Source organism: Pedobacter sp. BAL39, assembly GCF_000170795.1.
Lineage (GTDB): Bacteria > Bacteroidota > Bacteroidia > Sphingobacteriales > Sphingobacteriaceae > Pedobacter.
In genome coordinates this window covers 1-57,671 of the sequence record NZ_ABCM01000001.1, presented here as the reverse complement: position 1 = coordinate 57,671, position 57,671 = coordinate 1, and the positions used below count along the sequence as shown (strand labels likewise).

Annotated in this window: 50 protein-coding genes and 1 tRNA gene (1 of these 51 running past the window's edge); 35 read left to right on the top strand and 16 right to left on the bottom strand. The window is 44.3% G+C overall.

Annotated features, from left to right (window positions below; genetic code table 11):
* Positions 1–8: the 5' end (the start) of a DNA polymerase/3'-5' exonuclease PolX gene (locus PBAL39_RS00260; RefSeq protein ID WP_039865867.1), read on the bottom strand. It extends 1,669 nt beyond the left edge of the window; 8 of the gene's 1,677 nt are visible here — the first part of the coding sequence; it begins with the start codon at positions 6–8; its stop codon lies beyond the left edge, outside the window.
* A gap of 77 nt (positions 9–85) precedes the next feature.
* On the opposite strand from PBAL39_RS00260, the gene PBAL39_RS00255 reads away from it, so the two are divergent.
* The gene (locus tag PBAL39_RS00255) at positions 86–733 is read left to right on the top strand and encodes a hypothetical protein (RefSeq protein WP_157273834.1); all 648 of its coding nucleotides are present in this window, start codon (positions 86–88) and stop codon (positions 731–733) included.
* A 68-nt stretch (positions 734–801) separates the two neighbouring features.
* On the opposite strand, the gene sppA is transcribed toward PBAL39_RS00255, so the two are convergent.
* Entirely contained in the window at positions 802–2,577 is a 1,776-nt protein-coding gene (gene sppA / locus PBAL39_RS00250; RefSeq protein ID WP_008237022.1) for a signal peptide peptidase SppA, read from the bottom strand.
* A gap of 57 nt (positions 2,578–2,634) precedes the next feature.
* On the opposite strand from sppA, the gene folK reads away from it, so the two are divergent.
* Positions 2,635–3,129: a 2-amino-4-hydroxy-6-hydroxymethyldihydropteridine diphosphokinase gene (gene folK / locus PBAL39_RS00245; protein WP_008237021.1), complete on the top strand. Its 495-nt coding sequence runs from the start codon at positions 2,635–2,637 to the stop codon at positions 3,127–3,129.
* A 17-nt stretch (positions 3,130–3,146) separates the two neighbouring features.
* Positions 3,147–3,518: an Hpt domain-containing protein gene (locus tag PBAL39_RS00240; protein ID WP_008237020.1), complete on the top strand. Its 372-nt coding sequence runs from the start codon at positions 3,147–3,149 to the stop codon at positions 3,516–3,518.
* A 3-nt stretch (positions 3,519–3,521) separates the two neighbouring features.
* On the opposite strand, the gene pssA is transcribed toward PBAL39_RS00240, so the two are convergent.
* Together pssA and rho are read right to left on the bottom strand one after the other, a co-directional pair.
* Positions 3,522–4,280 (bottom strand): CDP-diacylglycerol--serine O-phosphatidyltransferase, encoded by a 759-nt coding sequence (pssA, locus tag PBAL39_RS00235; protein ID WP_008237019.1) that lies wholly within the window; start codon positions 4,278–4,280, stop codon positions 3,522–3,524.
* 22 nt (positions 4,281–4,302) lie between these two features.
* Complete coding sequence (gene rho, locus PBAL39_RS00230) at positions 4,303–5,997, bottom strand: transcription termination factor Rho (RefSeq protein WP_008237018.1); 1,695 nt, start codon at positions 5,995–5,997, stop codon at positions 4,303–4,305.
* Positions 5,998–6,267: 270 nt separating this feature from the next.
* Between rho and pyrF the strand changes: the two genes are divergently transcribed.
* From pyrF to PBAL39_RS25650, 4 genes are read left to right on the top strand one after another with little or no spacing between them, the layout of a single operon-like run.
* The gene (gene pyrF, locus PBAL39_RS00225) at positions 6,268–7,098 is read left to right on the top strand and encodes an orotidine-5'-phosphate decarboxylase (RefSeq protein WP_008237017.1); all 831 of its coding nucleotides are present in this window, start codon (positions 6,268–6,270) and stop codon (positions 7,096–7,098) included.
* Complete coding sequence (locus PBAL39_RS00220) at positions 7,095–7,997, top strand: DMT family transporter (protein ID WP_008237013.1); 903 nt, start codon at positions 7,095–7,097, stop codon at positions 7,995–7,997. The genes pyrF and PBAL39_RS00220 overlap by 4 nt, the downstream gene beginning before the upstream one ends.
* Before the next feature lie 35 nt (positions 7,998–8,032).
* Positions 8,033–9,313, top strand: coding sequence for a DUF2851 family protein (locus tag PBAL39_RS00215; RefSeq protein ID WP_008237011.1), 1,281 nt, complete (start codon positions 8,033–8,035; stop codon positions 9,311–9,313).
* Between the two features lies 1 nt (position 9,314).
* Positions 9,315–9,536, top strand: coding sequence for a PspC family transcriptional regulator (locus PBAL39_RS25650; RefSeq protein WP_008237009.1), 222 nt, complete (start codon positions 9,315–9,317; stop codon positions 9,534–9,536).
* Between the two features lie 16 nt (positions 9,537–9,552).
* Here PBAL39_RS25650 and PBAL39_RS00205 read toward each other — a convergent pair whose 3' ends face one another.
* Positions 9,553–10,203 (bottom strand): ankyrin repeat domain-containing protein, encoded by a 651-nt coding sequence (locus PBAL39_RS00205; RefSeq protein WP_008237007.1) that lies wholly within the window; start codon positions 10,201–10,203, stop codon positions 9,553–9,555.
* Between the two features lie 215 nt (positions 10,204–10,418).
* On the opposite strand from PBAL39_RS00205, the gene PBAL39_RS00200 reads away from it, so the two are divergent.
* The 4 genes from PBAL39_RS00200 to PBAL39_RS00185 all read left to right on the top strand — a co-directional run bounded on the left by PBAL39_RS00200 (position 10,419) and on the right by PBAL39_RS00185 (position 14,645).
* A complete protein-coding gene (locus PBAL39_RS00200; protein WP_008237004.1) occupies positions 10,419–13,070 on the top strand; it encodes a DNA translocase FtsK in 2,652 nt (883 codons plus the stop codon).
* Positions 13,071–13,088: 18 nt separating this feature from the next.
* Positions 13,089–13,739, top strand: a complete 651-nt coding sequence (locus tag PBAL39_RS00195; protein WP_008237002.1) for an outer membrane lipoprotein carrier protein LolA — start codon at positions 13,089–13,091, stop codon at positions 13,737–13,739.
* A gap of 36 nt (positions 13,740–13,775) precedes the next feature.
* Positions 13,776–14,540 carry an MBL fold metallo-hydrolase gene (locus tag PBAL39_RS00190; RefSeq protein WP_008237001.1) on the top strand — a complete coding sequence of 255 codons (765 nt, stop codon included), beginning with the start codon at positions 13,776–13,778 and terminating at the stop codon, positions 14,538–14,540.
* A 21-nt stretch (positions 14,541–14,561) separates the two neighbouring features.
* Positions 14,562–14,645: transfer RNA gene (locus PBAL39_RS00185), tRNA-Leu, on the top strand.
* 292 nt (positions 14,646–14,937) lie between these two features.
* On the opposite strand, the gene PBAL39_RS00180 is transcribed toward PBAL39_RS00185, so the two are convergent.
* Both PBAL39_RS00180 and PBAL39_RS00175 read right to left on the bottom strand, forming a co-directional pair.
* Positions 14,938–15,462 carry a hypothetical protein gene (locus PBAL39_RS00180; protein WP_008237000.1) on the bottom strand — a complete coding sequence of 175 codons (525 nt, stop codon included), beginning with the start codon at positions 15,460–15,462 and terminating at the stop codon, positions 14,938–14,940.
* Positions 15,463–15,555: 93 nt separating this feature from the next.
* On the bottom strand, positions 15,556–16,317 hold the full coding sequence (locus PBAL39_RS00175; RefSeq protein WP_083801677.1) for an immunity 22 family protein: 762 nt from the start codon (positions 16,315–16,317) through the stop codon (positions 15,556–15,558).
* Between the two features lie 64 nt (positions 16,318–16,381).
* Between PBAL39_RS00175 and PBAL39_RS24445 the strand changes: the two genes are divergently transcribed.
* From PBAL39_RS24445 to PBAL39_RS00115, 11 genes are all read left to right on the top strand, one after another.
* Complete coding sequence (locus tag PBAL39_RS24445) at positions 16,382–16,930, top strand: hypothetical protein (RefSeq protein WP_008236998.1); 549 nt, start codon at positions 16,382–16,384, stop codon at positions 16,928–16,930.
* A gap of 744 nt (positions 16,931–17,674) precedes the next feature.
* Positions 17,675–18,307, top strand: coding sequence for a TetR/AcrR family transcriptional regulator (locus tag PBAL39_RS00160; RefSeq protein WP_008236996.1), 633 nt, complete (start codon positions 17,675–17,677; stop codon positions 18,305–18,307).
* 301 nt (positions 18,308–18,608) lie between these two features.
* On the top strand, positions 18,609–19,106 hold the full coding sequence (locus tag PBAL39_RS00155; RefSeq protein WP_039865866.1) for a gliding motility-associated C-terminal domain-containing protein: 498 nt from the start codon (positions 18,609–18,611) through the stop codon (positions 19,104–19,106).
* A 5-nt stretch (positions 19,107–19,111) separates the two neighbouring features.
* On the top strand, positions 19,112–19,999 hold the full coding sequence (locus PBAL39_RS00150; RefSeq protein WP_008236992.1) for a PorP/SprF family type IX secretion system membrane protein: 888 nt from the start codon (positions 19,112–19,114) through the stop codon (positions 19,997–19,999).
* 33 nt (positions 20,000–20,032) lie between these two features.
* Positions 20,033–21,907 (top strand): collagen-like protein, encoded by a 1,875-nt coding sequence (locus tag PBAL39_RS24440; protein WP_008236990.1) that lies wholly within the window; start codon positions 20,033–20,035, stop codon positions 21,905–21,907.
* A 25-nt stretch (positions 21,908–21,932) separates the two neighbouring features.
* On the top strand, positions 21,933–22,658 hold the full coding sequence (locus PBAL39_RS00140) for a hypothetical protein (protein WP_008236989.1): 726 nt from the start codon (positions 21,933–21,935) through the stop codon (positions 22,656–22,658).
* Between the two features lie 35 nt (positions 22,659–22,693).
* A complete protein-coding gene (locus tag PBAL39_RS00135) occupies positions 22,694–23,197 on the top strand; it encodes a hypothetical protein (protein WP_008236986.1) in 504 nt (167 codons plus the stop codon).
* Between the two features lie 87 nt (positions 23,198–23,284).
* Entirely contained in the window at positions 23,285–27,901 is a 4,617-nt protein-coding gene (locus PBAL39_RS00130) for a hypothetical protein (protein ID WP_008236984.1), read from the top strand.
* A 1-nt stretch (position 27,902) separates the two neighbouring features.
* On the top strand, positions 27,903–30,098 hold the full coding sequence (locus tag PBAL39_RS00125) for a phage tail protein (RefSeq protein WP_008236982.1): 2,196 nt from the start codon (positions 27,903–27,905) through the stop codon (positions 30,096–30,098).
* A gap of 2 nt (positions 30,099–30,100) precedes the next feature.
* Complete coding sequence (locus PBAL39_RS00120; RefSeq protein WP_008236980.1) at positions 30,101–32,869, top strand: DUF6603 domain-containing protein; 2,769 nt, start codon at positions 30,101–30,103, stop codon at positions 32,867–32,869.
* Between the two features lie 10 nt (positions 32,870–32,879).
* The gene (locus PBAL39_RS00115; RefSeq protein WP_008236979.1) at positions 32,880–34,910 is read left to right on the top strand and encodes a hypothetical protein; all 2,031 of its coding nucleotides are present in this window, start codon (positions 32,880–32,882) and stop codon (positions 34,908–34,910) included.
* Here the strand turns inward: PBAL39_RS00115 and PBAL39_RS00110 are convergent.
* Positions 34,907–35,524: a response regulator transcription factor gene (locus PBAL39_RS00110; protein ID WP_008236977.1), complete on the bottom strand. Its 618-nt coding sequence runs from the start codon at positions 35,522–35,524 to the stop codon at positions 34,907–34,909. The genes PBAL39_RS00115 and PBAL39_RS00110 overlap by 4 nt on opposite strands.
* On the bottom strand, positions 35,517–36,326 hold the full coding sequence (locus PBAL39_RS00105) for a sensor histidine kinase (protein WP_083801676.1): 810 nt from the start codon (positions 36,324–36,326) through the stop codon (positions 35,517–35,519). Before PBAL39_RS00105 ends, PBAL39_RS00110 begins: the two co-directional genes overlap by 8 nt.
* A gap of 212 nt (positions 36,327–36,538) precedes the next feature.
* Here PBAL39_RS00105 and PBAL39_RS00100 point away from each other — a divergent pair, with 212 nt between their 5' ends.
* Positions 36,539–38,125: a GxGYxYP domain-containing protein gene (locus PBAL39_RS00100; RefSeq protein ID WP_008236973.1), complete on the top strand. Its 1,587-nt coding sequence runs from the start codon at positions 36,539–36,541 to the stop codon at positions 38,123–38,125.
* A 51-nt stretch (positions 38,126–38,176) separates the two neighbouring features.
* Here the strand turns inward: PBAL39_RS00100 and PBAL39_RS00095 are convergent, their stop codons facing one another.
* The gene (locus PBAL39_RS00095; RefSeq protein ID WP_008236971.1) at positions 38,177–38,611 is read right to left on the bottom strand and encodes a VOC family protein; all 435 of its coding nucleotides are present in this window, start codon (positions 38,609–38,611) and stop codon (positions 38,177–38,179) included.
* 397 nt (positions 38,612–39,008) lie between these two features.
* Here PBAL39_RS00095 and PBAL39_RS00090 point away from each other — a divergent pair, with 397 nt between their 5' ends.
* Entirely contained in the window at positions 39,009–41,117 is a 2,109-nt protein-coding gene (locus PBAL39_RS00090; RefSeq protein ID WP_008236967.1) for an alpha-L-rhamnosidase C-terminal domain-containing protein, read from the top strand.
* A gap of 319 nt (positions 41,118–41,436) precedes the next feature.
* Complete coding sequence (locus tag PBAL39_RS00085) at positions 41,437–43,461, top strand: six-hairpin glycosidase-like protein (protein ID WP_157273833.1); 2,025 nt, start codon at positions 41,437–41,439, stop codon at positions 43,459–43,461.
* Positions 43,462–43,503: 42 nt separating this feature from the next.
* On the opposite strand, the gene PBAL39_RS00080 is transcribed toward PBAL39_RS00085, so the two are convergent.
* Positions 43,504–43,719 (bottom strand): helix-turn-helix domain-containing protein, encoded by a 216-nt coding sequence (locus PBAL39_RS00080; protein ID WP_008236963.1) that lies wholly within the window; start codon positions 43,717–43,719, stop codon positions 43,504–43,506.
* Between the two features lie 150 nt (positions 43,720–43,869).
* Between PBAL39_RS00080 and PBAL39_RS00075 the strand changes: the two genes are divergently transcribed.
* Positions 43,870–44,385: a hypothetical protein gene (locus tag PBAL39_RS00075; RefSeq protein ID WP_008236961.1), complete on the top strand. Its 516-nt coding sequence runs from the start codon at positions 43,870–43,872 to the stop codon at positions 44,383–44,385.
* Positions 44,386–44,521: 136 nt separating this feature from the next.
* On the opposite strand, the gene PBAL39_RS00070 is transcribed toward PBAL39_RS00075, so the two are convergent.
* Both PBAL39_RS00070 and PBAL39_RS00065 read right to left on the bottom strand, forming a co-directional pair.
* Positions 44,522–44,950 carry a lipocalin family protein gene (locus PBAL39_RS00070; RefSeq protein ID WP_008236958.1) on the bottom strand — a complete coding sequence of 143 codons (429 nt, stop codon included), beginning with the start codon at positions 44,948–44,950 and terminating at the stop codon, positions 44,522–44,524.
* A gap of 174 nt (positions 44,951–45,124) precedes the next feature.
* Complete coding sequence (locus PBAL39_RS00065) at positions 45,125–45,328, bottom strand: hypothetical protein (RefSeq protein WP_039865936.1); 204 nt, start codon at positions 45,326–45,328, stop codon at positions 45,125–45,127.
* Between the two features lie 261 nt (positions 45,329–45,589).
* Between PBAL39_RS00065 and PBAL39_RS00060 the strand changes: the two genes are divergently transcribed.
* The 7 genes from PBAL39_RS00060 to PBAL39_RS00030 all read left to right on the top strand — a co-directional run bounded on the left by PBAL39_RS00060 (position 45,590) and on the right by PBAL39_RS00030 (position 54,166).
* Entirely contained in the window at positions 45,590–46,030 is a 441-nt protein-coding gene (locus PBAL39_RS00060) for an Hsp20/alpha crystallin family protein (RefSeq protein ID WP_008236955.1), read from the top strand.
* Positions 46,031–46,178: 148 nt separating this feature from the next.
* Positions 46,179–46,364 carry a hypothetical protein gene (locus PBAL39_RS00055; RefSeq protein ID WP_008236954.1) on the top strand — a complete coding sequence of 62 codons (186 nt, stop codon included), beginning with the start codon at positions 46,179–46,181 and terminating at the stop codon, positions 46,362–46,364.
* 76 nt (positions 46,365–46,440) lie between these two features.
* Positions 46,441–47,055, top strand: a complete 615-nt coding sequence (locus PBAL39_RS00050) for an RNA polymerase sigma factor (protein ID WP_008236953.1) — start codon at positions 46,441–46,443, stop codon at positions 47,053–47,055.
* Positions 47,056–47,106: 51 nt separating this feature from the next.
* Positions 47,107–48,216: a FecR family protein gene (locus PBAL39_RS00045; RefSeq protein ID WP_008236952.1), complete on the top strand. Its 1,110-nt coding sequence runs from the start codon at positions 47,107–47,109 to the stop codon at positions 48,214–48,216.
* Between the two features lie 389 nt (positions 48,217–48,605).
* On the top strand, positions 48,606–51,893 hold the full coding sequence (locus tag PBAL39_RS00040) for a SusC/RagA family TonB-linked outer membrane protein (protein WP_008236951.1): 3,288 nt from the start codon (positions 48,606–48,608) through the stop codon (positions 51,891–51,893).
* Between the two features lie 30 nt (positions 51,894–51,923).
* Entirely contained in the window at positions 51,924–53,420 is a 1,497-nt protein-coding gene (locus PBAL39_RS00035; RefSeq protein WP_008236950.1) for a RagB/SusD family nutrient uptake outer membrane protein, read from the top strand.
* A gap of 32 nt (positions 53,421–53,452) precedes the next feature.
* Positions 53,453–54,166 (top strand): DUF4397 domain-containing protein, encoded by a 714-nt coding sequence (locus PBAL39_RS00030; RefSeq protein ID WP_008236949.1) that lies wholly within the window; start codon positions 53,453–53,455, stop codon positions 54,164–54,166.
* 85 nt (positions 54,167–54,251) lie between these two features.
* On the opposite strand, the gene PBAL39_RS00025 is transcribed toward PBAL39_RS00030, so the two are convergent.
* Together PBAL39_RS00025 and PBAL39_RS00020 are read right to left on the bottom strand one after the other, a co-directional pair.
* Entirely contained in the window at positions 54,252–54,509 is a 258-nt protein-coding gene (locus tag PBAL39_RS00025) for a hypothetical protein (RefSeq protein ID WP_008236948.1), read from the bottom strand.
* 60 nt (positions 54,510–54,569) lie between these two features.
* A complete protein-coding gene (locus PBAL39_RS00020; protein WP_008236946.1) occupies positions 54,570–54,896 on the bottom strand; it encodes a hypothetical protein in 327 nt (108 codons plus the stop codon).
* Positions 54,897–55,170: 274 nt separating this feature from the next.
* Here PBAL39_RS00020 and PBAL39_RS24970 point away from each other — a divergent pair, with 274 nt between their 5' ends.
* Entirely contained in the window at positions 55,171–55,821 is a 651-nt protein-coding gene (locus PBAL39_RS24970; RefSeq protein ID WP_083801673.1) for a DUF4433 domain-containing protein, read from the top strand.
* A complete protein-coding gene (locus PBAL39_RS00010) occupies positions 55,818–56,867 on the top strand; it encodes a macro domain-containing protein (protein ID WP_008236941.1) in 1,050 nt (349 codons plus the stop codon). Before PBAL39_RS24970 ends, PBAL39_RS00010 begins: the two co-directional genes overlap by 4 nt.
* A gap of 182 nt (positions 56,868–57,049) precedes the next feature.
* On the opposite strand, the gene PBAL39_RS00005 is transcribed toward PBAL39_RS00010, so the two are convergent.
* A partial coding sequence (locus tag PBAL39_RS00005; RefSeq protein WP_008236935.1) for a hypothetical protein occupies positions 57,050–57,671 on the bottom strand: 622 nt, incomplete at its 5' end.

The window sequence follows — 57,671 nt, the reverse complement described above, 5'->3', positions numbered from 1 at the left end:
TTTTCCATGGACTGCTAAATTAAATAAAAAGGGCCTATTTTCCGATTAAACTATCCATGGCATGATTTTTTTGAGGTATCGAAGTATGAGACAATTGAATAAGATGATGATGGCATCCTTGCTGCTGGTCGCTGGGTGTGCCGGAGGTGGCGGATCGCGGGATGCATCTGCGCCAACAGCGGTGGAGACACAGGATTCCACGAAAATCATGGATACCCTCGCCGGAAAAGCAACAATGCGACAGGGCGAAAAAAACATTGTTCCAGGAGAATCAATTGGCAGCATCCATCTCGGACAGGATGCCGCACAGCTATCCGATATCCTTGGCAAAGCCGATGATGGTGATGCCGCAATGGGCAAGGCCTGGGGCATCTGGAATCAGGATGGCGGGGGGCAGCTTTCTGTGTACACCAGCTATAAAGACAGTACAGCAGTCGCAAAAGATGTAAAGCAGATTGTCGTTTCCTCTGAGCATTTTGTGACAGAACAAGGCATCCGAAGCGGCAGTAGTTTTGCAACTGTTAAAAAAACATTCCCCCAACTGCAGCTGGCGGAGACCTATATCAATGGAAAAGAAACATTGAAAGTATACGATGACATTGAGCGGGGCATTGCTTTTGATGTTATGAACAAAAATGGAGAAGAGGTTTGTGTAGCGATTACTGTACATCCTGTAAAAACCGCCGTAAACAATACTTACCTGACCATCCACCCTGGGTGGCAGCCGAAATAATATATTCCCCTGGAAAAGAAAATACCCGTCATATGGAACATCAGTTCTGTATGACGGGTATTTTCTTTTTAGTTGATCACTACTTCGTAAGGCATCCTTGCCTGAATACCAGACCTGGTAACCGCAGACTTGATCTGTTGATAGATCAGGTAATTTGCGCCCAGTTCCTGTTTGGCAAAATGTGTTTTTATACGGTCTGTACCATTGTCCATCAGTGACTTCAGCGGGTTGATCACTTCCGGATACTCCACCACCTTATACTCTTTCAGCTTTGCTTTTTTTACAGCCGCAGTGATCGCATCATTGAAACTTCCTGTCCGGTCGGCAAGACCTAAACGCACCGCGTCAGTTCCTACCCATACACGTCCACCGCCAATACTGTCGATATAGGATTTACTTCTCTTACGGCCATCAGCCACACGAGTGATGAAACCATCATAAGTACGGTTGACCTCATTCTGGATGATAAATCTCTCTCCCGCCGTCAATGGTCTGTTTACGCTCATGATGTCGGCATAGGTTCCTGTCTTGACGCCGTCGAAGGTGATGCCCAGCTCTTTGTTGAGCAGCTTCTGGAAGTTCGGGATCACCCCAAATACACCAATAGAACCTGTGATGGTATTGGGTTGCACAAAAATAGAATCTGCGGCACAGCCGATGTAGTAACCACCAGAGGCGGCCACGTTACCAAAAGAAGCGATGACTGGTTTTACCTTTTTAGCGAGGACAATTTCCCTCCAGATCACGTCTGAGGCCAGCGCACTGCCACCCGGGGAGTTTACCCGCAGGACGATTGCTTTCACACTGGAATCCGACCTTGCTTTCCTGATGGTACGGGAGATGCGCTCAGAGCCAATCTGCTCATCAGAGCCCTCGCCGCCAGTAATTTCGCCATTGGCATAGATGACCGCAATTTTATTCTTTCCACTTTTGCTCTTATTGGTGGTGGCAATGTTTTTCGCATAATCATTGATGGAAATGGACGTGATGTTGTCCGATGGATCGGTATCGCTCAGCTTTTTCAGTTCCTCCAGCACCTTATCCTTGTAGGCCAGCTGATCCACCAGCTTATATTTCAGGGCATCATTTGGCTGTTGAATTTTATACTGATCCGCAATGGCATAAAGGCTGTCTGCGTCGATTTCCCTGCTTGCTGAAATGCCGCCAAGGAAGGTTCGGTACAGGCCGTTCAAATAAACCGTGACCTGCTCCCGGTTTTTGTCGCTCATCTTATCATTGATGAAAGGTTCAACGGCACTCTTGTAGGTACCCACGCGAATGATCTGGGCTTCGATTCCAAGTTTCTCCAGCGCACCTTTAAAAAACATGATCTCCGAGCTGAGTCCTTTAAATTCCAAGGCGCCCTCAGGGTTGAGGTAGATTTTGTCCGCCGCGGAAGCCAGGTAGTAGGCACCTTGCGAATAGACTTCGCTATAAGCGATAATTTTCTTTCTACTTTTCCTGAAATCAATCATGGCATCCCTGATTTCCTTCATGTTCGCAAAACCGGCATTTGGGGAGCTGACGTTCAGGTATACACAACGGATGTTGTTGTCTGTTTTTGCGGCGTCCAGTGCCTTGATGATGTCCGTAAAGCCAATGCTTTTTGCATCGTCCCCGCCGATGTAGGGCAGGTCGGCAAGAGGGTCACTGATGGTCCGTTCGGTAATGTTCTGGTCGAGGTTTAGAAAAAGCACGGAGTTACTTTTTACTTCCACCGTTTTATCATCACTGATCGAAGAAACCATGCCGACGACAATAAGAATGGCAAGAATGGTGATCAGGACAAAGGAGACGACGATGCCCACTACGGTTGCAAAAACATATTTAAAAAAATCTTTCATTTGCGTATTAAATATTTTAATTTGTAAATATATGTAAAAAATAGCCCCTGGCTTTGTATGGATTTGGATAGTAAAAAAGTTTATTTGTTACTAGGAAGTAATTTGGGAGACCGTAAAAGTATTGTGGAGCAGGCTATTGAGCAGATTTATTTTAGGATAGGAGACATTTTTGCAATCAGTTCTTTCTATGAGACCGCGGCATGGGGGAAAACAGACCAGCCTGACTTTCTGAATGTAGCGGTGGGAGTGAACACCAATCTGGGACCTATGGACGTGCTGGAACATGCGCTCACCATTGAGCGTGAGCTGGGCCGGGTGCGTCATGATAAGTGGGGCTCACGGTTGATAGATATCGACGTCGTCTTATACGACCAGCTTATAGTAGATGAAGGTATGAAGCTGCAAATTCCTCATCCTCAGATGCAATACCGAAAATTTGTGTTGGCACCTTTAGCAGAAATTGCAGGAGCTGAAATTCACCCGCTGCTGCATAAAAGTATCTCAGAAATATTAGATATATTAGAGGATAATTTGTCTGTAGCAAAAATTTAATTTCATAAGTTTGTTTAATGATCAACCCGAATAAAAATAACGAACCTTTAGATTTAACTTATCTTAGGGACATGTCAGGCGACAGCGCTGAATTTATCATCGAAATGCTCGATTTGTTTAAGGCTCAGACCCCACTTTATATCGCTGATCTTGGAGATGCCATTGCTGCCAAAGACTGGCCCCGTGCTTCAGGATGTGCACACAAGATCAAACCCACATTCGCCTATGTGGGCAGGGAAGATGCGAAGGAACACATGCAGATGATGGAACGCAATGCGCGTGAACTGACCGATGTTGATCAGTTGCCGGCAGCTTATGAGGAGATCTGTAAATTTGCAGACGTACTTTACCAGCAGCTGGATCAGGCAAAAGCCAATTTACAAAAGTAAGTTTTAGCGATTTCTTTTCTTCTTTCCGGAAGTTACTTCAGGTTTCTGTTGTACGGCATTGGTCTGATCAAGCTTATGCTGTACCATAGAAAGAATGATGTAGGCCACAAGGATCAATGGGATCCCCCCATACCGGAACAGTACCAGCAGGAGTACCGAGAGTACGATCAGCATGTATCGGAAACGATTGTCCGCAAATGAGAAATTCTTGAATTTCAGGGCAATCAAAGGTAGCTCACAAATCAGCAGGTAACACATGATGACCACAAAACAGATGAACAGCCAGATGTTCAACGGCAATACCTCAAAATAGAAAGCCTTATTGTCGTAGATAAATGGCACTGAAGCAATCAGTGCTGCATTTGCAGGTGTGGGCAGTCCAATAAACTGGTCCGATTGCCGGGTGTCAAGGTTGAACTTTGCCAGTCTGTAGGCCGAGAATACAGCAATCAGGAACGCGAAGTAAGGCAATAATGGAGTCGTTGTGAGCCCAAAAGAAGTTTTAGGCGCCACCTGAAAAAGGATAATCGAAGGCAGTACGCCGAAGCTCACTACATCCGCCAGTGAGTCCAGTTCTTTTCCCATCGGACCACTTACGTTCAGCAGCCGTGCAGCAAAGCCATCAAAAAAATCGAATATGAGCGCGATGAAGATACATAGACCCGCTGCAATCAGGTTTTGATTGAAGGCGAAGACAATGCCAATACATCCGGCAAAGAGATTTGCAGATGTAATGGCATTGGGAATTTGTTTTTTTATCATTGAAGAGAAACTTCAGGTGTAATTAGCTGTTCATGGAAATCAGGAACTCCTCGTTAGACTTGGTGCCTTTGATCTGTGCCTGAACAAACTCCATTGCTTCCTGAGCGTTCATGTCTGCAAGGTGGTTACGGAGGATCCAAACCCTTTGCAGCGTATCTCTGTCATGCAGCAAATCATCTCTACGTGTACTTGAAGCGGTGATGTCAATTGCAGGGAAGATACGTTTGTTGGACAGTTTACGATCCAGTTGAAGCTCCATGTTACCAGTACCTTTGAATTCTTCAAAGATCACCTCATCCATTTTAGAACCTGTATCTGTCAGGGCTGTCGCAAGGATGGTCAGTGAACCACCACGTTCGATGTTACGTGCCGCACCAAAGAAACGTTTAGGTTTGTGTAATGCATTCGCATCCACACCACCAGAAAGTATTTTACCAGAAGCAGGAGCGGTAGTGTTGTATGCTCTTGCCAGCCTGGTGATCGAATCCAACAGGATGACCACATCATGGCCACATTCCACCAGTCTTTTTGCTTTTTCCAGTACGATGTTCGCAATCTTTACGTGTCTGTCTGCAGGCTCATCAAAAGTAGAAGCAATAACTTCTGCCCTTACACTTCTGGCCATATCTGTAACCTCTTCAGGACGCTCGTCAATGAGCAGGATGATGAGGTATACTTCAGGGTGATTTTTAGCGATCGCATTAGCAACTTCTTTCAGCAGGTTTGTTTTACCTGTTTTCGGTTGCGCCACGATCAGACCACGCTGGCCTTTACCGATAGGAGTAAACAGGTCGATGATCCTTGTAGAGTAGTTATTGGTTTCCGTGAAGAGGTTTAATCTTTCCGTAGGGAACAAAGGCGTCAGATAGTCGAACGGTACGCGGTCCCTCACATCAGCAGGTAAACGTCCGTTGATGGTTTCCACCCTTACCAATGGGAAATATTTCTCTCCTTCTTTAGGGGGACGGATGCTGCCTTTTACCGTATCACCCGTTTTTAGTCCGAATAACTTAATCTGCGACTGGGATACATAGATATCATCCGGGGAAGACAGGTAGTTATAATCTGCAGACCTTAAGAAGCCATAACCATCCGGCATGATTTCCAATACCCCTTCATTGGTGATGGTATTGTCGAAATCAAGGTTGGAGTAGCTGTTCTCGTTTTGTTGCTTCTGGTTGCTGTTATTGCCATTGTTACCGTTGTTGTTGCCCGGATTTTTAGGTCTGTCTTCTCTTTGCTGTTTTTGTTTTTTCAGTTCAGGAGCAGCAGCAGTTTCTGTCTTTTCCTCAGCAGGGGCGGTAGTGGCAGGTTCCGGCGCTTCGACAACAGCAGCTTCAGCTGGAGCTGCTTTAGCCGTCTTTTTTTGCTCTTCTTTTATCGACGAAATCGGTGCATGTTCGGCATCAAACAATGAAGCCCTGTTAAAGGGCATATGCGTAGGTTCATCACCTTCCTCTTTCGGGGCAGTGATTCTGGTCCTTTTACGTGCAGGTTTTTCTGAGGCGTTGGTATCTTTTACTGCTTTCACTTTTGAGGCTTTTGCAGGTGCAGCATCCGCTACAGGAGCGGTGTCGGCTTGTTGTTCTGTGATTTGAGCGATAATTTCAACAAGCTCTGCTTTTCGCAGCTCATCAGCATTTAGGATGCCTTGAGCTTTAGCAATCTCACGCAATTCGGCTGTGAGCTTTTCATTTAATTCTGTTTTATTAAACATTATATGGGTGTAGAGAAATTTTTAAAAAAATATCTATCCGACGAACAAGTCAAAAAATGCAATTATAAAAGTTGATATGGAACAAAATTTTATTGAGATTTTCTGGAATGGTCAGATAAACTTTAGGGAATTATGTTGCAATTGTATGTATTTGTAAATTAATCTCCAAGTAAAACAGTAAAAAAAATAAAAATATTTGTTTTAAAATTTTTATATCCGGTCGGATTTCAAGCGTAAAATTGGCATCTTTGTGCTCAAAATTAAGCGTAGATGAATAAAGAACAGCTATTTGAGCAGATCAAGCACAAGAAATCTTTTTTGTGTGTGGGCTTGGACCCGGTACTGGAGAATCTCCCGAAACATTTGTTAAAATATGAAAATCCAGTCCTGGAGTTTAACAAACAGATTATTGATGCCACCGAAGATTTGTGTGTCGCTTATAAGCCGAATACTGCTTTTTTTGAATCTATGGGCCTGAAGGGATGGGAAACGCTTATTAAGACCTGGCAATACATTCCCAAAACGCTCTTCAGCATTGCTGATGCCAAAAGAGGTGATATCGGAAATACCTCTGCTATGTATGCGGAGGCTTTTTTCAATGAATCAAAGTCGGACATGAGCTTTGACGCGATTACAGTTGCGCCATATATGGGTAAAGATTCTGTAGGCCCTTTTTTGAATTATAAAGATAAATGGGTAATCCTACTGGCGCTGACCTCAAATGAGGGGCACAGTGATTTTCAGCTGCACGATACTCCTGAAGGCAAACTGTACGAGTCTGTCATCAAAACATCATCCACCTGGGCAAGTAGCGATCAGCTGATGTACGTTGTAGGTGCCACCCGCGGTGCCGCTTTTGAGCACATCAGGCAGCTGGCACCGGACAATTTCCTGCTGGTTCCCGGAGTAGGTGCACAAGGCGGAAGTCTGGCTGATGTCTGTCAGTACGGACTGAATGACCATTGCGGACTGCTGGTGAATGCCGGGCGGTCCATCATCTATGCGGGTAAAGGCGAAGATTTTGCGGAGCGTGCACGTGAGGAAGCCTTAAAGTTACAACAGGAGATGGAGCAGATCCTACTGGCTGCCCAATTGATATGACCAGAAAGATAGATGTAAAGCTCCTCGGTGCTTTACTTGGAGTGGCCCTCATCTGGGGGACCACCTATTTGGGTATACGCGTTGCTGTGGAAACCATACCTCCCTGGTTTGTGGCGGCAATCAGGCAATCTATAGCCTCTCTTATCCTGTTTGCGATCCTCCTGCAGCGCAAGGAGCTGGCCTGGAAGGGATGGCCGCACCTGAAACGTCAGATCATACTTTCCACACTGATGGTTGTTGTGGCCAATGGGATGACCACGGTTGCCGAACAGACGGTGCCCAGTGGGCTGACTTCCCTGCTCAACGCCATGAACCCATTATTTATTTTTGTCGCTTCTGTGGTGATCGGTATGGAGCGGGCCTCCGTTAAAGGGATCGTAGGACTGTTGTTTGGCTTCGCCGGAGTGGCCTTCATCTTTCGCGATGGTGTCGCGGGACTGTTTGATCCCAATTACCAGGTGGGCATCCTGTTTATCGGTATCGCCCTGATGGGATGGACTGCAGGGACGATCTATGTCAAAAAGAACCACCATAAGTCGGAAAATATCTTCCTGGACCTCTTTTATCAGTTTGCTTTTTCGGCGGTAGTGCAATTTATCCTTGCCTTCATTTTTTCCAGTTCTACAGATACTTCGGGATGGTCGATGCGCAGTTTTTCCGCTGTTGCCTACCTGGCCATCTTTGGTTCCGTCATCGCCTTTTTCTGTTACCACTATGCGCTGAAGAAAGTCGCACCTACGGAAGTTTCCATTTTGTCCTATTTTAATACTGTAATTGCCTTGTTTCTAGGCTGGCTTATCCTGGATGAGCGCATTACCATCGATATCGTTATCGCCACTGCCCTGATTATACTGGGTGTAGTCATCTTAAATTATAAAAAAGGAAAGCCCGCTTCATAGTGATCATTTAATTCTTTTGAGTTAAGTTCGGTGGGATGGTTTTTTCAGAATATTTATTGCATTTCGCCTGGCAGTTCAGGTTGTATGAAGGACTCGTTCAGCGTTGTGCTGGTGGCGAGGAGCTGCGGATACTGAGTCCTGGCCTTCCAAATCAGCATGCTGGCCCTGATTTCAGCGCAGCAAAGATTGGTGTATCCGGTCTCGTCTGGGTTGGGGATGTGGAGATTCATATCCGCTCTTCAGACTGGCTGCTTCATGGGCACCAGCATGATCCTGCCTATGATACCGTGATCCTGCATGTAGTTTACGAACATGACCTGGATATTTACCGCAACGATGGTACACTATTGCCTGTGCTGGTATTAAAGGACCTGCTGTCCGCTGAGTTTTTATCGCGTTACGAGCAGATGATCCTCTCTATCGACGCCTTTCCCTGCGCGGCACATTTTGGCAATGTTCCTTCTTTTATTGTGAGTCATTTTTTATCAGGGCTGATGGTGGAGCGACTGGAGATGAAGGCCGACCAGTTGCTGGAGAAGGTCGCCTTGATGAAGGGCGACTGGGACGAGGCCTTTTACCAGTTGCTGGCGAAGAGTTTTGGCTTTAAAGTGAATGAGGTGCCATTCGAGCTGTTGGCGGGCGTGCTGCCCCAGAAGATGCTATTGAAACACCTTGGTTTCCCCCTTCAGATCGAGGCCCTGGTATTTGGTCAGGCTGGTTTTCTTTCAGGAACTTTTAAAGATCCCTATCCTTTATCCTTACAGAAGGAGTATCGCTATCTAAAGAAAAAATATGCTTTAGGGCCAATTGACGTTTCCACCTGGAAGTTCCTTCGGATGCGTCCACAGAATTTCCCAACACGGAGGCTGGCACAGTTCTGTGGTTTTATCATGCAGAGCAGGGCACTTTTCTCACGCTTTCTGGAGATCGATAACGTGCAGGAGTGTGTGCAGCTGCTCAGTGGAATTCCAGTTCAGCCTTACTGGGTGCATCACTATCACTTTCAGAAGGAAACTAAAAAGAGTAGTGTGAAGTTCGGGCTGCCGGCAGTGTACCATCTGCTGATCAACGTGGTCTGTGTGCAGCTCTATGCCTACGGTAAACATATGGGGCAACCTTTTCTGATGGAGCGGGCCCTGTCGTTCCTGGAGCAGATGCCTCCGGAAAAAAATGCAGTAACGCGTTTATATGAAGAATGTGGAATGGTTGTTGCACGTGCCAGCGATAGTCAGGGATTGCTACAATTAAATAAATTCTATTGTCGTCAGAAAAAATGCTTAAATTGTGGTATCGGAGTCAAAATCTTAAATAAATAAAATGTCCCAGCGAATCATAACTTTTTTTGAAAAGCGCAGCTTTGGGGTCTGTACCTACCTAGCCGAGCGGTTAGATATCTCCATTAGTAAGATCAGGTTGTTTTTTATCTATTCTTCCTTTTTGGCTGTTGGTTTTCCAATCATCTTTTACATGCTTGCGGGCTTGGTACTGGACGTTCGTCACTATGTGAAGAAAATCCGTCTCCGCATTTGGGATGTATAAAGCTCAGGGGAGGGTTTTACAATTGAAGAATGGCTGCAATTTCTGTAAATCCCTTTTCTTCAGCCAGGTCAGCAGGTAACTTACCACCTTCCATACGCGTATTCAGTTCAGCCCCATGTTCCAGCAGGAGGATGATGATTTCGATCTCGCCCAGTTGCGCCGCCGCATGGAGTGCCGTAAACCCAGCTTGCTGTTTGACGTTAACTTCTGCACCCGCTTCCAGCAACATTTCAGTAATTCCGTAACTTCGTGCCGATACTGCGGAATGGATCGGATAAACATTGAACCCGTTATTGGCAGGAACGTTTACTTCGGCACCCTTAGAAATGAGCAGCCGGCAGAGGTTTTCATGCCCAAAGTAAGCAGCCAGTCCGAGCGGCGTAAAGCCATCTTTGGAAAATGAGTTGACATTGTCGGGGTTCAGCTGAAGAAAGTGATGTGCCTGATCATAGTTGCCTATCGCACACCAGTCGAACAGCGTAAGCGATTTGGAGAACTGTGCAATGATGTTCGCAATTGCAGTTTTTTTGTAGTAGCAGGCTAGCAACACCGGAGAGATGCCAAGACTGGTTTCTTTCTCTGCAAGCTCAGGATTTTTGCTGAGCAGGTCGAAAATCTCTTGCTTCTGATCTCTTTCTATTAAAGTTTCGAGCTGTTCGGAATTCATTTTTTAGATTTGTTGATTAAATTTCTGAAATAAAATAACAAATTTAAAATCAAAACATCCAATGGTTGTAGATAAGTTGTAGAGAATAACAGGCGAATGTGGAAAAAGGAAGCTAAATTTCGGTCGATGGCGTTAATGAAGAATGTATTTATATATAACTTAGTACATACAACTATATGTTTTATATTTGTTGATTATAATATTAGTAGAGAAAAATGTCGGTAAGGGGAAATCAATTCAAGTCCAACTCGTTTAAGAATGAAGCGGGAGAAAAGCAAGGTTCAAAAGCATCAGCAACCAGGCCTGCAAGAGCAAAGATCGACATTATGCCCCGCCTGGATTTTCAGAACGGACGGTTGTTTAAGATCATCGGTCTGGTGTTTGTCGTTTTATCCCTTTATTTTCTGATTGCTTTCACCTCTTACCTGTTCACCTGGCAGGAGGACCACAGTTATGTGATTGATGCAAACGGAGGGTGGAGCAACTTATTTAAAACTTATGAAGAGCTGCAGCAGGTCAATATCAATCCGGTAGTTTCCAACTGGCTCGGTAAGATCGGTGCTTTGCTGTCGCATCAGTTCATTTATGAGTGGTTCGGCCTGGCATCATTTCTATTCATTTTTGTTTTCTTCGTGATCGGCTACCGACTTTTGTTCAAGGTCCGGATTTTTGCAGTAGAGAAGACTTTGGGTTACAGCCTTTTCTTTTTGTTGTTTATTTCGCTTACCCTTGGTTTTGCACATTCATTCATCAGTGATACGCCACATTTCGTGGAAGGAGAGTTTGGTTACTGGACCAACAAATTGCTGCAGGCGCAGATTGGTAAGGCCGGTATTGCGGGACTGATCGCTTTCCTGGGGCTGACGATCTTAATCATCGCTTATAATATTGACTTTAAATTACCGGAGCGCAAAAAAGAAGAAGCTCCTTTACCCGAAGCTGATGGCAATGTGGAGCTGGAAGACGAAATCCGCTCGGAGCCTGTTGAGTTTACACTGAATGATAAACTGGGCCGTGCACGCAAGCAGGAGCAGAACGTGGTACTCAGACCTGACAGGGTAGAAGAGGCGCAGGAATTACAGGATCGCCGTGAGCGTCCTGATCGTTCCGAGCTTCAGGATCGCCGTGAATCAAAGGTTGTTGAAGATGTACCTGCATTTGTGCCTTTCGCACCACCGGTAAATCTGATGAATACGCCGATAGAACTGACGCCGACGGTAGCGGAAAGCCCAATGGCAATCGAGCCTACGAAACCTGCAGAGCAGGCGCCAAGGGAAGCTGAAGTGCCATTGCAGCTGACCATTGAAAAGACGGAGGAGGAGCAGAAAGCAGACGAGCTGGTGGAACAGTTCGGTAACTACGACCCTACACTTGACCTTTCCAGTTACAAATATCCAAACCTGGAGCTGCTGGAGAACTATGGCTCCAACAAAATCTCGGTGAATGCGGATGAGCTGGAGGCCAACAAGAATAAAATCGTAGAAACCCTGAACCACTATAACATTGAGATCGACAAGATCAAGGCCACCATCGGGCCGACGGTCACTTTATATGAGATCATTCCTGCACCAGGGGTAAGGATTTCCAAGATCAAAAACCTGGAGGACGACATCGCCTTAAGTCTGGCAGCGTTGGGGATCAGGATCATTGCACCAATGCCGGGTAAGGGTACCATCGGTATCGAGGTACCTAACATGCATCCGGAGATGGTCTCCATGCGGAGCATCCTGGCGACAGAGAAGTTCCAGACGACCACTATGGACCTGCCTATTGCATTAGGTAAAACCATTTCCAATGAGGTCTACATTGCCGATCTGTCCAAGATGCCCCATTTACTGGTGGCAGGGGCCACAGGTCAGGGTAAATCTGTTGGTATCAACTCTATTCTGGTTTCACTGCTGTATAAAAAGCACCCTTCACAATTGAAGCTGGTATTGGTGGATCCGAAGAAAGTGGAGCTTACCTTGTTTAACAAGATTGAACGTCACTTTCTGGCGAAACTTCCTGGCGAGGCTGATGCGATCATTACCGATACCAAGAAGGTAATAAATACGCTGAATTCGTTATGTATAGAAATGGATCAGCGTTATGACCTGCTGAAGGACGCGATGGTCAGGAACCTGAAGGAGTACAATGAGAAGTTCATCAAAAGAAAACTCAATCCTAATAATTCGCACCGTTTCCTGCCTTACATCGTCCTGATTGTCGATGAGTTTGCCGATCTGATGATGACCGCAGGTAAAGAGGTAGAAACCCCAATTGCGAGGCTGGCACAGCTAGCGCGTGCGGTAGGGATCCACCTGGTCCTGGCGACACAAAGACCTTCAGTAAACATCATTACCGGTACCATTAAAGCCAACTTCCCGGCAAGGCTTGCCTTCAGGGTATTGTCGAAGATTGACTCGAGGACCATCCTTGATAGTGGTGGTGCGGATCAGCTGATTGGTAGGGGGGATATGCTGTTATCTACAGGGAATGACCTGATCAGGTTACAGTGTGCCTTTGTGGATACGCCGGAGGTAGACCGCATCTCTGATTTCATCGGTGCCCAAAGGGGATATCCTGAGGCTTATCAACTTCCTGAATACGTGGATGAAAATGCAGAGAACGCCAAACTGGAGTTTGATCCTAATGATCGGGACTCTATGTTTGAGGATGCCGCTCGATTGATCGTGATGCATCAGCAGGGTTCTACCTCACTGATCCAGCGTAAGCTGAAACTGGGCTACAACAGGGCCGGCAGGATCATCGACCAGCTGGAAGCTGCGGGGGTGGTTGGCCCGTTTGAAGGTAGCAAGGCGAGAGAGGTGCTGATCCCTGATGATTATGCTTTGGAACAGTTCTTGAATGACCTGAATAACAATTAAAACATAATTGAGACGGAAATGAAAAAGAGAATATGGTTATGTCTGGTTGCGATCGCAACCACATTTGCAGGTTACGCGCAGACGGATGCAAAAGCTAAGGCGATCCTTGCCGGAGTCAGCAAAAAATATCATACTTACGACATCGTGAAAACTGATTTTACCTTTACACTGGACAACCAGCAGGCAAATGTCAAGGAAACTCAGCAGGGCACGTTGTATGTAAAGGCAAAGGCGAATAAATATAAGGTATCCATGACCAACCAGGAGCTGTATAGTGATGGGAAGAGTCAGTGGACCTATTTAAAAGAGGATAAAGAGGTTCAGGTCACGGATGTTGATCCTAGTGGTGATGCATTAAACCCGGCCCAGATCTTTACGGTTTATGAGAAGGGGTTTAAGTACCTTTATACGGGAGAAAGCAAGTTGGGAAGCAAGGTTTACCAAATGATAGACCTGACGCCCCTGGACGCTAAAAAGTCGTATTATAAGATCAGGCTGAAGATCGACAAAGTGGCTAAACAAATTGCCAACGTACTGATCTTTGATAAAAATGGGAACAGGTATACTTATAATGTGAAAACTTTCCTGCCAAATGCAAAGGTGCCGGAAACAACATTTGCTTTTGATCCCAAGAAATATCCTGGTGTGGAAGTGGTAGACCTGCGGTAAATAACTAATTGAGTATATGGTAGCGAAAAATCTGTTTTGAAGGTTACATTTTTAGGTACAGGCACTTCCCAGGGCATTCCTGTCATCACCTGCCAATGTGTAGTTTGCCAATCCGACGATCATAAAAATAAACGCTTAAGGGTATCTGTACTGATAGAGACAGACGATAAGACGATTGTGATTGACAGCGGACCGGACTTCAGGTATCAGATGTTACGCGCAAAGGTGAAAGACCTGGATGCAATTCTCTTTACGCATGAGCATAAAGATCATGTGGCTGGTCTGGATGACATCCGCCCTTTCAATTACCTGCTCAAAAAGAATATTGATATCTATGCTACTGAACGCGTTCAGGATGCGCTGAAAAGAGAATTTTCCTATATTTTTTCTGAACATCATTATCCGGGATTACCGCAGATAGATATTCATACGATTACCAACGAACCTTTTTTTATCGGCAAGACAGAAATCATTCCTTTAGACATCATGCATTATAAATTACCAATCCTGGGTTACCGGATTGGGGATTTTACTTACATCACGGATGCAAAAACAATCTCGGAGACCTCTGTTGAAAAAGTAATGGGAACCAAAATATTGGTAGTGAATGCCTTACAGCATGAACAACACATTTCGCACTTTACCCTCCAGGAAGCGATTGACTTTTCGGCCAGGATAGGAGCGGAGCAGACGTATTTTACCCACATCAGTCATAATCTGGGTTTACACGAGGACGTGGAAAAAGAATTGCCAAAAAATGTGAAATTAGCTTATGATGGATTGACGATATTCTCAGAATAAATATATATTTGCAGAACAATTACCCGGGTGGCGAAATTGGTAGACGCGCCAGCTTGAGGGGCTGGTGCTGGCAACGGCGTGGCAGTTCGAATCTGCTCTCGGGTACATTACAAACACTGAAAAGCCTGTAAATTAATAACTTACAGGCTTTGTGTTTTTCAATCTCAACCGGTTTTCTATCGGTCTTTATCCATGAAAGTACGGTTTCAATGAACTCCCTTTCGAAAGCCTCTGGATTTTTCGAAGTATTTTGAAATCAGGCTATCCCATGTACTACCCATTCTATCAAGAAATACATCATTATTAATTATATTACTATGCTCTGGCCGTACTGTTTTATGGCCAGGCGGCTATTACATTCAAATGCTTATGGACATAGAATTGGTTTTTTGCCACATTATTCATAATAGTTTTTAACTCCAATTCCAATTGTCCAAAAGTTTTTTGCTTTATTCAGATCTTCATTCAGCCAATCTTGATTTCCTTTATATTCATTGTCGGCTTTCATTTCAGCAATACTTTCCTCAACGGTTTTTTCAGTTAATTGTCGCCAAATTCCTACCGAAATATTTAAAAATGCATAACAATAGTCAGCTTCACTGTCATCTATTTCACCATCATTTTTTTCGGTAAGAATTTGAATAAGTTTATTCGCTCCAATTTGAAAAGGGTTATGTCCATAAATCGAAAGCTCGGTTTTTTCTGGAAATGGTCCGTACAGGAACTCTATAAACTCTGAATTTCCTTCGCTGTCAAGGTCAATACGGAATTCGTATTCGTCGTAAAAAAGTTGTTTTAAATTTGAACTTTCCGAAGGGGATCCTAATAATTTCTCAATGTCCGATTTAGATTGCCCCAATGAAAGTTTTCCAATGTTGTCAATTTCAATTCCGTCTAATGGTAAAATTTCAATTTTGATCATTTTAATTAGAATTTTTAAAATTATTTATAAAGATTTGAACCTAGTTGTGAAGCAGGTATAGTATGTGCCTGGAATGTGCTCTTTGTATAAATGCTACCCCGTAGCAAATTCTGCGATAAAATCCATGCCCAGCGTTTTGCTGATTTCCTCAATATCGATTTTGAAACTATTGTCTGCTGACAATAAAAGTACAGCGTGTGCTGTTGGGGAAATTCCCATGTGATCTAAATTAAGAACCATCCGCTCCGCGAGATCAAAGTCTTGTACTTCCAGCATGATGGTTTCGTCGATCCTCTTTTTTTCTTTGCTGTAATGGAAGTTGAGGCTATCAATCTCCTTGCCTTTCAGGCCAGTACTTTTGATGATTTCGGCCTTCGAAAGCTTAACAGCTCCGATCCATAGGTAATGGCTCTTTATGGTTTTTGAGCCTGCGGGCATTTCTGGATTGTCCAGCTGACCGAGATGTTTTAATAGGGTAGGCTGTGAGGTCTTTTTCAGTTTTAAGTTGTCCTCATGATAGGCAATCACCGCATTACAGTTTTCGATCTTATACGCTTCGAATAGTTTGCTGAGCTGTTGGGAATCGACATGGAGATCTTTTGCAATTGTATCTGCATCAACCAGGTGATTATAATACTTAAAAATCATCATATCTTCGTCATACGTGTCGATATCCAGATCTTTGCAGAACTGGCATCTCAAATTTGGTGACGGCTCGGCATCTTGCTCCTCATTTCCCGTTGGTAGTTCATGATCATATTTCGCCCATGCCTTTAGGTACATGCTTTGGTCAAGATAAGTCTCCAGTAATGAATTCGATGCTATTTGTCCGGCCCATAGATGTGTGCTTTTCATTAGTTCGTAAGTTATCAGCTAAAATTAAGGATAATAAATCACGATGTTGTGATATCTTTTGAAAATGGCTAACTTGGTTTTGGTTTTAACGGATATGGCGAGTCTAATAAATATTATCATCCCCTTGGAAACTTTCTTTGGCGAGTTTGAGCTACTCATTAATAAGTCAGCAATGCACGTTTACATTGAAAAGATAGTTGGAAAAAACGTTGTCCTAAAGAGCGTTGACCAGAAAGAAGATCTTGTGTTGAAGGAAGCTGAAAGGTTCTCAGCGGCTTATATCACTTCCGTCAAATTTCAAAAGGATGGTGATCGCAGTATTTTTGATGATGATTTTTGCGTTCATGCCATTGTCGTGCTTGGCGGAAGGTCCACAGCAGATGAACTCGAAAACCTGAGCTTAAGGGTGATCTCCAAAAACCCCGATAAGAATATTAAAAGTTTTGTAAGCAAATTACAACAGCAGCTAAAAAAAAGTGATCAGTATGGGGTAGGGGTAGGAAGCGGAGGATTGTACAGCAAAACATTTTATCATGTTCAAGAGGTCGTTGGCAAAACCTTGTGGTTCGATTTTGAAAGGAAATCGAGCCCGCTTGTAATTGATGCACATTAAACTGGTCATCGTCTTCCGATGGAGTTGCACTAATTTTAGGGTAAGGCCATCCAGCACATTTGCGTCGTGGTGTTTAACAAGCTATAGCGTATAAATAGACCTTCCCTACACGAAACTGCCTAACTCAATTTCTTTGCTTTGATCTCCGAACTTAACGCCTTGAATCGTAAATAGATTGGAAGAAAGCCTATGAAAATCGTACAGGCGGGAATAAACAATGCTATGTTACCTTTTTTGTAATAAAAATAAATGGCGGCTGCGATGACAAATGGCCAAAGGATACAAGCTGCAATGAGTATGCCTTTGAAAAAGTCTCTTTGTTTGGTTAGTTGTTTGAGATCTTGTGAGGTAGTTGGGTTATTAGCTGTCATTTTCTAGTTATTGGTTTGGTTCGGAAACATTCTTGAATATTTTTATTTCGGGTTGAGGTTACAACAACTATTTCCACGTAGCCTGTCATACCATCTATCGGCATCCTGGTGGTGGATAATTTCTCTAGATTTAGCAACCTAAGCATAAGCAAAAATAATAAATATTATTTATATCACAAATATGTGATATAAATTTATCATTGATTTTATATCTAGCAGTCAGCTGGTTGTGTTCATCATAAATCTGGTTGTGTTCCTTATAAATACTGATGACCTAAAGCTCGTCCCTAAATAAAAAGGTAAGCAGTTTCTTTGTACGGCGAATCTTTGACGCTGGCTCAAAAAATTGCAAATTGCACCAAAGTTGATTCAAATGGCAAGAAAAGTGACGGATGGCCCTGTTAGGAACAAGGAGCGCACCAAGGAAAACTTGATTACTGCACTTGGGGAAATCCTGAAAAAGGATGGTTTTTCCGGTCTGAGCATCAGCAGGGTCGCGGAAAAGGCAAAGGTGGACCGGAGATTGATCTACGATTATTTCGGTGGATTGGAAGGATTGGTGAAAGAATACCTCAATAACAATGACTACTGGAACATCCATCCCGAAGAAATCGGTAACATTGTTGAAGCCAGTAAAGCCGATACCGGGAAAGCACTGGCATATCGGGTGCTGGAAGACCAGTTCGACAGTCTGATGAGTAGTGAGGAGATGCGCCGTATTATCACCTGGGGGCTGAGTGAAAAACTGCCCGTTTTAAAGGAACTGGACTTGAAGCGTGAGAATATTGGTGATCAATTGTTACGTGAGGTTTTCGATGATACCTTTGATCATACTGATAAGAACTTTAGGGCAATGTACGCGATATTGATGGGTGGGGTATATTACCTAACTCTGCATAGCAAAATGCAGGAAAATCCGTTTTGCGGAATAGACCTTCAGCAACCTTCCGGTCAAGAGCAGATCAAGAAGGCGCTCATGCAATTCATCGAGCTTGTTTACACCTGATATTTTGTATTATTTGGGAATGTAACCTGAACGGTGTCATTCAAATTAACGCCTCTCAGAGTCCTCCATTATCCTGAACGATGCTATCACCAAGATAAATTAATCAATCCGCAATAAAGAATAAATAGGTATAACTGCCAGCCTTGTGCCTTTGTTCAGGTCAGGCTTCACCCCACGAACCTGAAACACCGGCAATGATGAGAAATGTCCAGCAGTGGCTAATGTAAAGATCAAGGGTTAACCCTTGATTCGGCAAAGATGATTTTTTGCAAATTTGGGAAAACCAAACTTTTTCTTTTACATGCAGTCAAAATCTATGCGCTCCTTAATTATCGCTCTCCTTATAAGTGGCAGTATCCAGGCACAACAGAACACTGTCGCTGCTGGTGGCGAAGCTGCTGGTAGCGCGGGTACAAGCAGCTATTCTATTGGACAGGCTTTTTATACGATGTTATCGGCGGGCAATGCTTCGGTGGGAGCGGGTGTGCAGCAAACGTATACTGAAGCCTTCAGCACGACTAACCTCAAGCAGTATGTGCTTAATGTGCTTTCTCCAAATGGCGACGGCAAAAATGACACCTGGATCATTAGGAATATAGAGGAATATCCCAATAACATGGTTTCGGTTTACGACCGTTCCGGTAGGCGTGTCTTTAACGAGAAAAGCTATAAAAACACTTGGGATGGAAGTTACAGAGGTACATTACTGGCAGAAGGGGTCTATTTTTATGTAGTCGAGTATGGTAATGGTTTTCCGCCTTTAAAGGGAGCCTTGAACATCTTATACAGACAAAATTAATCATCATGAAAAAGTTAAACTTATTGATTTTTTTCTTGCTGATGCAGAGCCTGTCCTATGCGCAATTGAATTCCCTGGGGAGTATGTATTTTCAGAACCGCTATCTTGCCAATCCCGCAATGGCAGGGACTATTCCTGGGTTCGAACTCAATGGCGGCTATAAGGCACAATGGACCAAAATAGACGATGCCCCCGTCCTCTCGGCGGTCACCGCCACCTATGGTTTACCCAGTGAAAGAGTGGGCTTGGGTTTAATTTTTTACAGCGATAAAGCTGGCGCCATCCAGCAGGTGCAAACAAAAATTACCTACGCATACCACATTCCGCTCAACGCAAGCGAAAGTTACCTGGATTTTGGTTTATCGGCTGGTCTGATGGATCAAAGCATCGATTTTAATCGGATAAATGCAGATTTTGAGGATCAGGTGCTTTATGATTTTAACAAGCAGCGCGCTTATTTTGACGGCGATTTGGGCGTGGCCCTTCGCAAGGATCAGTTGACAGTAGAAGGGGTGATACCAAATTTAAGAAGGTTTCTGAAAAGGGATGACCTTCGCCGGTTGAGCGAACGCAATACATTCCTTGCATCGGCGTCGTATAAGTTTCTGAGTAATGGGCAATCAGTTAGTGGCATAGAGCCTCGATTGGTGTATCGTGGCCTCGAAAATTTTGGGGATATCCTCGATCTTGCCCTCAACCTCGGTTTTGCTTCTGACAAGCTGACGGTGAGTTCTGTATACCACAGTACGGGCAACTTCACATTTGGCATCGGTGCCACGTATGCAAATTCCTTGTCGATCCTTGCCCAATACACCACCAATACCTCAGCATTAAGACGCTATACCAATGGCGAATTTGAGGTTGGGCTCAGGTATCGCTTTCTAAATAGATAATCAATAATAGAAATACGTCTCAATTACATAATTATGATAAACTTTTACAAACCTATTTTTTGCTCATTGTTATTTTTGCTGGTCAGTATAGGCCTTTATGCTCAGGCACCAAAGAAAATCAGTTACCAGGCAGTTGTTCGCAATAATACCAATAAGCTGGTGGTCAGCCAGAGAGTTGGTGTAAGGATCAGTATCCTTCAGGGTTCTGCAAACGGCAACGCCGTGTATGCAGAAACACAAGGGCCAACTTCTAATGCTAACGGGCTGATCAGTTTAGAAATAGGCTCTGGTACACCTGTTTCCGGAACTTTTTCGGGAATCAACTGGGGCAACGGCACCTATTTCATCAAAACTGAAACTGATCCGAATGGTGGCAGTAATTATGATGTTGTTGGTATCTCTCAATTGATGAGTGTGCCTTATGCTCTGTATGCCGAGACATCCGGAAGTTCGACTCCCGGACCTAAAGGAGATAAGGGTGATAAAGGGGATGCCGGTGCGGCAGGAGCAGCTGGTTTGCCTGGTGCTACTGGCTTGCCTGGTGCCGCTGGTGCTACCGGTGCAAAAGGTGACAAGGGCGATAAAGGGGATATGGGTGTAGCAGGAGCAACTGGTTTACCTGGTGCCGCTGGTGCTACCGGACCTAAAGGAGATAAGGGCGATAAAGGGGATCCGGGTGAAGCAGGAGCAACTGGTCTGCCTGGTGCCGTTGGGCCTACTGGTGCAAAAGGTGATAAGGGCGATAAAGGAGCTACAGGTGAAGCAGGTGCAACTGGTTTACCTGGTGCCGCTGGTGCTACCGGTGCAAAAGGTGACAAGGGCGATAAAGGAGCTACAGGTGAAGCAGGAGCAACCGGTTTAGCTGGTGCCGCTGGTGCTACCGGACCTAAAGGAGATAAGGGCGACAAAGGGGATACAGGTGAAGCAGGTGCAAATGGTTTGCCTGGTGTCGTTGGGCCCACCGGTGCAAAGGGTGATAAGGGCGATAGAGGGGATACCGGTGAAGCAGGAGCAACTGGTTTGCCTGGTGCCGTTGGGCCTACCGGTGCAAAAGGTGATATAGGCGATAAAGGGGATACCGGCGCAACTGGTGAAGCAGGTGCAAAAGGAGATAAAGGGGACACAGGAGATGGTCTTGCCAATGGTACTAACGGAGGACAAATTTACCTTACAAGTGCTGCAGCTCCCTTTTCAGCACAAGTCCCCTCTACAGTGACTGGCGATATAAGGATTAATAGTACTGCCGTTACCACCATTGCTGCCAATGCAGTAACCAATTCAAAAATTGCAGATGCTTCGGTTACCATTCAAAAGATTTCTGCCAGCGGTGAGGCAGGATCATCTACGTATTTACGTGGTGATGGCACCTGGGCCGCTCCTTCATCATCGGGAGGTGCGAGCCTGCAATTGTTTGCGACAAGCACTCAATCTCAACTGAAAAGGCCATTTGGCTATAGCCGCTATACTTTCAATTACAATAGTAAAGTGAGCGGTGCAAATCAGGCTGCGTGGACGAATAACAATACCTATACTGTCCCTTCAGATATGGGCGGGCTCTACAACATCAATCTTGCCATGATCGTCACCAGTATAGGTTCTTTCAATAGTTACATTCCATATCCTGAAATACAGGTTACCAGTGGTGCTAGCGTTCGATACTATTACGGTGCGGGATCTGGTTACTCTGCTCTTCTGGTAGGGAACGGTACAGACGCAACTGTAATCGGTTCCCCTAGTCCAGAGCATATATCTTACTCAAGGGGTACCCTAAATGTAACACTCCCCCTTCAATCTGGTGATGTTGTCAAAGTTTTTTACAGGGGCAATGCAAGTTCCAACAGCGCCACAGCACAAGTCGATTTTAGTACAGATGGAAGCAGTTACCTCAGCATCATTAAGTTGAATTGATCAATTTTATATAAACCCAAATCATATGGACTTAACAACAATGCAACAAGAAGAAGTATTTAAGAAAATCACTTGGTTCAATAGAGATAAAGGGATTTGTGGTTTCGCGTCCTCTTTCTGTTATTTATATTCCGTCAGCGGATCTCAATTTTTACGTCAAATTCAGATAGAGCATGACAACTCTTCTAAGAACCAGAAATACTTGGCGCTTGTCGAAGAATTTAACAAAAAATTTAAAGATGTTGACCATTTTTCCTGGTTTATTGCTTCCAACGTCATTCGCTGGACAGAGACGCCGGATGCAAATATCCAGGAGCTAAAGGAGTTTGCGATTATATTCAGTCAAGAATTGAAGGCCGGCAGTACATACAATAAGGGAATGGAGTCCCACGATGGAGTTGCCGACTTTTTTATCAAAATAGGAATCCCACTCACACCTGGCAACATCCAAAATATACTTGGAAAGTACCTGCAATCTGATGCTGTTGAAGATTCAATCTCTGGGAAATTCACTGGTCTCGTTGATTATGCCAAAGAAAAACCTGATCTCGTTACCATCATTGGACTCTGTAAAAATGACAAAGCTGATATAGCGATACACTATGGGCTACGGCATTGGGTTTTCAAAAATGCTGCTGAAATATATAATCATGGCGAAATCCAAAGTGCTGAAAGCATTGCTGTGAATTATCCTTTCGTATGCAACTCCATCAAATTAAATAGAAATAGCACCGGAACTCAAATTCGTTAGATATTGATTTTACACATCCTAAAGAATAAAACATTATGGAAAAAGAAACCAACACCAGCTCAGAAAAAACAGGGGGCTCCAAAGTAATCGCTTACGCCGAAGTTGGACTTTGGGGTGGCGACCTCGCCGGAATCATCGATACAGAAAAAAAACATTATGCCCTCAAAACAATAGGTTCAGGCATTAAAGTCGATCAAATAAAATTCAGCGAGGGCGACGAAACGCTGCTTAAAAGTAACCCGGTCCTGGCAAAGCTCATCCCAGCCGGTACCACTGCAAAAATAGGCTTCGAATATCAGGGGAATACGCTTGGCAAGGACAAGGACGATAGCTATATCCGAGCTTTCATAGACATTGAGGCAAGTGAAGAAGAATTGAAGAATAAGCAGATTGGAGACGCTCCTTTTCCAATTACATTGAAAAAACTTGCAGTGGGCTATCTAAAATATGGTAAAGACTCGGACGTAACCGGGGACGATTTTAGGCAATGGCTGGATAAAGAAAAGAAAGAGGTAGCTGCGGTCGGACCTGCAGATTAGCAGGCGGAGTTAAAACCTTCAGCCTCCTCATTAGATCAAGCAGGTAGATGATTCTATCTGCTTTTTTTTTATCAGATTGCCTCCGTCATGTTATTCAAGCTGCCCCTTAAAATCAATAGCCTTTTACTGTCCGTACCCACACAGGTGATCGGCCAGGAAATTGTATTCGAGAATATCCCCTGGTTCAACAAGGATAAAGCGACATTTGTCAACGCACTCAACCCGTTTGTAGCAGAGACTGTTATTCCACGCCCTTTTTCCAATGACAATATGATCGTATTGGAAAAAGGACTCCATTTGCACTGGAACCTTCCCTCCATTCTTAAAACCTTTGATGAAAACGGTCAATTGCCCGAGGTACCCAATAGATGGCTCATCACCAGGGAGCAGGGGGGCAAAACCGCAGATTGGATTGTAGAAAGTGACTATATCTGGGACATCAATGCGACCAATTTTCCCGGAACCGGAATATGCAGCTATCCGCTCCCTACCGGCCCTAAATCATCGGACCTCAAGGAAGGGTTCAGGTTTGATTATGTAGGCAGGAAATACCCGGGTGCTATCATGAAAAATGAAAAGCCGGCCAATTATCTCAGCCACCTCAATGCCCTGGGTTGGGGAACCTTGTCATTTGACACGCATTATGGCAATTGCAGGAGCATATTTGGTTTTCACGATGCTGATTTTGTAGAAGACGAGGATGCCAAATATACAATTACCGGTTTTTACAGCACAAACAAACAGGACAACAATTACTTTAAGAAACTAATTGAGATCAATCAAATCAAGTTTAAAGATCGGGTCAGTAGTATGGACTTGCTCCGGTTTGCTGATCCCGCCGCCCGCCCGCAAGGCCAGCAGGATTTAGCTGAGGAAATTGATAAGGCCATTATTTTCGATGTGGACAATGCTTTGGAATACCTGAACAATAAAGGCGCTTTCTTTGCACTTGAGTATCTGCAATACCTTTCCGACACTGATATCCGCATCCATGACTGGACGGTCAATGATTTCAGTTACGATTTTAAGGACCCTGCCATTGAAACAGTCTGTTGCGGCACATTTGAATATAAAAAGGATGAGAAAAAATGGACAGCAGGGTCCGGCTCAGAACACATTGGCGTTGCCATCGCCAATACGCTTCCCGAGGCCCTGACTGCCGTACTGCTGGAGGACGAAAGTGGGGTGTCGAAAATCATTCAGGAGGAACGACTGGAAGCCATCCTAAATTGGGGCGTGTTAAATGAAAAGAACCTGGATTGGGTCAGCCGTCTGCGCAATTTGCGGCACGAAAACCAGTTCAGGTCGACCCTGGCCAGCAGCAAATGGGAGCTTGTATTTGCCAGCCCTAATGATGGTGGGGCAGAGCTCCCTTCGCCCCCGACAAACATGGAGAAGAAACTTCAGTTATTGAACGAAAGCCAGACTGAGCTCGATCTCGAAAAGAACAATTTATATCATGACATCGAATGTCTGTACCTGGATTGGCATACTTACCTCATGAGCCTGTATGTCTACACTCATGAAGAGGTGCCGAATGCTGCAATCAAGCTGATCCTCGAGAAGAAGTTATTGCCCATCATCACTAAAACTGAAAGCAAGATAAATGTACTGGAGCGGAACATCGGCAGGCTCAAGAAAAATATAACGGACGCGATGGGAACAGCCTTTAGCTTGCGGATCAAAGATGAGTTCCATTACCATGAGCCTATAGCGCCTACAGTCATTCTGTATCAAAACGATAAAAGTGACGCCAAACAGGGGGCTATAGATTATTTAAACAATTCATACAGGGAAGACCATAAAGAAATCTATTTCGAAAGGGGCCAGCTGCAGGATGCAGGTGGGCGGACTGAGGATCCCTTTGAGGTACAGCGATTGCTCAATTTGTGGAACACTTATAAAATAGAGTGGGAGGCGTTTTTTCTTTCAGGTAAGCTTACAGGGCAATCCGGGGATTTCATGCCCGATTCTTTGAGCTCCGGATATGAGCTGGACGATCAATATGCAGACCTGGTTAAAAAGCCGGGCTTGCAAAATTTGGTCTACGCCAGGCATCCAAATCTTTACTATGGGTCTTCCTTTGTCAACGACACGGTAAAAGGCCTGGTCGAAAGCAGGCTCAATACTTTTTTAGCGGGCCAGGATATTTCAAAAGTGCAGATCGACAACAGCAGCAGCGAAAATATGAATAGCCGCAGGGTAGCTTCCGCGAACAAAGCGTACATAGAAAGCATCAAGTCCCGTTTGGAAGGTGTCAAGCTGCTGGAGATCAGCCTTAGTGATTTCAATTACATCTTTACCCAGCGGACAAATGCCCTCAATATCATGCCACTCATCCCGAATGGGTTCAGCGGTCACAGGGAGCTTGCAGCCAGCATCTCCAGGCTCATTAAAAAATATGAAGGCAAATTAAATTTACTGAGCCCCAATTTCAATGCTCAGTTTAACCCTTTTAGAAACGGTGCTTTTAAAATAGACCGGTTGCGCCTTGTGGATACCTTCGGAAGAGACAAGCTGCTGGAGGTGGACAAAGTGTCTACGGTTTACAACCAGGAAATACGGGATAAAAAGAATTGGATGGCCTTGCCGCCAAGGTTGGCACAGCCCTCAGCAATTTCGGCAAAATGGGACAAACATCCGGATACTGCTTTACCCGTTTTTGGCTGGCTCATCGTCAATAAGATCAATAGTAAACTGGATATCTTCAACCATAAAGGAGATTATTTGGGTGCTTTTAACAACTATGGGAAATGGGAATCATCTCCCTTTACCTACCACCTGGCTGCCGAAGAATTTGATGCAGACTTTGAGTTCCTGAATGAAAACAAGTACCTGCAAAAAACATTGAGTTGGCTCTATTCCAAACTGCGCAATAACAGGAAAGCAGTTGAAGATGTCATTAGCCAGGTTGTTTACAGTATGGATAATATCAATCCTGAAGGTACAAACAATCCCTCCCTGGCAGAGAGCCTTTCTACTACCCCGCTGGCCTTAACCAGGGTAGATGTCGAAGTTTCATTGAAGGGGCGTGTCTTTCATGACCTTGGCAAAGAAAGTCAGCAGCTGTTTGCACGAAGTGGCGGACAAAGGAACGACCTGAAACATTCGGAAGTAAGGCTTCCGCTGAGTATTGGCGATCATACCCAGTTCAATGATGGTTGTGTGGCTTACTGGCATTGCAATACAAGCGCTGATGGGGATATCGCTATTTCAGGGCAGCTGTATTTCAACAATCCCGAGCGGGCAGTTCCCGGCAATCTCAAAAGGATCACCACTGCAGTTATTGAACTGGATGCGATTTACCGGGTAAATGCGCCAGCAAAAGCGCTGGGCGATTTTTTAAAAGACCTGTTTTTAGATGATGAAAGGGCATTTATAAGCAAAAGTGATTTTCTTAAATATTATGTTGTCGGAGGAAATGTCGTTTGGCAGAAGTTGATGGACGAAGGGATCCTGGTCGCTTACGAAGCTGCTTCGAGGTTACACTCCAATGATTTAAAGAAATCCGATGTTACCCTTTCAGAAGGAATAAAATTTAAACACGAGGACAGCGATGACTTTTTAAGCCTGTCGCAAAAAAGCCCCCGTTCTTATTTAGTATGGATGTACCCGAAGGGCGACATTTTTATTAAATCTGGAATACTCCCTGTTAAAAAGCTTGAAATGCCCTATAAGGAGATCCGCCAGGCCTTGAAGCAGATTGCCCTTACCTTTTACGCCGGCCCCGTATTGTCGCCCAAAAATCAAATTGAAATGAGCCTCTCGAAGGATAGCCGCTATCACTGGAGCTGGATAGTTCTTAAAAAGAAGAATCCCAAAGAGCCACTTAGTGGCAAAAACCCGCCGCAGAAAATAAGGTTTACACAACTAAGGTCTATCGATCTGGAAAAATGTGATATTGAGCCATTCTTCATGTCGATGGATGACTTGATGAAATTCCTGCTGGACCATAGGATTATTACTGCAGTCAAACCCAGCGTTAAAAATATGCCCGAAGCACATCTCTTGTTAGGGCCTGCAAATGTGCCGGGTCCTTTTGCCAGGTCAATTTACGAATTGCTTGAACTAAAAGCCTATGAACGGCGCTGGCAGAAATTTCAGGTAAATTTTGATGCAGGGTATGCCATTGCCAAAATAAAAGGCACCAGGATTTCAAGCTATAAAAAGGAACTTGCCGAGCAGGGGTTCATCTACGAGGCGCCATTTTTTGAAGATGCAAGGTATGTAGTGGTTACGGATAAATTTTCAAATGGGCCAGGGCCGCTGCTCGACAACTTGTCGCTGCTCGGCGTCGATGAGATGAAAGAGGTCAGGGTCCAGAACATAAGACTCGTTAATGTGGATGAAGGACTTCGGAGGTACCTCAATTTGTCGCTCAGCTCGGAAGCTTACCTGCAGTCTGGATTGTTGGAGACCGGTGAGTTCTTTACTGGCGAGTACATTTATTTTATCAATGAGCAGAAATACCTGGAAACTGAAACGATTTACAACCAATTGCAGGAGATGAACGAAGGCATCTCCGAGAAAAACCGCCGTGAAGTGGAGGGATCGGCGGCAGCAAATGCGCTTGAGAGCTTCGAATTTATCTTAAAAAATAAACAGGCCATTTCATTTATCAATGATTTTAACACCAATAGTGCGGTAGTCCCGGATATCGAAATGAACGAAGGCTGGCTATCCATTCAACCAACCCAACACTAACATGAGCAAAGAAGTTTTTTATTGCCCCCTTGATCAGTTGGACAGCAAAAATAACCTGACCGGCAGCCGGAATGCCTCTCAGCAGGGGCCTGACATCCAACTAGCGCTGGGACAGCCTTTTGAGATCAAATTCGACCGTTTTAAAGGTTCCTTTTTAAGCCTGATGGAAGGTGCTAGCCTCCGCATCGGAGCAGAGGCCGTCCTGTCCTTCAGCAAAGAAAGCTTTACTTTCAATTTTTTCTTCAATTTAAAGGCACGAAAGGAAAATAAACAGGACCTGCATGTGCTATTCGGGGCCCAGCTCGACGAGTATTTGATCAGGTACTTTATTAAAAACCCAACTGGCAGTACCGATGCCAGGATTTTTGTTGAATGTATAGGGATCGGCAATGACGGAAATCCTACAGGAACTTTATTTGTGCTCGACACAGAAATTGAAATCGAGACAGACTTTTGGTACAATTTCAATCTTGAAATCAGTCCTTCTGGTAGGATCGACTTTACAGTGCTTGGTACCTATTCCATTCTCAATGCGGGAGATGCTGAAGAAAACAGCCCGCAAAATAACTACTTCTTCGATTTGTCTGATGAGCTAAATAAAATTCATGCAGACATTACGGTCCAGCTGGCAAAAATAACGTCTTTTATATTTGGGGAAAGAGCCGGCAAATTACAATTTGACCTTTCAGATTTGTATATTTTCAAGGGGATCACTGCTCCTGAACTCAATCAGTATATTGAAAAAGGGCTCAACATTGCTTCGAAATATACTTACAGGACGAAGATCGGCTTTAGCATTGTCACGCGCTTTCAGGATAAAGAATATGAGGGGATCCACGTTATAGACAAGAGCAGCGAGCACTATTTTTTGAGAATTTCGGTCGATAATTACACCCTGGTAAGCCGGGGCAGGGACTCAAAGCTCGTGTTGAAGTTCAAAAAGGGGGTTTTGAAGCAGACAGAGGGACCATCAGCGGACTCAGGCATTACAGAAGAGGCAGATGAAATCCATATCGTGTTAAATCTTTTAGACGGTAAGCTGGAATATAGGCTACCGGACCTCAAGATCAGCAATATCACGCAGGCCAAAGAATTGTTCGTTCAATGCGAACTGTCGAAAGTTACAGTCTTTGAAAATAACTTACCTATAGAGGTTTGCGAGCTACTCAGTATAGACCGGCTGGTGCCGGTTAAAGACCTTTCAGGTGTGTCTTCAGTCCCATTTGAGATTGTAGTACTTGGAGATCAGGAAATCCTGTTTGCCCCGGGTGTCAAAAACTCCTTTGTTGTCAATTTAATAAACGCATCAGACCAGGACCTCATGTTTAACCGATTCCAGGCGCTTCATAGTGGCTCCAGGTTTAAGTTTCGCTCCCGTTTCCTGGAGCAATTGGTCCTGGAAAACTCCTGGGGCGGTATAAAAATCGATATCCAAAAGTTTGAGCAAGCGCAGAAGGGTTTTGAAGGGTCCAAAGATTTTGCTTACGAATACAATTCAGCCACTAATGAAATTATGGTTGCAGCTACCACAAAAAGCAGCCTTTCTCCAGGCAGCATGCTCCGTCTGGTCATTAGCGGGATTCAATTTAAGGAACCGAGTATCGCTTTTCCAGTGGGTAGGTATCCCTTTGACATCAAGTTCGAAAACCTGGAAAACTATAACGATGGGGTGCTGCCTTTTCATCTCGAACTAAAAAGGGCGGCGGCTGCAACAATACTGGATTTCCCGGTAGGGGGTATTGTTGCTTTTTATGGCGAAAAAGTGCCGGACCACTGGTTGCTTTGCGATGGCAAGCCTGTTGACCATTCGTTATACCCGGATTTATACAGGTTGTTGGGAGGAGAGAAAAGGCTGCCCGATTTGAGGGGGCGTTTCCTGGTCGGTGCAGGGAGCAAGTACAGCCTGGGCGATATGGGCGGGGTCGATGAGCTCAGCCTAAACGTTGATCAGATGCCACAGCATGATCACCAAATTAAGGCCGTCAAGAGTTATGAATCACCCTTTAAAGAAGTCAACATGGGTTGGGCAAGGGAGGAAAGCCTGAGGGGCGGCGTATATGGGACTGACCGCGACAATGGTGCCGACAAATATTTTGTGACCAGGTCAAACTCGCCTGTAAAATCTGAGGGCGGGGGAAAAGCACATGAGAATAGACCGCCCTACCTTGCGGTCAATTACATCATTCGCGCAAAATAAGCATGGAAGGGCAAGCTGTTTATTTGTCGCTCGATGTAGTCATTTATGAGCGAACCTTCAGGCTCGAAGGGTTGATCGATAAAGAAAGGACGGTACTGCGCGCATCGGCCAGTGAAGTGAAGCCTATAATTGCGGGGATGACCCGGGATATTGCGATTTTATCTTTCCTGGAGGATATCCTGCCCGATACGGTAGAGTTTAGCCTGATCATGGCAGCGGGCAAGAAAAACTTATTTTCTATATCGGCATCATTCGGCGGGGGAACCGTTGAGATCAGCATTGTGCGGGCAGAAAACTTTAGCATGTTCAGTTTGTGGCTCAATCAGGAATTTTATTTCTCCGATTTACCGCTGGTAGGTGAGTACATTCCCCGGCAGTACCAGTTTATGCATACAGGCCTGGTCTATGTGGCAAAGACAGGCGCAGTGCCCCGTCTGTCTGCAGAAGATTTTTCCGGGATTTCCTTTCCTGCCCTTGAAAAAATAAAGTCCAAAGACAGTCCCTTAAGCTTTGTGGAAGGCGTAAATGCTTTCGTTCATCTCGATGCAGGTGCGGGCGATTCCTTGATCGCATTTCCGGAAGATCTGCTAGTCGAGGGCAAGCCAGCCCCGGAGAGCGATTTGCGCGAATTAAAATCCGGGTCGGCCGAAGAGAAGCCCTCTGCATTGTCCATCACAGAAATCTCCCTGGGAGCAGATTTTGAAAATGGGAACAAGCTCATCAAGATCTTATTGTCCGCCAAACTGGCCATCTCCAAATTCACGTTCGAGGTCATCGGCTTGCAAGTGGGAATAGACCTCGATCAGACGCTGAAAAGCTTAAAGAGCATGAGAGAGCAGCCAGAGAGGAACAAAATGGAGGTTGCAGCCGAGCTGGGCGAGGCGGCGCATTTTTCGATACAGGGGCTATCTTTGCAGTACAGTTCGGCAGCCTTTTCTATGTCGGGCGGATTTTACAGGGAAATAGCAGGTGACAGCGAAGCCTACAATGGCCTGATCGCTATTAAAATAAAGCAAATAGAAATCATTGCCCTGGGTAGTTACGTAAAAGAGAAAAGTTACTCGTCACTTTTCGCTTTTGGCTATCTGGGGATCAGCATTCCGCTTCATCCGGCCTTTGAAATTAAAGGATTTGCATTAGGCTTTGGTTTGAACAGGTCTTTTACGCTACCCGCGATACAGGAAGTAGAAGATTTTCCACTGATCAAAATCGTCCGAAACAATGGCCTCAGGCCGGGCGAAAGTTTGAAAGCTGTTTTTTCAAAACTCCAGCAGTACATCCCTGTAAGAGAAGGCTCCTATGTGGTGATGATTGGTTTGAGGTTTCAATCTTTTAAAATCATCGATACCCTGGCGCTGGCGTCGTTAACCATAGAAAAGGGATTGATGTTCCAGATGCTGGGGCTAAGCGTTATGGAAGTCCCCGGTGTTTACAAGATAAAATTTGCGTTTTCGCTGCAGGCCGATTTTAATTCCGGGGTGGTAATTGCGAGAGGGGAAATCACCAGGGGCAGCTATCTTTTGTTTCCGGAGGTACAGCTCCAGGGAAGTTTTGTATTTGCGATGTGGTTTTCAGGAAGTGTGAAAGGGGATTTTCTATTTACCATAGGGGGCTATCACCCCAATTTTAAAGTTCCAAAACATTATCCGGAGGCTGTGGAGCTGAGCAGGCTGGGCTTTGCTTTGCGGCGGGGAAATTTATCGGCGAACCTGGGTATGTATTTTGCGCTTACACCGCAGGCGATCATGTTTGGGCTGATTGGGAATTTGCATTACAGCATGGACCTTTCCAAGGACGTGACGATCGATTATTGGATTGGTTCCAAAACCTTTACGTTTACGATCGGGGTTGAGGTTGACATCAAGCTGGAGGCCCATCTGATCTTGTTTTGGAAGCCCTTCAGTTACCGTGCAGAACTGGAACTGTTGTTTCACGTGAGGCTGTATGCCGATTTCAGCCTGTTTTCTGTGAACATCCATGTGAGCTTACAGGCTAAGTTAAGCATTTGGGGGCCCGATTTGGCGGGAATCGCCTCATTGAGCGTCGCGGGGTACTATTTTACGGTACGGTTTGGCGAAGCCAGTGCTGAAGGCAGGCAACTGAGTAAGGAAGCCTTCGTCAAAGAATTCATTCCGGAAGACCATTTGAAGCTGAGCATTACAGCCGGTAAAATTTCGGAGGACATGGTAGATCCGGTAAACTTTGTTCTTGAGTTGGGCAGCCAGATCCCCATCTCCGAAATCAGCATTGAGGGCGGAGCGCGCATCAGCGGCCATGAGGCATTCGGCGCCAATTGCGAAGGGTGTGAAGGAATTGCCTTTTCTCATGGAGTAACCATAGAAATCATGAACGGATGGCAGCGGGAAACACAATGGCAAATCGAGCCCATCCGGCAGAATATGCCAAAAGCATTGTGGAGCCTCCAGAAGCTGAGTCAGTCGTCGGTCCTCAGCAGCGAAGGCTTAATGAAAAACCTCACAACGGGGCTTAGGATCAGATTTCCGGAGCCCGCGAAGGGCAGCAGGCTGAAGTTGGAGGAAATAAGCGCCTTCGAGGAAACGGAGTATCAATACCGCGAGGAAGAACAAAAAAAGACATGGATCATGGAGCATAGTGAAGCAGGCGATCACATTCTAAGCATTGATTTAGAAGTTCAGCGGGACGATTTTGACTTCATACTCCCGGTGGATGAGGCAGATACTACAGACCTCGTTAATAAGGTCGAGGCCTATACTTATAACACGGACTTTAAGATTTTCAGATATTCATAAGCTCAACAACATGGCTCAAAAAAGCATTTTCATTGAATCGGCGCGTATGCCTTCCGTATCAGCAGGTGAGTATAGGATTAAGGTAATATCGCGCAATGAATTGCTGCCCGGTGTTTCAGAGATCGCATTTAAGGTTTCCGGCTATAGCGATCGCATTCCGGCAAATGAAATTTTATCGGTATATCCGCCCAGATCGGGGATCGGGAACTATGCGGGCAGCTTTCCGAACGTGCAATTTCGGCGGAGTTCGCTTCCCTGGGATTTCAAAAACGATGATCCGCAAGGAGAGCGGGCACCTTACCTGTTCCTTAGCATTTTTGAGGAATCGGAGATGGATTTTGAGGGTAAATCAAATGATCCTTCCCGGGTTTTATATCGACAGGGCAATGGCGACCAGCTGGAGATGGGCGATGAAAATAATAAAATATTCAACTATCTGGAGGTTCCGCGGCAATTGGAGGTGACCCTGCCAGGGGCGACAGAGATGAAGTATTTGTCGCACGTGAGAGTGGGGCAGGACGAAGATAGTGAGCCTGAAAATGCGCAGCAGGATACGGCCGTTGTTATCGCAAAGCGAATGGTACAGCCAAACAAAAGGTACCATGCCTTTGTGGGCGCCTATCTTTTGAAAGAAGGAGACCGTTATTCTTTATCGCTCAAAAAGAATGAAAATGCAGTCAACCATTTAATCATTTTATCCGAATGGCAATTCGAATCTACCCATCACGATGCTTATCAATACAACGAAAGTAAATTTGAGGGCTTAAAGTCGGTCGCCGCCATAAAATCGCGGAAGACAAAACATCCCGTTTTAGAAGGAGAAGAAAAGTTGCTCAAATATCTGAAACGTGCAAGTAAGCAGTATGCAGAGATATTGGCACAATTGGAAAGTGGTGGAGAGGAAAGGTCGGCCATGCTTTCCCTGTTAAAGTACGAAGGGAAAACGCTGAGGGGCATGCTTCAGGAGCTGCAATTTTCAGAATTGAGTTACCGCCTGTCCCAGGTCTCGGTGCGTCGTGAAGTAAATGACCTGATTTCTATAGGAAAAATCCCATTGCTGCATCGACTTAAATCGGGCGGTAAGACGGTATCCTGGTACCAGGGGCCTTTCGTGCGCAGTCATCACGCTTTGTCGTTCAAAGGCTTGAGCGGTTCGCCTGATATTGGATTTGATTTGGGCGAGGATGTACCGGATCATTCAGAGCGGCTGATATTCTACAACGAGCAGAGCAAGATGCTGGATATGGGCTATGCGGCGGCCTGGCAATTGGGCAGGATTTTGGCGATCAACAACCCTAAAATCCTGAAAGAGATTAAGAACTGGAAATATCAATTGCAGTTGGGCAAGTTAATGGCAGCTCAAAATGAAGAATATAGTCCATTAAATTTTATACCAGATTTTAGTGTAAGGAAACTTCCCGAATTGAGCAGAAACTTTGTGATGGACCTATTGAGGTTCAATGATTTTCCTTATTACTACTTACTCCCTCATCATAGCCTTCTTCCGGATAAGACGGTAAGGTATTTCAAGCTTGATAATTCCTGGATGATTTCCTTACTTTTTGGTGCATTTAGTATCGGGGAATCTTTTTCTATCCAGGAATTCAGAAGCTATGTGCTGAACGATGCTGTGATCAGGACTTGTTTTGATTTCCGCAAGGACTATTTTGGAGTATTGATCCATTCTGAAATTCTCGAAAACTGGCCGCAGTTGAACGTTGAAGTCAATGATCAGGCAGCATACATTTATACAACAGATCTTGCTGCGGGAGTGAGGTTGCTGATGAGTGATCAGGAATTGAGCAAGGTGTCGATCTTTTCGGAGCGTGAGCATGGGCATTTCGCTGTAGAAATTCCCGAGGAAAATGCATCAGCAGAAATGGCAGCAGATACTGGACTACTCTCGTTTACAAAAAATGGGGCGATCGTCAATTATGCGATTTCCGGATATCAGGGAGATGCTAGGCACAATAGAATGCCATTCGATTTGTTATCTAAACCACCGAAAGTAATTTTCGAGATATTGAAAGCAAGTATTTAGCGTTTTATATTGCTGAGGGCCCATTTCAATAGTGCATTTTTTTCCTTGGGCAAGCGCAGTTTGCTGATAATGCGGCTGCGGTGTCCTTCCACTGTTTTTTCGGCAAGAAAAAGTGATTCGCCAATCTGCTTACTTGTTTTTTGTCCGGCCACGAGGGCAACGATCCTGCGCTCGATCGGCGACAAGCTTTCATCGCTTATAGCCGAAGCATCGGCTACATGGCTGGCGTCCAGATATTTGCTTTTGTAGTGCAAACCGCCAGATACTGCCCGGATGCAGTCGGCCAATTCTGTATCGGCATGTTCCTTCAGTAGGTATCCGGATAGCTTATAGTTTAAAGCGCGTTTATATATAGCCGCTTCCCGGTGCATGGTGAGCAGGATTACCCGGGTGTATGCTTGTTGCTGATGCAGCTTTTGCAGGATATCGACTCCATCTATTCCCGGCATATTGATGTCGAGAATGGCCATGTCAGGCCTTAACTGCTGGATCAAATTGAGCGCTACAAGACCATTTGCGCAGGTTCCAACCACCCGATAGCCCAGGAGTTCCACGTAGGCTTTGGTACCCATGAGGGTGAGGGGGTAATCATCGGCTATCAGGATTCTAACCATGGGTTTTAGGGATTTGTATGTTAATTTTTGTGCCTTTTGGTGATGAGGTGATTTTAGCCTCTCCGCCGCATACTTTGCTTCTTTCGAGGATATTATGGAGGCCAAATGCATCGCCTTGTTGTAATTTTTGCTTAATGTTAAATCCCTTGCCATCATCTTCGATCGTTACACGTAACCCATTTGGGTGCTCTGTAATTTCTATCCATGCATGGAGTGCATCTGCATATTTGATGGTGTTGGATAGCGCTTCCTGTAAAATCCTGTAAATCTGAAGTTCTACATCTGTTGGCATGCTTTCCCTGTAGTTTGAGTCGATGTTCAGCTGCAAGCCATGAACATGCAGGATGCGTTCGGTCATCTGTTCGAGGCTGAGCAGCAAACCCACCTTTTCAAATAGTACGGGATGTAAGTCGCGGCTAACACTGCGGATTTCATTGATAATGCGGTCGACATGGCTTTTCAACTCGGGCTTGTCCTGCAAGGTCGATTTGAGTGCGAGTAACTCCTGCGTAACTCCATCATGGAGGTCGGCAGCAATTCTTTTACGTTCCTTTTCTGAATTTTCGAATAGTTTTTCTGTGAACCAGCGGGCCTGTTTGTTTCGTTTTTGGAATTGGGCCTTTTGTTGTTTAAAGGAATAGATGTAGAAGGATATGCAAATGATAACGAGTGCGAGGAATAGCAAGCCATTGTATTGCTGCTGCTCGTACATTTGCCTACCTAAATCCGGGGATTTGTCATTACATCCAATGAGTAAAAGCGGCAAGAGTAGTGAGCAAGGTAATACTTTAGAGGCGGTCATGCAGATTGTTGGTTATACAAAACTACGTATTAAATTTAAAAAATGACGTATTTCTGCTGGCGAGAGGGCGATGTGGAACTGATGCCGGTGTAAATCTCATCAGCAGTTTTAATTCATTAATTCCTCTAGGATACAACTTATCCATTATTATGGTATATTTCTGCCGGACATTGTCCATAATAGAAATGAATTAATCTCTATAATTACCTACAATGAAACGGATCAGACTGCAGATTGTAACCTTTCTTTTACTTCAATTGCTTGTTGCGCCATCCATCGCACAGATCAGGTGGCCGGCTGATCAGTTGCTGCCATCCTTTCCGGTCACAGCGCCGACCCTGGATCTGATCAAACTCCGTCAAAATTCTGCTTACACAGCAGCGGAAATGTACCTGTTCGCTTCGTTAAAGGGTCTGGTAAACAGCACAAAACCACGTATTTTCTCCTATGAAGGTAATGCTTCTGGTGAAGGCCCATATACCTGGCTGGAGTCACTGGATCTGAAGTGGTCCGAACCCTCAGACAAATGGGACCTGATCACTAAATACCGCAACGAAATTTCAGGTTTGATCGTTTATGATACCGCCGAAATCCATACCGTAAATCTGGCCACGGTCATCTCGAAAAGCAAAAGAGCATTGATTGTCTCCCCCTTATTGCTGCCCAAATTAACCGCCCCTCCTTATAATTTGCCGATTTTGGTCGATCTTCGGGGGAAATTTGACAACAAGCTGAAGGTGTACCAGTCATTATATGACACTTATTGGCCACATCTTGATCACCGTTTGTTAATTGGCCTGAATCCGAAAGCCCATAAGGCAGCCCTTCGTGAATATGCAGTAGCTTTGGGCACAGGAGTAGTGTGGCTTGATCCCAAAGTGAGCGGCGAGAGTGAACTGCTGGACAAATTTTTATCGTCTATGTCGCCTGGTGCAAGCTACATGGGCTGGTGGCCGGAGGAAGCACCGGGTATCACAAGAGCTTCGAAGTATGGCATTGCAACTATCGCCAGCGACTGGTGTTTTAACTTAACCGTATTTAGTGGTACCTCAAGGACCATTAATATAAAACCAATACCCCCCAAACCTGCATTGCAGAATAAGATCTATGTCGCCTTTATCCTGAGTGATGGAGATAATTTACAATTTACGGAACACCTTATGCGTAAACTGTGGAGCAACCCGGACCGGGGCAAAGTGCCAATGGGATGGACCGTATCACCTGCGATGCTGGATGCCATGCCTGGCGCGTTGAATTATTACCATCAAACATCAACTACCAATGACAACCTGATCTCCGGACCTTCCGGTTATGGGTATACCTACCCCAATACCTGGTCTGACGAAAATCTGCTGAAAAAGTTTGTCTTAAAAACTGAAGAATATAACAACCGTGCCGGGTTGCGGGTGATCACGATCTGGAACACCATCACCGGGGGTATCGACCCTAATGTTGGGAAGATCTATGCTGGTCAGGCAACATCCCTCCTTGGTGTGACTGCCCAGAACACTGGTGGCGGACTAACTGTTTATAACAACAGCTTACCGGGAATGGCACTTTCATGTAACTATTGTACAAATGAGCAGGCAATGAAAGATCACATCAAAAGGGCTGCGGCAGGTTGGGATGGCCATTCACCTCGGTTTGTAATCATCCAGGCGCAGCCCTGGGAAGGTGTATCGCCAACAAGTTTTAAGAATGTAGCACAATCACTCAATAAAGACTATATGGTCGTTCGCCCCGATCATCTTTTTCAGCTTATTCGTGAGGAGAAAGGCATTGAAATTAATCCCTTGTAAATAGACGTTATAAAAAATCGGTTTTGTAAGGGTGCATCGTGGAGTGTTCCGTTAACGGTTGTCATTTGGATCAAATTCCACAATCCATTCAATTCCATACTTGTCTCTAAACATTCCGGCGTACGTACCCCATGGAGTATCGCCAATGGGCCCTTCAATAGCTCCTCCGGCCGACAGTCCGTTAAAAACATGATCCGCTTCTTCGCGGCTTTCTGCGCTTACGGCTATTTTTGACCGGTTCTCATTTTCGTTCGTCGGTCCCATCATTTCCGGAACATCATTGGCAACCAGCACATTGTTTTTTCCAATAGGCAAGGAAATGTACATGATCTTATCTGCCTCAATTTCTGATACCGGAAATTCAGCGCTTGCTAAATCTCTGAAACGAACGACTTTTCCAAACTCGCTTCCAAAAACTGATTTGTAAAAATGGAATGCTTCTTCTGCGTTTCCATTAAAATTGATCCAGGGATTTATTGCTTTCATAGTTTTACATTTAAAATGTTAATTCGTTATTCCTGTTCACTATAGAGCTACTTGATTGCCGTTTTAGACCCTTCCAGCTGTGCAGGCAATGCAATATCTGTTTTATAATGCCGTTAGGCTGCATTTTTCTACAGTATAAACCTACTGTAAAGGTTGTTGTTATTCAAAACATATCGAAGGGGAGTTTGTGACAAAAATGGGGGTAAATTTTACCTCGGGTCATTAATAGCATGATGTTGCCGCTGTTTTTTTCTGCCTTTGTTGCTTTACTCAGTTTTTTTGACCAAGTTGAAGATTATAAATAGCCAAATAAATGTCCGGAAGATCTCTTTGTATATTATCGCCATTATTGTTTTGCTTTATATCGTCACTACATGCTCAAAATAAGGCATACGGCTTGCTTACAGATTTGCGTGCAGCTACAGAAATTATCGCTGAGGATGGGCATTCTGGAAAAATCCTATCAAGGTACCCTTATTTCAGCTGGATTGTTGCGGGAACCCAGCAGAGAACGAAACAAATTGCTTATCACATTATCGTATCAGATGATCGACAGCTGGCAGCACAGGGTAAAGGAAATATATGGGATAGTGGAAAAGTCAGAGGCAGTACATCAGTTGCTGTACCTTATAAAGGAGCGGCCCTGCAAGCAGACAAGCGCTATTTCTGGCGGGTAAAAAGCTATACAAATAAATCACAAATCAGTGCATGGTCTGATGTGAAAGTCATTACAACAGGAGCTCAATTAAAAGACTATCAAGCATCTGCGGAAAAACTGGTCAAAACGAAAGAGCTCCCTGTAACTATTGCTTCCTTAAATGACACTTTACAACTAATAGATTTTGGGAAGGATGCCTTTTCACAGTTTACGGTGCAATTGGAGTCGGAATCAGGGAAGGATACCGTGACGATCAATTTAGGTGAGGTAACCGATAAGGGAAGGATAAACCCTAAGCCAGGCGGCACGATCAGGTACAGAAGTATTAAAGTGGCTTTAGCAAAGGGATTACATACTTACAAAATTAAGATTGAGCCCGACCAAAGGAATACCGGTCCCGCGGCCATAAAGATGCCATCTTATATTGGAGAGGTACTTCCATTCAGGTATGCAGAAGTTGAAGGCTATAAAAATAAACTGACTAAGGATGCTGTTTATAGAGAGGCTGTGCATTATCCTTTCAATGACCAGGCTTCCCATTTTAAATGCAGTAATGACACGCTGAACCAAATCTGGGAACTGTGCAAGTATTCTATCAAGGCCACATCTTTTGCAGGCATCTATGTGGATGGAGACAGGGAAAGAATTCCCTATGAGGCAGATGCAGTGATCAACCAGCTTGGTCATTATGGCGTAGACCGTGAATATGCTATGGCCAGGGTCTCATCAGAATACCTGCTGCAAAAGCCAACCTGGCCTACAGAGTGGATCTTACAAGCCCTGATTTTTACATGGAATGATTACCTCTATACTGGCGATCCCAGATCTCTGAAAGAAAATTATCAATTATTAAAAAATCGTACACTAACTCATTTGAAAGAGAAAAATGGATTGATCTCGACAACTACAGGCAAACAAACGACTGAGTTTTTGAAATCTATCAATTTCAAAGATAAGATTAGGGACATTGTTGATTGGCCTACCAGCGAAACCGACGGTTTTAAGTTTGGAACCTACAATAGTGTGGTAAACGCGTATCATTACGAAGCGTTAAAACTAATGGAGCATATTGCGGAAATATTGGGGGAGAAAACCGATGCTCAATACTATAAAGACGAACATATACAATTTAAACAAATATTTAACGACACTTTTCTGGACAAAGCAAGGGGTATTTATAAAGATGGCGATACTACAGAACATGCTTCGCTTCATGCCAATATGTTTGCCATGGATTTTGGGTTGGTACCACCAGAGTACGTGATTTCTGTAATGGATTTTATCCGCTCCAGGGGGATGGCAAGCAGTGTGTATGGTTCACAGTTTTTGCTGGAATCGCTGTATGATGGAGCCTATGCCGATCATGCCCTGGCGCTGCTTACGGCTACTGACATCAGGAGCTGGTACAACATGATCAAAGTAGGTTCTACCATAAGCCTGGAAGCCTGGGATAACAAATTTAAGCCGAATCAGGATTGGAACCACGCATGGGGCGCTGCGCCGGCTAACATCATTCCCAGGAGGTTGATGGGAGTAGAGCCTTTAAAACCTGGCTTCGAAACAGTTGCTATCAAGCCCCAGGTGGCAAGTCTTACTTTTACGGAAGCCGTTATTCCAACGATACGGGGCAACATTAAGATGTCTGTTAAAAACAGGGAAACCTATGAGTTAACAGTAACGCTACCTGCTAATATGGATGGGGAGGTTTACTTACCCAGGCTTTCAGCAGATGTTGTCGTCACTTGTAACGGTAAAATGGTACGTGTAAAAGAAGTTGATGGTCAGCCATTCTACAATGCTGGTAAAATACCTTCCGGCAGTTATACGTTTCTTATGAGACAAAAATGAGGTATTTACAGCGGCGGCAGCTGTTTATAAGTCCGAAATTTGTCTGAATAATTAACCGTGAGTGCTTTAACTGTTTAATTCATAACTTAAAATCGTTAAATAATGAATTTACCAAACCTGATCACAGCCTTTGTAGAGGCGAAGAACGCGCATGACAATGGTGCTTTTGTTCATTTGCTCGACATGGGATCATCAATCTGTTGCCAATAACCGGCGGCTTTAATCGGCTGGAATTTCTTACCTTCGACTAACCTGAATTCAATTAAAAATGTGCCCAATCCGTTCCCGTAACTTTACCACTCACAAGTCGTCCAGACGAATGATACTATTATTTTTGATGCTTTTTACTGGCAATGCGAGTAGGCTTTCGGCGCAGGACCTGGGGCAACAGGACGAAATTTTTTGGCATACCAACGCTGATCATAGTATTACCTGGGACCTTACGAAAGAAAATCGGTTGCCACATGATGACAACTTGGAAATGTCTGGCGAACTGGTATCCGGCATTGTCGGCTATAAAGTCAACAAAGGAAAACAAGTTGAAATCATCAGAGATATCATTTTTCCACAGCTGCGGAACTACAGCAAATCCAATGAATCGATTTACAGGGCTTATCTACGGTCACAATACACGGATGAAATTTTACCTGTAATTACTCTTGGGGAAAAAAAGTTTGAGTCCGGTATCCTGGATTCGATCCGTATTAATGGTAAGATCAGTTTTTATTTCAGTCAACGTGATGGTATCCAGGTAATCAGGACGTTTTTTCCGTCAATGGATAAGCGGTGCTTCGTGGAGAAATGGACGCTGATGAATAGTGGAAAAATGCCCCAGACTTTTAGCATCGGCACTACTGAACTGGTTCAGAATGAAACTGGTTTTCATGGCCAATACCACAGGAAAATAGCAACTGATGCAAAATCTACAGTGACTATCCCCCCGGGCGAACAATATTCATTTGGTATATATTTTAACGCGCGCCTGAACGATGAGATAGAGCCGCAAAGGGCGTTAACACAAATAGAGCGTGGGCGCGATTTATTTCTGGATAGCATTTCCAGTAATTTAGTGCTCAGGTCTCCGGATGAAACGATAAATACATTGTTTTACTTTTCTAAGATCCGGGCGGCCGAGAGTATTTTTAGATCGCGTCTGGGTTTGATCCATTCTCCGGGCGGTGGTAGCTATTATGTGGGTATATGGGCCAATGACCAGGCAGAATACAGCGGCCCTTTCTTTTCCTATCTAGGCTATCAGAAGGGCATGCAGGCTGCGATGAATGCTTATCGGATTTTTCAAAGTAATATACCGAAGGATGGAGGGAAAATATGGGCTTCTTTTGAGCTCAACGTCACCTTTCCTTTTGGGAATTATGACCGGGGGGATGCAGCCATGATTGCATATGGCGCCACTCATTGTTTGCTGGTTTCAGGGGACCGGAAAAAGGCAGACGAAATTTGGCCTTTGATTGATTGGTGCCTGGGATACTGCCAAAGAAAAATCACTGCCGAAGGCGTCGTAGCCTCTGAAAGTGATGAACTGGAAGGAAGGTTTCCCACCGGTTCAGCAAATTTGTCGACTTCCTCGCTGTATTACGGTGCACTTATACAGGCCGCAAGACTGGCAAAGGCAATGGGTAAACCTGCCTCATTGGTTGATCATTATCAACAGCGTTCAAAGCATCTGGCTCTAGCGATCGAAAATTACTTCGGTGCAAATGTGGAGGGGCTGGATACGTATAAGTATTACAAAGAAAACACTACGCTAAGGGCATGGATATGTCTTCCTTTAGTTGTTGGAATCAACCGCAGGAAAGCGGGCACGCTTGATGCCTTGTTTGATCAGTTGTGGTCAACAAACGGTGTACTGACAGAATTAACGCCGGAAAATAGCGGATCGAAGGTGTTTTGGGACAGGGGTACGCTATACGCTTTTAGAGGTGCTTTTAAGGCAGGAGCTGCCGACCGTGCTTTGGACAGACTTAGTTCTTATTCGACAACTCGGTTAACCGGCTTTCGTGTGCCTTACGCCGTAGAGGCCTGGCCTGAGAATGGAATGGCACATTTGTCCGCAGAAAGCGCGCTGTACTGCCGCATTTTTACCGAAGGTCTCCTGGGAATTGAACCTACTGGTTTTGATTCTTTTATTTTGCAGCCAAATCTTCCGGCTAGGTGGGACCATCTGGAGCTAAAGAGTATGAAGGCCTTTGGGGTAAAACTAGACATAGACCTGAAACGAGAAAAAGGTAGGATTCGCGTAGTAGTCGCCGAAAATGATAAAACTATTCTTAACCGTTTGATAGCCAATAATGCTGAGCTGAAGGTGACCCTCAAGGGAATTTAAACCCAGGCTATATTTTTATTTTCCGCTCTTGAACTGTGTTTTCTATTGGCCCTCGTCAATTCTAACAAGATCAAACAGGTCAATTTCCAGCAAGTCTGCCAGCTGATAAAGATGACTCAGGCTGAGCTCTATTTCTCCGAGCTCAATTTTACTAAGGGCATTTTGGGACATACCTAGCTTTTTCGCTAATGCCAATTGTGACATTCCTGATTTCTTTCTTAGTATTCTGATCCTTTGGAGTACTATTTTGCTTTTCATAACTGACTTTAGCTTTCAAATATAAATAATTAGCGTCTTTCTAGAACTCTTAATTTAATTTACTGAGGGAAAAGTAGCAGATTTAGGAAAATTAGCGATTGTATGTAGCGAATCAGCGCCTATTTACGTTCCTGTAAAAAATAGTTAGCCATGAAAAAATACGCTTACCTCATCATTCTCTCCCTTGCAACGATATTCACAGCATGTAAAAAGGACAAAATCGAACATGCTAATGACTTTGAAAAAAGTTTTAAAGCTTGGACGACTTTTAAAAATACATCAGGTAATACCTATTCCTATATTGTAGTGACGTCCTCCTGGACCGGATATTCCACAGAAACTACACTGCGTGTCGTCAACGGACAGATTACCGGAAGGTCGTATATAGCTAAAGGGATCAAAGGTAATCCCTCCTCTGTTTATGTCGTGGAAGAATGGAGCGAAGATGTCAATGCACTCAATACGCATGAAAGTGGCGCTGCTTTACTCACTTTGGATCAGGTGTATGATCTGGCAAAGAATGATTTGCTCTTAAAAAGGTCGAACGTGGAAACCAGTTTTGAGGCAAAGAACAATGGTTTGATATCCAGTGCCGGGTATGTGGAAAACGGATGTCAGGATGATTGCTTTAGGGGGATAAGCATTAAGTCGATCAGTAACCTGTAAGCATCATCACTGGCCATAGCGCTTATAGGAAGCGCCAATTGTAGCACCTACAATTGGCGCTGTTTGTCTAAAGCAGAAGAAGGTAGGAGTGAGAAGGAAGGAGTGGGTCCTTATCTAAGCGAATTCAAACTGCCGGTTATTTCTTTCTGAGCTTATATTCCCGTACACTCCTGTAGGATACACCGTTTTCCGCTTCATCATAGTTAATGTATTCCAGATGCATGTCGTTTTTACTAAGTGACTTGATGTTAAAATCGACCCGTGACTTGCCCTCACTGGCCGCAACGAGGCTCAACACCGTTTCGGTAGTGCTCCAAGTGACCTCGACATCTCCGCCATCAACATTTACTGTAGCAGTTCCGTCGTTCCTGAACTCCCAGTTTAAATTCAGGTCTGAGTTCGCGTCCCTGTCAACTTCCACACCATTCTCGTACTGAACATCCGCTACGGACTCCAGGTTCCAGGTGCCGTTCAGTCGGTCTGAATTTTTTTCTACGCTGTCTTTTTTACAGGAATTCAAAGTCAGCACTGCTGCGAAAAGAATTAATAGGTATTTGTTTTTCATATTAGAGGGATGATTTTTTTCAGTCAGACTATTCCGACTGCCGGAGTGAAAAACAAGAATTAAGCCATTATAGTTACCTTACGTGTGAAGTAGCGTTGTTTAAAATGCCAATGCCAATCCACAAATCAGGACTGGCATTGTTACGGTTATCAATCAACCTCTTTCTTCTCGCACTCAGACTTTCAACGTGTCGTTAAAGCCTTGTGGCAATTTGCCATGCTGAATATCTTCTCCAGCAGCTTTTGCTTTTTCAAGCCATTCCGGTGCGCGTTCTTTGATCTCGTCAATTTTAGTTCTTCCAAATTCATCTTCTCGGGTCAGGTATTTGATACCCTCATAAATGGCAATGCCGATCAGTGCGTGTTTAATAAATCCCATGTTTTTCATATTTAAGTGTACTGCATTAACACTTTTAATCCAAAACCGTTTTCACTATTATTCCTAAATGATCCAAGGCAATCAAAAGTGAATTTTTGACATTCTGAAGCTGCAATTTTTTCCTGTTTCTGCAATTTTTTCAGCAAAAAATCCCTCAGATTTGATTGGCATTCCAGTTGTAGTAGCATTGTCGAACGCAATGTTCAGAGTTTAATTAATTATAAGTTTTAATCATTAAATCAAATTAAGGAGGACAGACCTATGACACTGGTTAAATTTAATTCCGACAACAAAAAGAATGGTTCAGTAGCTAACTTCAACAGCGTTTTTGATTCCATTTTTAACGACACATTTTTCTCAGACCGTATGATGGCGCGCGTCCCTGCTGCCAACATCAGCGAGACCGCAGATCACTTTCATGTGGAGCTTGCTGCTCCGGGGCTGAGAAAAGAAGATTTCAAATTGAAATTAGAAAGAGATGTGCTCAGTATCTCTGTGGAACAGGTGAATCAGAATGAAGAGCAGGAACGTAGTTATGCGAAACGCGAGTTTAGCTACAGCTCTTTTGTGCGGGCATTTACACTTCCGGAAAGTGCAAATGCAGAAGGCATCGAAGCGAAATACAATGATGGCGTGCTTTGCATTGACATCCCAAAACGCGAGGAAGCAAAAATGATAACCCGCCAGATTGAGATCAAGTAATTTTGAGTCTTTTATAATGAGGGCCGCCGTTGTGCGGCTCTTTTTTTTGGATTGAAGTTGTGAAACCGGATTCGGGACTTACCATTATTGATGTGCCAAATGAGAACTTTGCTAATCCAAATTTGTTAAGTTTCAAAAAGGAGGAAATATGCCCTGGTATAACGGAGATTACCCACCATCTTACAAAAATCAGCCAAAATATTTGCGTGATAAAGCTGTAGAGATTGCTAATGAGATTTTAAAGGAAAGCGGCGACGAAGGGATCGCAATTGCAACCGGACTGAAGAAAGCAAGAGCATATTTTGAAGAACATCCTGAGGAGAAGGCCAATTAGGATGCCGAACAAATTCTGATATTATGATCTTCCCGGAAAGGAAATGTCGACTTTTTTGTGTAAATAGCCCGATCAGATGAGGGAGAAAAAAGAGGATAACGAACACCACCTTTTAGAGCAGCTGAAATCGGGGGATCAGCGAGCGCTAAGTGAATTGTACCATCGCTATAGCAACAGGCTGACTTACTACGTGCAGCGAACCTCTAAGTCGCCATTTCTTGCAGAAGATGTCGTGCATGACACATTCATTAAAATCTGGCAAAGCCGGGAGCAACTGGATCCATCGAAACCTTTTGAGTCCTACCTGTTTGTCATTGCAAAGCGGACTTTATTAAACCTGCTGAAAAGAGCCAGGCATGAGACCAGTATACTGGCGGAGATTAAAAAGTATGCCATCATCGAAGACGAGTCCACTGAAAAATTCCTGGCCTATCAGGAAAGCAATCGTCTGATCAATGCTGCTATCGAAACACTCTCAGGGCAGGTAAAGAAAACTTTTATCTACTGCAGGGTTCAGGACATGAGTTATAAGCAAGCTGCGGAAGCGCTTAACATTACCGAAAGTACCGTAAACAAACACATGAGCAAGGCGCTCCAAACGATTCGTGAGTATGTCCGTGCGCATCATAGCAGCACAATTTTATTTTTTTTTATTTTCTATTGGATGTTTTGTCGCTCCCAGCTGTATTAGTATAAAACAGCCACATTGGATCATAACATCGTTAATCTCTTTCGTAAATATATGGATAAGCAATGCTCCAGGGCAGAGCTTGATCAGGTGATGCACATCATTGAAGCGGGCACGTTCCTGGAGGAATGGGATTACGCGCTAACCAAAGACGGCAATATGATCCTGGAAGATGAAAATGAGCCAGCCATGAGCGACGATCTGGCGCAGCTAATTGCACACGACAGGCTCATGAATGCTGTATCTTTCGACCACAAAACAGTTTTATTAAAAAAACATCGTATAAACTGGAAACTGCCATCAGCTGCGGCAGCAGCGGTCCTTGTACTGCTTACAGGGTGGTGGCTTTTCAAGACTCCCGTCACGTCTAATAGCGACATCCCTCCGGGTACATCCGGAGCGACGCTCGTGCTTGGCAATGGCAAAAGGATTACCCTGAATGGTTCCAAATCCGGAATGGTGGTCACCAGCAAGAATCTTCGTTATAATGATGGCACCGAAGTGGAAGGTCCATCCACTTCTTCCGATAGCGAGTTGTACAGCGCAATTACTGCGGCAGGGAATATGTACATGCTGACACTGCCCGATGGCACCCAGGTCTGGTTAAATGCAGCATCTCAGCTGGATTTTCCCTCGCGTTTTGAGGATAGCAGTCGTGTGGTCAGCCTTACTGGTGAGGCATTTTTCAAGGTTGCGAAGGATAAACAACACCCTTTTATTGTGAAAACCAAAGGTCAGCAGGTGAAAGTCCTGGGCACGCAATTTAACATCAACAGCTACAGCGATGAGCAGGCTACCACAACCACATTGACCGAGGGCAGTGTCGAGATCACCAGCGGTAAAAATAAAAAGATTTTAAAACCCGGTCAGCAAGGTGTATTGGAGTCTGGTGGAGCAATTGCCATAACGGAGATCGACACCGCACTTGCAATGGCCTGGAAAAATAACAAGTTCATTTTTGAGAACAACAACATTCAATCCGTGATGCGCATGGTACAGCGATGGTACAATGTGGAGGTAATTTATACAGGTCCTTTGCCCGATGCTGCCTTCGGTGGAAAAGTCTCCCGGTTCAGCAATGTGGGCAGTGTGCTCCGTATGTTGGAGACGACCGGAGGTGCCCATTTTAGAATTGAAGGAAGAAAAATCTATGTCTCTAAGTAATTAACGCAAATACAATAATCAAACTAACTAACAACCTAACATCAAACTTAACCAGGAAATATGATTAGAAAACTACGACAGAAAAGCTAAGGCGAAGACCCATCGGCGGCTTAAAATAAAAGACCAGAAGTACAATACCCCTGGTCTGTTTGGCCCGTCAACAACATGAATTATCAACTGTAATTGCAAGCACCTCAGCCGTGGAAAGTAAAGGCGCTGCACCTAAACCAAACTAAACAAACTTAATAATAATTGCCGTTGAAAGCAATCGTTATGGTCTCTTGTCGACCTTAAAGAGTTTAGTTTTTCAAACTAACGACAAAATGTATAAAATCTGGACCATAAATCCCGGTATATGCCAACCGATATACCATAAAATACTATTGATTATGCGACTAACCGTTGTGCTGTTATTTGTATCCCTGATGCAGGTAAGTGCAGCAGGACATGCACAGAAAGTAAGTTTGTCTGCATCTGATGCGCCATTAAAAACAATACTGAACAAATTAAGCAACCAGACAGGCTACGATTTTGTGTACACAGAGCAGCTCATGAAAACTGCCGGACCTATTTCCATTAACGTTAAAAATGCATCGCTTAGCGAGGTTCTGGAGCTCATCTTTAAGCGACAGCCTTTAACCTATGTGGTCGATACGAAGACAGTGATCCTCAAAGCGAAGGAGAAATCTTTTATCGACAACCTCATACAAAGGCTTCAGGATATCGATTTGCGCGGAAATGTGCTGGACGAAGATGGTCGTCCGATTCCGGGTGCAACGATTAAGGTAAAAGGTAAATCTAAAAATACCATCTCCGGACTGAACGGAGAATTTGTATTAAACAATGTCGAGGAGGGTGACATCATCCAGGTTAGCTATCTCGGGTACGAACCTTTAGAAGTTAAGGCCAGCGGCAGTCTGAACAGGATTACCTTAAAAGCAGCAACCAGTAAGCTGGATGAGGTTCAGATTCAGGCTTACGGCACCACTTCCAAAAGATTGAGTACCTCTAATATCAGTACTGTCAAAGCGGAAGACCTGGAACGACAGCCGGTGGCAAACCCTTTGCTGGCGCTGATGGGTAGGGTACCGGGCTTACAAATTTCGCAGAGTAATGGCAGTCCTAACAGTGGCATCACTGTCCGTGTGCAGGGGCAGAACAGTATTTTAAATGGGAACGACCCTTTTTATGTGGTCGACGGTGTTCCGTATCCCTCACAGCTTTTAGAAACCGGACTAAATGGAGGTAACCTCGGTACCTCCGGCAGGACCCCCGGTAATCCGCTGAGCTTTATCAATCCTGCTGATATTGAAAGTATTGATATCCTAAAAGATGCGGATGCAACTGCAATCTATGGATCCAGAGCTGCCAATGGTGCCATATTAATCACCACCAAGAAAGGGAAGAGCGGCGATATGAAGATCGACTTATCGCTGCAGGCTGGCTTCAGTGCATTCACCAACTGGTTTGATAAGCTAAATACCGGTCAATATCTCGAGATGCGCAGAGAAGCTCTCAAAAATACCAACACATCACCTACTGCTGCAAATGCCTACGACATTCTGGACCTTTACGGTTATGATAACAGCCGGAATGTAGACTGGCAGGAAGAAGTGTTAAGCAAAAACAGCAATTTTGCCAACCATCAGCTCCGGATTTCCGGCGGCAATAACAACACTCAATATGTAATTGGTGGTGGCTACATCAATCAGGGATCTTTTTTACCTGGCAATTTCAAAAACACCAAGGGAACCGGACATTTCAATATCAACAGTACATCTAATAACCGCAAGTTCCAGATCCAGTTTGGAGGTAGTTATATGAATGACTCCAATACGCTGCCAAGTTCCACCAATTTCGTAGCGGCTATTGTGCCGGCTTTATCACCCAATGCACCTGCTTTATACAATGAAGATGGGTCTCTTAATTTCGCTGTCGACGCCTTAGGATTATCTACGTATCTATATGGAAACAATCCGATGGCTTCATTAGAAGCCATCAACATCAATAAAACGCGCAACCTCATTACGCACGCCGATTTGAGTTACCAGATCCTTCCTGGGTTTCAGATCAAAGCGAACCTGGGTTACACGAGCCTGAGTTCCGACGAGCTGGTCACCACGCCGCTTTCGAGCTACCAGCCTTACGTGAGGCCCTTCGTCACACGCTCTACTCAATTTGCGAACAATGCAACCAACAGCTGGATCGTCGAGCCTCAATTGTCTTACGGCTTAACGAAAGAATGGGGCGAACTGAACTTTCTCCTTGGTGCCAGTGCACAGAACAACCAAAGTGATGGGCAGAGAATTACCGCTTCTGGATATGTTAGTGATGAATTGCTGCAGACTATAAACGGTGCAACAACTCTCGAGGGTTCAGGAACCGTAGCCACAACCTATAAGTACAGTGCAATATTTGGTCGCGCAAGCTACAATTATAAGAATAAATACCTGCTGAATTATACCATCAGAAGAGATGGAACCAGCCGTTTCAGTCCTGATTACCGGTTTCATAATTTCCAGGCCATCGGCGCAGGTTGGGTTTTCACAGAGGAATCGTTTTTTAAGCAGCACCTTCCATGGTTAAGTTTCGGAAAGCTGAATGCAAGTTATGGAACAACAGGAAGCGATCAGATTGGTGATAATTTGTTTTTCGCAACTTATGGTGCCTCTGCGCGTACCTACCAATCAATTCCAGGACTTTCGCTAAACAGGATTGCTACGCCAGACCTGCACTGGGAGGAAACCAGCAAGCTTAACTTTGGTCTTAAAACCGGATTCTTCAAAGACAGGGTACTATTTGAAGTCAACTATGCCATTAATCGTTCATCTGATCAGTTAGTCGCATACCTTGTTCCATTTTACGCCAGCGGATTTGGTACCGTGAGCAGTAATTTCCCTGCGGTAGTAAAAAATACAAGCTGGGAGTTCGCATTGAACACCACCAATGTCAGATCACAAGGTTTATCATGGACAAGCTCCTTCAACCTGACGATCCCAAAGAACACCTTGGTATCATTCCCTGATCTGGCAAGGTCTTCCTATGCGTCCAGGCTGGTAATCGGTGAATCAGTTAATATTACCAAGCAGTTCCATTTCCTGGGCGTGGATCCTGCCACAGGACAATATGTATATTCGGATAGCAATGGAAACCCGACAATGAACCCTAATTCTGCTACAGACTATGTTTCTGTGGATCTGAACCCTAAGTTCTATGGTGGATTTCAAAATACCTTCACCTATAAAAGCCTGTCGTTCGATTTCCTTTTCCAGTTCATGAATAAGAAAGCCAAGAACGAGTATTTTACGACCACATTGGCTGGTTCAGTAGCCAATAACCAACCCGATTTCGTTACCAACCGCTGGAGAAACCCGGGCGATATTGCTGAAAGGATGTTGTATACCACCAGCTCCAGTGTATCCTTCAACAATTCCTTCCTGTACAATGATGCAGGCTTTACCAGTGCATCGTACATCAAATTACGCAATGCATCGCTATCCTGGAAAGTGCCTGAAGCATGGACTAAAAAGGTCTTGTTAAGATCAGCTTCGGTGTTTGTCCTTGGACAAAACCTACTGACCATCAGTGATTACTACGGCAGGGATCCGGAGTTCAATTCGAACACCAGCTATCCTGCATCACGTACAGTAACCTTCGGTGCAAGACTGGGGATATAAAAGAGGTATTAACGATTTAAAGCAACAATCATGAAATTAAGAATTTCGCTAACCATACTCACAGGCCTGATGATCATCACCTCAGCCTGCAATAAAATGACGGACGCAGGTTTACCTAAGAACCAGCTTACTGATGAGGTAACTTTTGCCGCAGACGCCACAGCCATCGCGGCAATTACCAGCACTTATGCTACCATCAGCAACATGAACATTCCTCCAGATCCTTTCAAGAGCATTGGGCTCAGGGCAGGACTATCCGCTGATGAACTCACTATGTTTACAGGTTATCCGCCTTCAAGATCGGGCTATGACGACCTGCTTAAATATTATCAGAATGCTGTAACACCCGCGAACGCAACACCTTGGCAGCAAACCTATTCTTTTATCTTTAATGCCAATGTAGCAATCAACAGCCTCAATATGGCTACCAGGCTTACTCCAAGGGTGAAAGAACAGTTATTGGGCGAAATGAAATTCACGCGCGCCTTTATGTATTTTTATCTGGTAAATCTATACGGCGACGTACCATTGACCTTGACGGCAGATTATACTGCCAATCAACAGGTAGGACGTACGCCCAAAGCGCAGGTATATCAGCAGATCATTCAGGACCTTCTTGAGGCGGAAGCCGTATTAAGCGATGGTTATGTTGATGGCACATTATTAGCCACCACCACAGAACGTGTACGCCCGAATAAATGGGCAGCAACCGCATTACTTGCTCGTGCCTATCTGTATACCGGCGACTATATTAATGCAGAGACGCAGGCTAATTCTGTAATCGCTAACAGCACTTTATACAGCTTGCCGGCATTGAACAACGCCTTCCTTAAAAATAGCACAGAAACCATCTGGTCGGTTCAGCCTGTAGGAACATTGACCCTCGCGAATGCTGCAGAGGGAAGGGTGTTTACGTTGCCAGCGGCAAATGGCCCCAATCCTGACAACCCGGTCTACCTAAGTACTCAGCAGATGGCTGCCTTTAAGCCAGGTGATCTGCGTGGAACAGTAGGCAACTGGGTAGGTTCCGTTACCGTAGCCGGCACCACGTTCTACTATCCTACGAAATATAAAATTGGCAGTGTAAGCGCAGCTACCGCAGAATACTCCATGATGCTTAGGCTCGCAGAACAATACCTCATCCGCGCAGAAGCCAGAATAATGAACGGAAAAATAGCTGAGGGCCTCGCAGATCTGAATGCACTGAGATCGAGGGCAAGAGCAGCCTCAACAGTCGACCTTCCTAACCCGCTTCCTGCGCTTTCGACTACCTTGTCGTCTACAGAAGCACTAACAGCGGTGTTGGAGGAAAGACAAGCTGAGTTATTTACGGAATGGGGACACCGTTGGCTGGATTTGAAAAGAACAGGTACTGTTGATGCTGTGATGACGGTGGTGACTCCTTTAAAGGTGATCTCTTCATCCACACCGAACAATTGGAACAGCTCATATGCCCTTTATCCAATCCCGCAGTCCGAACTCGACCGCAGTCCGCTGCTCAATGGTCAGCAAAACCCCGGTTATTAACACGCATTGATTTACCATATTATTTATACACTATGAATCCATCATATAGAAATCTCATCCTTTTCCTTTCGATCCTGATATTGGCTTCCTGCAAGAAAGATGGCCCTAAATTTTCGCCCCTGGCTTCCTTGAACGTGGCGGATGCTGTTGTAGGAGGGGGAAATGTGAAGCTGAATACCAATGTCAGGGACAGCGCCACAATAAACAGCTATAGGCTGTTCCAGTTAAATGCCAGTAACGCAACCGGTATCCGATTGTATCCGACCAATAATCCGACTGCTACCTATTACAGTCAGGTACATGAAATTGTAAATGGGGGTATCTATTCACTTTTCCTGACAGGGACAGCTGCTGAGCCTGAATCTGTATTTGTGAAGGATGAAATCCCACCGTTTAGCCAGGATAGTATTGTCCGTGTCCGGGTAATTAACTGTTCGCCGAACAGCTCAGCAATTAGCGTCTCCTTAGCCTCAGCACCTGCAACCAATATCGTCAACAACCTGGCCTATAAAAGTCTGACTACCTTCAATAGCCTTCCGCTAAGGACTACAATACCAGTCGGTTCGAATGTGTTTCAGGTTAGAGACTCCAATGGAGCTGTATTGGCAACTTACACCTTGCCGGCTTCAGGAACAATCAGCGTGGCCGCTTCGAGGTTCAAATGCATCACTTTGGTTATTAAAGGCCTTGTAGGTACTACAAGTGGAGCAAGTGCTTTCGGGGTGTACGCAATGTCAAATTATTAGGAGTAACAAAATTATCAAGACCTTTATAATTAAAAAGGGACTGTATCAAGTTTGAATACAGTCCCTTTTTTTGTACTTACCACAGTTACGCATAGTGGCTGTCAATCGCTGCGCCAATGACGTCAATTTCTTTCTGATCAAGTTCTCCATACGTCTGCTGCCAGCGATGGTTTTCATCGGCCACCAATGTGCAGATGTGATCTTCATACCGGTTAACTATAAACGCTAAGGCTTGCTGATTGGTTACTGTACCACTTTCCTGCGGCGCGACATCAAGGGTTAATGGTTCAAGGCCCGGGTTAAGCGTGACTGATATCTGAAATATTGCTTCGTTCTGTTCCATGACTGCTGAGTAGTTTGACATATAACACTTTGAAAGTTCAATTGTTGCAGGCTGTATTCTTTATTGAGGCGTATGAACATCCTGTGGCGGAGCTTCCATCTCGTCGTCACGATCAAATTCAATGGTGTTCAACTCCTCCGTAGGAATTTGTCGAGGATGCATGGCTTCGATTTGATCTGCCAGCAAATATAATAGCTCTTCGTCCAGTTGGGCAGGGTTCTGACAGATGTGCAATATGTTTTGTTTGTCCGGTTCAAAGCTGGCCACAAAGGTGCCTTGCTGATAAATTTTGTATTTACAGCTCTCATTGCCCGCATGGGGATATTCTGCAACCTCGAAGCAGTGTATGTCTTTATCAACGGCTATTTTTAGTGCATAATTTTCCATGACATTGTTTTTTATACTAACCTATGCAGTGGATGTTTTGTTTATGCTTTCTGTACATTGCGGATTGGTTCTGCCACCCAATAGTTCTTCACGATATGTTTCGGTATGCCCATGTCGATCCCCTTCGAGATTAGGGAGGAAGGTATAGAAAACTATGTGTTTTGCTCAGTTACGCCTTGTCAGGAAATGCTCAAATAGTAATACTATAGCCGATTAAAATATTTTTGTTTAAATAATAAAATATTAGCTTTGGTGTAATAGATTACCGGCGAATATGAACGTGGATATTGATAATTTATGGGTATATAGGATCCTTCCTATTCAAAATTTGGAGCATAATATACGCAACGGATTATACTCAAAAAATTCAGCTAAACCCGTTCCGGGCTATTTGTCTATAGGAAGTGCAGATGTGATTTCCCAGAGAGATGATAGGATTGTCAAATGTTACCCTGATCATTTGGTGAATGATTGCGTTCCGTTCTATTTTTCAATAAGAACCCCTATGCTCTACAATATCATTACCGGTCATGGCGTTAATCCAGTAAATCAAGCGGAGATTATTTATCTTTGTTGTAAGCTGTCAGATTTAGCTTGTGAAGATTTTAAATGGTGTTATACCAATGGTAATGCTGCTAAGAAAATTACAAAGTTTTTTGATAGTTTTGATGGCATTGCAAAGAACATCGACTGGCATTCTATTAAAACGACTGATTTTCGCGATGCCAATGCAGATGGTGATGAAGATAGGATCAGGAAGAAGCATGCGGAATTTCTCGTCCTTGATCATGTTCCGGCACATTTTATCAGAAATATCGTAGTGTTAAATGCAAAAGTAAAGGTTCAGGTAGAGGAAATTTTGGCAACTCAAGGCTTTGAAGTAAATGTACATATCAATCCTAAAAATTCATTTTATTTTACATGATCTATAAAGTAGGCAATTTACTGGAAGCAACAACACAAGCCCTGGTTAATACTGTAAACACAGTAGGTGTCATGGGCAAGGGAATCGCCTTGCAGTTTAAAGAGCGTTTTCCCCAGAATTACAAATTGTATGCTGATGCTTGTAAGAAAGGGTTGGTTGAGGTAGGTAAAATGCTTGTGGTGACCGAACGTACATTAGAAGGTGAAAAAATCATCATTAACTTTCCTACTAAGCAGCAGTGGTTTAAAAAATCGCAGTACAGTTTTATCGAAGAGGGCCTAAAGGCACTTGTTCAGGAAATCAAAGATCGGGACATTAAAAGTATTGCAATACCACCTTTAGGATGTGGTAACGGAGGCCTTAAATGGGAAAAAATCCGGCCGATGATGGATCGGTACCTTTCTGATCTTCAAGGGGTAGAGATTGTGGTCTTTGAACCTAATGATGCTGTTAAAGAAATTTTGCAGAATGAGCAAACTAAGAAAGAAGTTAGTTTAACTCCAGGAAGAGCCATGTTATTATACGCATTGTTTCGCTATGAAAGGTTGGGTGAAGTTGCGAGTATATTTGCTGCGAATAAATTGGCGTATTTCTTACAAGAAAGTGGAGAGAAATTAAAACTGCAGTTTACCGCCTATACTTATGGTCCTTATGCACAGGCAGTAGAAAAGGTATTATATTCCATGAATGGTAAATACTTATCCGGCCTGGAACAGATGCAGGCAAAGCCGTTTGAACCATTAAAGTTAAATTGGGAGAGATTGACAGAAGTCGAACATTATATCAAAACTTCTCTTTCCGATGACCAGAGGCAACGAATTGAAGGCCTCTTTCGGGTGATTGATGGTTTCGAATCCACACTATCTCTTGAAATACTTTCGTCTATCCATTATTTGTTGTCACAGGACCCTAAATTATCAAAGCAAGAACTTCTTTTAAAAATCCAGGCGTGGAACGAAAGAAAGAAACAAGTAATCAAAGAAGAGTATATTGGGATTGCTTTAGAACATCTGGATAACTATAGCAGACAACTTAAATTTGCTTAGGCCAATTTTATCTACTTCAACCATCCAAATTTTTATTTTCAGATTACAGAGAGTCCACAGTTTTTTCTGCGTTTCCAGATAATGATAATTCATTATCAACAGTCGTCGGCAGCTCACATTACATTCCCACAGAAAAGCCTGCTTCATAAAGAAACAGGCCCCTCAGCTGTGATAAACAGCGCCTATTTTTTGACATAGTCTGAATATTCCATAATGGTCTGCACGGTGATCTCCTGGCCGAGAAATTTGGCGTCCATATTAAGTACATCGCTCAGTGGCAGGTAACGATTGGCCTGTTCATTCGTTGTGAATTTTTTAATCACCTCAAACTTACTGGCCCGCATTGGTCCCACCTGAACTGGCTTTTCATTTAACAATTGTACCTGTTCCAATTTTTTGGTTTTAAGATTGATGGTCATGTGTAACTTGCAGTCGTTCAAAAAGAGCGCATCTTTTGGAACCTCTCTTACATCCGGCTTATAACTTAGTATCAGCTTATCCGGTGTTTCCTGTTCCACCTGATAACTTGCCATGTCCGTTTTTTCTGTTCCCTGGGGCTTAGCCTTGTTTTTACGAAAGGTCTTTATATCACCATTAGAAGGAGATTTTCCATCTACCGAAACCACAGTCCATTGTTCCGCTTCAGGAAGTGTAGGGTCAAATTTCGCTATAATTTCTTTGGCTTTGCCAGCTGTCGTCGTGGTCTCTTTCAGTTCAAAGGCATAACCGGCCGGTGCCTTGAGATTGTCGGGGTTGAGCACACGCTGGTCAATACCGTGTTTAGAAAGTACTTCTGTTACCGTA

Coding starts and splice junctions, on each gene's coding strand:
- PBAL39_RS00050 (WP_008236953.1), top strand. CDS start 46,441: ATGAGGGAGAAAAAAGAGGATAACGAACACCACCTTTTAGAGCAGCTG.
- PBAL39_RS25650 (WP_008237009.1), top strand. CDS start 9,315: ATGTCCCAGCGAATCATAACTTTTTTTGAAAAGCGCAGCTTTGGGGTC.
- PBAL39_RS00120 (WP_008236980.1), top strand. CDS start 30,101: ATGGAAGGGCAAGCTGTTTATTTGTCGCTCGATGTAGTCATTTATGAG.
- PBAL39_RS00020 (WP_008236946.1), bottom strand. CDS start 54,896: ATGGAAAATTATGCACTAAAAATAGCCGTTGATAAAGACATACACTGC.
- PBAL39_RS00115 (WP_008236979.1), top strand. CDS start 32,880: ATGGCTCAAAAAAGCATTTTCATTGAATCGGCGCGTATGCCTTCCGTA.
- PBAL39_RS00075 (WP_008236961.1), top strand. CDS start 43,870: ATGAAAAAATACGCTTACCTCATCATTCTCTCCCTTGCAACGATATTC.
- PBAL39_RS00065 (WP_039865936.1), bottom strand. CDS start 45,328: ATGGGATTTATTAAACACGCACTGATCGGCATTGCCATTTATGAGGGT.
- PBAL39_RS00135 (WP_008236986.1), top strand. CDS start 22,694: ATGGAAAAAGAAACCAACACCAGCTCAGAAAAAACAGGGGGCTCCAAA.
- PBAL39_RS00155 (WP_039865866.1), top strand. CDS start 18,609: ATGCAGTCAAAATCTATGCGCTCCTTAATTATCGCTCTCCTTATAAGT.
- PBAL39_RS00095 (WP_008236971.1), bottom strand. CDS start 38,611: ATGAAAGCAATAAATCCCTGGATCAATTTTAATGGAAACGCAGAAGAA.
- PBAL39_RS00175 (WP_083801677.1), bottom strand. CDS start 16,317: ATGAAAAGCACACATCTATGGGCCGGACAAATAGCATCGAATTCATTA.
- sppA (WP_008237022.1), bottom strand. CDS start 2,577: ATGAAAGATTTTTTTAAATATGTTTTTGCAACCGTAGTGGGCATCGTC.
- PBAL39_RS00130 (WP_008236984.1), top strand. CDS start 23,285: ATGTTATTCAAGCTGCCCCTTAAAATCAATAGCCTTTTACTGTCCGTA.
- PBAL39_RS00215 (WP_008237011.1), top strand. CDS start 8,033: ATGGTTTTTTCAGAATATTTATTGCATTTCGCCTGGCAGTTCAGGTTG.
- pssA (WP_008237019.1), bottom strand. CDS start 4,280: ATGATAAAAAAACAAATTCCCAATGCCATTACATCTGCAAATCTCTTT.
- PBAL39_RS24970 (WP_083801673.1), top strand. CDS start 55,171: ATGAACGTGGATATTGATAATTTATGGGTATATAGGATCCTTCCTATT.
- PBAL39_RS00040 (WP_008236951.1), top strand. CDS start 48,606: ATGCGACTAACCGTTGTGCTGTTATTTGTATCCCTGATGCAGGTAAGT.
- PBAL39_RS00110 (WP_008236977.1), bottom strand. CDS start 35,524: ATGGTTAGAATCCTGATAGCCGATGATTACCCCCTCACCCTCATGGGT.
- PBAL39_RS00150 (WP_008236992.1), top strand. CDS start 19,112: ATGAAAAAGTTAAACTTATTGATTTTTTTCTTGCTGATGCAGAGCCTG.
- PBAL39_RS00085 (WP_157273833.1), top strand. CDS start 41,437: ATGATACTATTATTTTTGATGCTTTTTACTGGCAATGCGAGTAGGCTT.
- PBAL39_RS00080 (WP_008236963.1), bottom strand. CDS start 43,719: ATGAAAAGCAAAATAGTACTCCAAAGGATCAGAATACTAAGAAAGAAA.
- PBAL39_RS00025 (WP_008236948.1), bottom strand. CDS start 54,509: ATGGAACAGAACGAAGCAATATTTCAGATATCAGTCACGCTTAACCCG.
- PBAL39_RS00030 (WP_008236949.1), top strand. CDS start 53,453: ATGAATCCATCATATAGAAATCTCATCCTTTTCCTTTCGATCCTGATA.
- PBAL39_RS00180 (WP_008237000.1), bottom strand. CDS start 15,462: ATGATCAAAATTGAAATTTTACCATTAGACGGAATTGAAATTGACAAC.
- PBAL39_RS00060 (WP_008236955.1), top strand. CDS start 45,590: ATGACACTGGTTAAATTTAATTCCGACAACAAAAAGAATGGTTCAGTA.
- PBAL39_RS00160 (WP_008236996.1), top strand. CDS start 17,675: ATGGCAAGAAAAGTGACGGATGGCCCTGTTAGGAACAAGGAGCGCACC.
- rho (WP_008237018.1), bottom strand. CDS start 5,997: ATGTTTAATAAAACAGAATTAAATGAAAAGCTCACAGCCGAATTGCGT.
- PBAL39_RS00205 (WP_008237007.1), bottom strand. CDS start 10,203: ATGAATTCCGAACAGCTCGAAACTTTAATAGAAAGAGATCAGAAGCAA.
- PBAL39_RS00070 (WP_008236958.1), bottom strand. CDS start 44,950: ATGAAAAACAAATACCTATTAATTCTTTTCGCAGCAGTGCTGACTTTG.
- PBAL39_RS24440 (WP_008236990.1), top strand. CDS start 20,033: ATGATAAACTTTTACAAACCTATTTTTTGCTCATTGTTATTTTTGCTG.
- PBAL39_RS00045 (WP_008236952.1), top strand. CDS start 47,107: ATGGATAAGCAATGCTCCAGGGCAGAGCTTGATCAGGTGATGCACATC.
- PBAL39_RS00240 (WP_008237020.1), top strand. CDS start 3,147: ATGATCAACCCGAATAAAAATAACGAACCTTTAGATTTAACTTATCTT.
- PBAL39_RS00055 (WP_008236954.1), top strand. CDS start 46,179: ATGCCCTGGTATAACGGAGATTACCCACCATCTTACAAAAATCAGCCA.
- PBAL39_RS00105 (WP_083801676.1), bottom strand. CDS start 36,326: ATGACCGCCTCTAAAGTATTACCTTGCTCACTACTCTTGCCGCTTTTA.
- pyrF (WP_008237017.1), top strand. CDS start 6,268: ATGAATAAAGAACAGCTATTTGAGCAGATCAAGCACAAGAAATCTTTT.
- PBAL39_RS00140 (WP_008236989.1), top strand. CDS start 21,933: ATGGACTTAACAACAATGCAACAAGAAGAAGTATTTAAGAAAATCACT.
- PBAL39_RS24445 (WP_008236998.1), top strand. CDS start 16,382: ATGGCTAACTTGGTTTTGGTTTTAACGGATATGGCGAGTCTAATAAAT.
- folK (WP_008237021.1), top strand. CDS start 2,635: ATGGATTTGGATAGTAAAAAAGTTTATTTGTTACTAGGAAGTAATTTG.
- PBAL39_RS00100 (WP_008236973.1), top strand. CDS start 36,539: ATGAAACGGATCAGACTGCAGATTGTAACCTTTCTTTTACTTCAATTG.
- PBAL39_RS00220 (WP_008237013.1), top strand. CDS start 7,095: ATGACCAGAAAGATAGATGTAAAGCTCCTCGGTGCTTTACTTGGAGTG.
- PBAL39_RS00035 (WP_008236950.1), top strand. CDS start 51,924: ATGAAATTAAGAATTTCGCTAACCATACTCACAGGCCTGATGATCATC.
- PBAL39_RS00255 (WP_157273834.1), top strand. CDS start 86: ATGAGACAATTGAATAAGATGATGATGGCATCCTTGCTGCTGGTCGCT.
- PBAL39_RS00200 (WP_008237004.1), top strand. CDS start 10,419: ATGTCGGTAAGGGGAAATCAATTCAAGTCCAACTCGTTTAAGAATGAA.
- PBAL39_RS00195 (WP_008237002.1), top strand. CDS start 13,089: ATGAAAAAGAGAATATGGTTATGTCTGGTTGCGATCGCAACCACATTT.
- PBAL39_RS00125 (WP_008236982.1), top strand. CDS start 27,903: ATGAGCAAAGAAGTTTTTTATTGCCCCCTTGATCAGTTGGACAGCAAA.
- PBAL39_RS00010 (WP_008236941.1), top strand. CDS start 55,818: ATGATCTATAAAGTAGGCAATTTACTGGAAGCAACAACACAAGCCCTG.